Origin of the sequence: Thalassotalea algicola (assembly GCF_012932965.1) — a bacterium.
In the GTDB taxonomy this organism is placed as follows: domain Bacteria; phylum Pseudomonadota; class Gammaproteobacteria; order Enterobacterales; family Alteromonadaceae; genus Thalassotalea_F; species Thalassotalea_F algicola.
The window spans coordinates 57,672-115,342 of the sequence record NZ_JABBXH010000005.1; the positions used below are offsets into that span (position 1 = coordinate 57,672).

General features: G+C 39.5%; 56 protein-coding genes (2 of these 56 cut by a window edge). 42 read left to right on the forward strand and 14 right to left on the reverse strand.

The window, feature by feature from the left end:
- From flgE to HII17_RS15155, 17 genes are all read left to right on the forward strand, one after another.
- On the forward strand, positions 1–686 hold the end of the coding sequence (gene flgE, locus HII17_RS15075) for a flagellar hook protein FlgE (protein WP_169076200.1). Its footprint begins 691 nt before the window's first position; the window shows 686 of its 1,377 coding nt (coding positions 692–1,377); the start codon falls outside the window, past its left edge; it ends in the stop codon at positions 684–686.
- Between the two features lie 173 nt (positions 687–859).
- Positions 860–1,603, forward strand: a complete 744-nt coding sequence (flgF, locus tag HII17_RS15080; RefSeq protein WP_169076201.1) for a flagellar basal-body rod protein FlgF — start codon at positions 860–862, stop codon at positions 1,601–1,603.
- A 22-nt stretch (positions 1,604–1,625) separates the two neighbouring features.
- The gene (gene flgG / locus HII17_RS15085) at positions 1,626–2,414 is read left to right on the forward strand and encodes a flagellar basal-body rod protein FlgG (RefSeq protein ID WP_169076202.1); all 789 of its coding nucleotides are present in this window, start codon (positions 1,626–1,628) and stop codon (positions 2,412–2,414) included.
- 18 nt (positions 2,415–2,432) lie between these two features.
- Complete coding sequence (gene flgH / locus HII17_RS15090; RefSeq protein ID WP_211185379.1) at positions 2,433–3,113, forward strand: flagellar basal body L-ring protein FlgH; 681 nt, start codon at positions 2,433–2,435, stop codon at positions 3,111–3,113.
- Between the two features lie 26 nt (positions 3,114–3,139).
- On the forward strand, positions 3,140–4,243 hold the full coding sequence (locus HII17_RS15095; protein ID WP_169076204.1) for a flagellar basal body P-ring protein FlgI: 1,104 nt from the start codon (positions 3,140–3,142) through the stop codon (positions 4,241–4,243).
- A gap of 13 nt (positions 4,244–4,256) precedes the next feature.
- Positions 4,257–5,216, forward strand: coding sequence for a flagellar assembly peptidoglycan hydrolase FlgJ (flgJ, locus tag HII17_RS15100; protein WP_169076205.1), 960 nt, complete (start codon positions 4,257–4,259; stop codon positions 5,214–5,216).
- Positions 5,217–5,261: 45 nt separating this feature from the next.
- Entirely contained in the window at positions 5,262–7,223 is a 1,962-nt protein-coding gene (gene flgK, locus HII17_RS15105; RefSeq protein WP_169076206.1) for a flagellar hook-associated protein FlgK, read from the forward strand.
- A 9-nt stretch (positions 7,224–7,232) separates the two neighbouring features.
- Entirely contained in the window at positions 7,233–8,441 is a 1,209-nt protein-coding gene (gene flgL, locus HII17_RS15110; RefSeq protein WP_169076207.1) for a flagellar hook-associated protein FlgL, read from the forward strand.
- A 62-nt stretch (positions 8,442–8,503) separates the two neighbouring features.
- Positions 8,504–9,475 (forward strand): flagellin N-terminal helical domain-containing protein, encoded by a 972-nt coding sequence (locus tag HII17_RS15115; RefSeq protein ID WP_169076208.1) that lies wholly within the window; start codon positions 8,504–8,506, stop codon positions 9,473–9,475.
- Between the two features lie 232 nt (positions 9,476–9,707).
- On the forward strand, positions 9,708–10,676 hold the full coding sequence (locus HII17_RS15120) for a flagellin N-terminal helical domain-containing protein (protein WP_169076209.1): 969 nt from the start codon (positions 9,708–9,710) through the stop codon (positions 10,674–10,676).
- Between the two features lie 250 nt (positions 10,677–10,926).
- Positions 10,927–11,895, forward strand: coding sequence for a flagellin N-terminal helical domain-containing protein (locus HII17_RS15125; RefSeq protein ID WP_169076210.1), 969 nt, complete (start codon positions 10,927–10,929; stop codon positions 11,893–11,895).
- A 583-nt stretch (positions 11,896–12,478) separates the two neighbouring features.
- Positions 12,479–13,447 (forward strand): flagellin N-terminal helical domain-containing protein, encoded by a 969-nt coding sequence (locus HII17_RS15130; RefSeq protein WP_169076211.1) that lies wholly within the window; start codon positions 12,479–12,481, stop codon positions 13,445–13,447.
- A gap of 71 nt (positions 13,448–13,518) precedes the next feature.
- The gene (locus tag HII17_RS15135) at positions 13,519–13,968 is read left to right on the forward strand and encodes a flagellar protein FlaG (protein WP_169076212.1); all 450 of its coding nucleotides are present in this window, start codon (positions 13,519–13,521) and stop codon (positions 13,966–13,968) included.
- Positions 13,969–14,026: 58 nt separating this feature from the next.
- The gene (gene fliD / locus HII17_RS15140) at positions 14,027–15,445 is read left to right on the forward strand and encodes a flagellar filament capping protein FliD (protein ID WP_169076213.1); all 1,419 of its coding nucleotides are present in this window, start codon (positions 14,027–14,029) and stop codon (positions 15,443–15,445) included.
- A gap of 12 nt (positions 15,446–15,457) precedes the next feature.
- Complete coding sequence (gene fliS, locus HII17_RS15145; protein ID WP_169076214.1) at positions 15,458–15,889, forward strand: flagellar export chaperone FliS; 432 nt, start codon at positions 15,458–15,460, stop codon at positions 15,887–15,889.
- Between the two features lie 6 nt (positions 15,890–15,895).
- Positions 15,896–16,180, forward strand: a complete 285-nt coding sequence (locus tag HII17_RS15150) for a hypothetical protein (RefSeq protein ID WP_169076215.1) — start codon at positions 15,896–15,898, stop codon at positions 16,178–16,180.
- A gap of 137 nt (positions 16,181–16,317) precedes the next feature.
- The gene (locus HII17_RS15155; protein WP_169076216.1) at positions 16,318–18,432 is read left to right on the forward strand and encodes a motility associated factor glycosyltransferase family protein; all 2,115 of its coding nucleotides are present in this window, start codon (positions 16,318–16,320) and stop codon (positions 18,430–18,432) included.
- 58 nt (positions 18,433–18,490) lie between these two features.
- Here the strand turns inward: HII17_RS15155 and HII17_RS15160 are convergent, their stop codons facing one another.
- From HII17_RS15160 to pseB, 13 genes are all read right to left on the reverse strand, one after another.
- Positions 18,491–18,994: a GNAT family N-acetyltransferase gene (locus HII17_RS15160; RefSeq protein WP_169076217.1), complete on the reverse strand. Its 504-nt coding sequence runs from the start codon at positions 18,992–18,994 to the stop codon at positions 18,491–18,493.
- Positions 18,995–19,003: 9 nt separating this feature from the next.
- A complete protein-coding gene (locus HII17_RS15165; protein ID WP_169076218.1) occupies positions 19,004–19,732 on the reverse strand; it encodes a WbqC family protein in 729 nt (242 codons plus the stop codon).
- Between the two features lie 3 nt (positions 19,733–19,735).
- Entirely contained in the window at positions 19,736–20,365 is a 630-nt protein-coding gene (locus HII17_RS15170; protein ID WP_211185380.1) for a class I SAM-dependent methyltransferase, read from the reverse strand.
- Positions 20,365–21,306: a DegT/DnrJ/EryC1/StrS family aminotransferase gene (locus HII17_RS15175; protein WP_328824551.1), complete on the reverse strand. Its 942-nt coding sequence runs from the start codon at positions 21,304–21,306 to the stop codon at positions 20,365–20,367. Before HII17_RS15175 ends, HII17_RS15170 begins: the two co-directional genes overlap by 1 nt.
- Positions 21,306–21,977 carry a class I SAM-dependent methyltransferase gene (locus HII17_RS15180; RefSeq protein WP_169076219.1) on the reverse strand — a complete coding sequence of 224 codons (672 nt, stop codon included), beginning with the start codon at positions 21,975–21,977 and terminating at the stop codon, positions 21,306–21,308. The genes HII17_RS15175 and HII17_RS15180 overlap by 1 nt, the downstream gene beginning before the upstream one ends.
- Entirely contained in the window at positions 21,974–22,951 is a 978-nt protein-coding gene (locus HII17_RS15185) for a hypothetical protein (RefSeq protein ID WP_169076220.1), read from the reverse strand. The genes HII17_RS15180 and HII17_RS15185 overlap by 4 nt, the downstream gene beginning before the upstream one ends.
- 5 nt (positions 22,952–22,956) lie before the next feature.
- A complete protein-coding gene (locus HII17_RS15190; RefSeq protein WP_169076221.1) occupies positions 22,957–24,345 on the reverse strand; it encodes an NAD(P)/FAD-dependent oxidoreductase in 1,389 nt (462 codons plus the stop codon).
- A 24-nt stretch (positions 24,346–24,369) separates the two neighbouring features.
- Entirely contained in the window at positions 24,370–25,416 is a 1,047-nt protein-coding gene (gene pseI, locus HII17_RS15195) for a pseudaminic acid synthase (protein ID WP_169076222.1), read from the reverse strand.
- A gap of 8 nt (positions 25,417–25,424) precedes the next feature.
- A complete protein-coding gene (locus HII17_RS15200) occupies positions 25,425–26,201 on the reverse strand; it encodes a cytidylyltransferase domain-containing protein (RefSeq protein ID WP_169076223.1) in 777 nt (258 codons plus the stop codon).
- A 10-nt stretch (positions 26,202–26,211) separates the two neighbouring features.
- Positions 26,212–27,534, reverse strand: a complete 1,323-nt coding sequence (locus HII17_RS15205) for an aminotransferase class III-fold pyridoxal phosphate-dependent enzyme (RefSeq protein ID WP_169076224.1) — start codon at positions 27,532–27,534, stop codon at positions 26,212–26,214.
- Between the two features lie 107 nt (positions 27,535–27,641).
- Positions 27,642–28,493 (reverse strand): aldo/keto reductase, encoded by an 852-nt coding sequence (locus HII17_RS15210; protein ID WP_169076225.1) that lies wholly within the window; start codon positions 28,491–28,493, stop codon positions 27,642–27,644.
- Positions 28,490–29,668, reverse strand: coding sequence for a UDP-4-amino-4,6-dideoxy-N-acetyl-beta-L-altrosamine transaminase (gene pseC, locus HII17_RS15215; protein WP_169076226.1), 1,179 nt, complete (start codon positions 29,666–29,668; stop codon positions 28,490–28,492). Before pseC ends, HII17_RS15210 begins: the two co-directional genes overlap by 4 nt.
- Positions 29,665–30,666, reverse strand: coding sequence for a UDP-N-acetylglucosamine 4,6-dehydratase (inverting) (gene pseB / locus HII17_RS15220; RefSeq protein WP_169076227.1), 1,002 nt, complete (start codon positions 30,664–30,666; stop codon positions 29,665–29,667). The genes pseC and pseB overlap by 4 nt, the downstream gene beginning before the upstream one ends.
- Positions 30,667–30,937: 271 nt before the next feature.
- Here pseB and HII17_RS15225 point away from each other — a divergent pair, with 271 nt between their 5' ends.
- Positions 30,938–32,407: a sigma-54 dependent transcriptional regulator gene (locus tag HII17_RS15225; protein WP_169076228.1), complete on the forward strand. Its 1,470-nt coding sequence runs from the start codon at positions 30,938–30,940 to the stop codon at positions 32,405–32,407.
- A gap of 96 nt (positions 32,408–32,503) precedes the next feature.
- Here HII17_RS15225 and HII17_RS15230 read toward each other — a convergent pair whose 3' ends face one another.
- A complete protein-coding gene (locus HII17_RS15230) occupies positions 32,504–32,794 on the reverse strand; it encodes a hypothetical protein (protein WP_169076229.1) in 291 nt (96 codons plus the stop codon).
- A 276-nt stretch (positions 32,795–33,070) separates the two neighbouring features.
- On the opposite strand from HII17_RS15230, the gene HII17_RS15235 reads away from it, so the two are divergent.
- The 24 genes from HII17_RS15235 to HII17_RS15350 form a co-directional block, all read left to right on the forward strand.
- Complete coding sequence (locus tag HII17_RS15235; protein WP_169076230.1) at positions 33,071–34,252, forward strand: sensor histidine kinase; 1,182 nt, start codon at positions 33,071–33,073, stop codon at positions 34,250–34,252.
- A complete protein-coding gene (locus tag HII17_RS15240; protein ID WP_169076231.1) occupies positions 34,245–35,585 on the forward strand; it encodes a sigma-54-dependent transcriptional regulator in 1,341 nt (446 codons plus the stop codon). The genes HII17_RS15235 and HII17_RS15240 overlap by 8 nt, the downstream gene beginning before the upstream one ends.
- Before the next feature lie 173 nt (positions 35,586–35,758).
- Positions 35,759–36,082 carry a flagellar hook-basal body complex protein FliE gene (fliE, locus tag HII17_RS15245; protein WP_169076232.1) on the forward strand — a complete coding sequence of 108 codons (324 nt, stop codon included), beginning with the start codon at positions 35,759–35,761 and terminating at the stop codon, positions 36,080–36,082.
- Between the two features lie 72 nt (positions 36,083–36,154).
- Positions 36,155–37,849, forward strand: coding sequence for a flagellar basal-body MS-ring/collar protein FliF (fliF, locus tag HII17_RS15250; RefSeq protein WP_169076337.1), 1,695 nt, complete (start codon positions 36,155–36,157; stop codon positions 37,847–37,849).
- The gene (gene fliG / locus HII17_RS15255) at positions 37,842–38,891 is read left to right on the forward strand and encodes a flagellar motor switch protein FliG (protein ID WP_169076233.1); all 1,050 of its coding nucleotides are present in this window, start codon (positions 37,842–37,844) and stop codon (positions 38,889–38,891) included. Before fliF ends, fliG begins: the two co-directional genes overlap by 8 nt.
- 25 nt (positions 38,892–38,916) lie before the next feature.
- Entirely contained in the window at positions 38,917–39,705 is a 789-nt protein-coding gene (gene fliH / locus HII17_RS15260; protein ID WP_169076234.1) for a flagellar assembly protein FliH, read from the forward strand.
- 20 nt (positions 39,706–39,725) lie between these two features.
- Entirely contained in the window at positions 39,726–41,108 is a 1,383-nt protein-coding gene (gene fliI / locus HII17_RS15265) for a flagellar protein export ATPase FliI (RefSeq protein ID WP_169076235.1), read from the forward strand.
- Between the two features lie 12 nt (positions 41,109–41,120).
- On the forward strand, positions 41,121–41,561 hold the full coding sequence (fliJ, locus tag HII17_RS15270) for a flagellar export protein FliJ (RefSeq protein ID WP_169076236.1): 441 nt from the start codon (positions 41,121–41,123) through the stop codon (positions 41,559–41,561).
- Between the two features lie 135 nt (positions 41,562–41,696).
- Entirely contained in the window at positions 41,697–43,595 is a 1,899-nt protein-coding gene (locus HII17_RS15275; protein ID WP_169076237.1) for a flagellar hook-length control protein FliK, read from the forward strand.
- Between the two features lie 115 nt (positions 43,596–43,710).
- Positions 43,711–44,262 carry a flagellar basal body-associated protein FliL gene (fliL, locus tag HII17_RS15280; protein WP_169076238.1) on the forward strand — a complete coding sequence of 184 codons (552 nt, stop codon included), beginning with the start codon at positions 43,711–43,713 and terminating at the stop codon, positions 44,260–44,262.
- Between the two features lie 30 nt (positions 44,263–44,292).
- Positions 44,293–45,360, forward strand: a complete 1,068-nt coding sequence (fliM, locus tag HII17_RS15285) for a flagellar motor switch protein FliM (protein ID WP_169076239.1) — start codon at positions 44,293–44,295, stop codon at positions 45,358–45,360.
- Between the two features lie 12 nt (positions 45,361–45,372).
- Positions 45,373–45,777, forward strand: a complete 405-nt coding sequence (fliN, locus tag HII17_RS15290) for a flagellar motor switch protein FliN (protein WP_169076240.1) — start codon at positions 45,373–45,375, stop codon at positions 45,775–45,777.
- Between the two features lie 5 nt (positions 45,778–45,782).
- A complete protein-coding gene (gene fliO / locus HII17_RS15295) occupies positions 45,783–46,205 on the forward strand; it encodes a flagellar biosynthetic protein FliO (RefSeq protein WP_169076241.1) in 423 nt (140 codons plus the stop codon).
- On the forward strand, positions 46,202–46,960 hold the full coding sequence (gene fliP / locus HII17_RS15300) for a flagellar type III secretion system pore protein FliP (RefSeq protein ID WP_169076242.1): 759 nt from the start codon (positions 46,202–46,204) through the stop codon (positions 46,958–46,960). The genes fliO and fliP overlap by 4 nt, the downstream gene beginning before the upstream one ends.
- Before the next feature lie 2 nt (positions 46,961–46,962).
- Positions 46,963–47,232, forward strand: a complete 270-nt coding sequence (fliQ, locus tag HII17_RS15305) for a flagellar biosynthesis protein FliQ (RefSeq protein WP_169076243.1) — start codon at positions 46,963–46,965, stop codon at positions 47,230–47,232.
- On the forward strand, positions 47,232–48,014 hold the full coding sequence (gene fliR / locus HII17_RS15310; protein ID WP_169076244.1) for a flagellar biosynthetic protein FliR: 783 nt from the start codon (positions 47,232–47,234) through the stop codon (positions 48,012–48,014). Before fliQ ends, fliR begins: the two co-directional genes overlap by 1 nt.
- 2 nt (positions 48,015–48,016) lie before the next feature.
- Positions 48,017–49,147 carry a flagellar biosynthesis protein FlhB gene (gene flhB, locus HII17_RS15315; protein ID WP_169076245.1) on the forward strand — a complete coding sequence of 377 codons (1,131 nt, stop codon included), beginning with the start codon at positions 48,017–48,019 and terminating at the stop codon, positions 49,145–49,147.
- 72 nt (positions 49,148–49,219) lie between these two features.
- Positions 49,220–51,322 carry a flagellar biosynthesis protein FlhA gene (gene flhA, locus HII17_RS15320; RefSeq protein ID WP_169076246.1) on the forward strand — a complete coding sequence of 701 codons (2,103 nt, stop codon included), beginning with the start codon at positions 49,220–49,222 and terminating at the stop codon, positions 51,320–51,322.
- A gap of 57 nt (positions 51,323–51,379) precedes the next feature.
- Positions 51,380–52,873, forward strand: a complete 1,494-nt coding sequence (flhF, locus tag HII17_RS15325; protein ID WP_169076247.1) for a flagellar biosynthesis protein FlhF — start codon at positions 51,380–51,382, stop codon at positions 52,871–52,873.
- A gap of 17 nt (positions 52,874–52,890) precedes the next feature.
- Positions 52,891–53,736, forward strand: coding sequence for a MinD/ParA family protein (locus tag HII17_RS15330; RefSeq protein ID WP_169076248.1), 846 nt, complete (start codon positions 52,891–52,893; stop codon positions 53,734–53,736).
- Between the two features lie 19 nt (positions 53,737–53,755).
- Positions 53,756–54,475, forward strand: coding sequence for an RNA polymerase sigma factor FliA (locus HII17_RS15335; RefSeq protein WP_169076249.1), 720 nt, complete (start codon positions 53,756–53,758; stop codon positions 54,473–54,475).
- A 46-nt stretch (positions 54,476–54,521) separates the two neighbouring features.
- Positions 54,522–54,905: a chemotaxis response regulator CheY gene (gene cheY, locus HII17_RS15340; RefSeq protein ID WP_115999548.1), complete on the forward strand. Its 384-nt coding sequence runs from the start codon at positions 54,522–54,524 to the stop codon at positions 54,903–54,905.
- Between the two features lie 25 nt (positions 54,906–54,930).
- Positions 54,931–55,674 carry a protein phosphatase CheZ gene (locus HII17_RS15345; RefSeq protein WP_169076250.1) on the forward strand — a complete coding sequence of 248 codons (744 nt, stop codon included), beginning with the start codon at positions 54,931–54,933 and terminating at the stop codon, positions 55,672–55,674.
- 14 nt (positions 55,675–55,688) lie between these two features.
- On the forward strand, positions 55,689–57,671 hold the 5' portion of the coding sequence (locus HII17_RS15350; RefSeq protein WP_169076251.1) for a chemotaxis protein CheA. Its footprint extends 141 nt past the window's final position; the window shows 1,983 of its 2,124 coding nt (coding positions 1–1,983); the start codon lies at positions 55,689–55,691; the stop codon falls past the right edge of the window.

Consider the following 57,671-nt stretch of genomic DNA (forward strand, 5'->3'; position numbering starts at 1 on the left):
ATTTACAACCTACGGGTACTGCTGGTGTGGGTATCGGTTCCTACGCCCCTCCTGCAGCCGCTCCGGCGTTACCTTCTGCTCCGCCGCTTGCTGCGGGTAACTTGTCAGCCGTTCGATTAGCTTTCTCTAGCGGTGGTGATTTTGTTGGCCAATATCCTGGCACTATAGAGTCTGTAGCATTAGGTGCTGGTATATTGACTAATGGCGCAGATCCAGCTCAAACAGTTACTGTAGATTTTAATTTAGATACTTTAGGCCCTAATCCAAATGAACCAACACAGTTTGCTTCTGGCTTTGAAGTTACTGCGTTAGAGCAAGATGGCTTAGCTGTCGGTCGACTAACTGGCTTAGATATCGATGCTGATGGCCTTGTTCGTGCAACGTACAGTAACGGAACGTCAGAACCTCTTTCTCGAATTGCTTTGGTAAATTTCGCTAATAATCAAGGTTTAACTCAGGTTGGTGGTACCTCGTGGAAAGAAAGTTTAGTTTCAGGGGAAGCGCTTGCTGGTGAAGCTGGTTCCGGTACTTTTGGTACGATTAATTCATCTGCTTTAGAGCAATCAAATGTAAACCTGACATCTGAGCTAATCGACCTAATTTCAGCGCAACGAAACTTCCAAGCAAACTCTCGTTCATTGGAAGTTGATAACCAGTTAAACCAAACGATATTACAAATTCGTTAATTTAAACTGAAATCAAACACTATTATCTAGCTAGTGTTCCCAAGCCCTAATAGCCATTGACGCTGTTAGGGCTTTTTTAATCCTACCGAATTTCTTTCCTAAGAATATAAAAGAACATTTGGCATTTAAATTGCATTTATCTAATAAACTACGAACAATTATTGGAATTCATTATGGATAAGATGCTTTATATCGCGATGAGCGGTGCTAAACAAAATATGCATGCCTTATCAGTGAATGCAAATAACTTAGCGAATGCCAAAACAACTGGCTTTAAGGCTGATTTAGCACAGGCAAGAACGATGCAAGCCTTCGGTGAAGGTTTACCATCACGTGTATTTTCATTGACTGAAAGAGCAAGCCAAAACTTTGACGGCGGTGCTATGCATACGACTGGTCGAGATTTAGATATTGCTGTTCAAGGAGATGGTTGGTTTGCTGTGCAAACTGAAGATGGCTCCGAAGCTTATACAAGAGCGGGCCACTTGAAACTAACCGAAGCTGGAGCGCTAGAAACATCCAATGGTGATTTAGTGATGGGTGACGTTGGCCCTGTATTTTTACCACTTCCGGTAAATAACATCACTATCTCTAATGACGGCACAATTATGGTTCAGCCAGAAGGCGCACCGGCAAATGCCCAAGAAGAAGTGGCTCGCATTAAAATGGTTAACCCTGATGTTCGGTTAATTGAAAAAGGTAATGATGGGCTGTTTCGTCGCAAAGATGGTGCAGTAGAGCCGGCAGATATCGCCGTAGAGTTGCGAAGTGGCATGCTTGAATCAAGTAATGTAAACCCTGTGAACGAAATGACAGATATGATTGCACTGCAGCGTCAATTTGAAATGCAATTAAAACTTATGAAAACAGCAGAAGAAATTGATTCAGCAAGTTCTTCGTTATTGCGTGCTTTCTAACATAATTTAAACGAGGTGATGTATGAACCCAGCATTATGGATTAGTAAAACTGGCTTAGATGCGCAAACAAAGGATATTGCTGTTATTTCGAATAACCTAGCGAATGCTAGCACGGTTGGCTTTAAAAAGAGCCGAGCAGTTTTTGAAGATTTGCTTTACCAAACTATTAATCAACCGGGGGGCCGAAGTGCACAAGACACTGAATTGCCTTCAGGTTTAATGTTAGGTGCAGGCGCTAAGGTTGTTGCAACACAAAAAATTCATAGCCAAGGCGATATGATTACGACTGACAATTCACTTGATTTAATGATTCAAGGGGAAGGTTTTTTTGAAATTCTAATGCCTGACGGTACGTCTGCTTATACGCGCAATGGCCAATTTACCATGGACGAAGAGGGTAACGTGGTAACACCTGGCGCAGGTTATTTAATGCAACCACAAATAACCATTCCCGAAGATGCGTTATCGATAAATGTATCTCAAGATGGCGAAGTTTCAGTTACGTTGCAAGGTCAGCCAGAGCCGGCAGTAGTTGGGCAAATTAACACCGTTAATTTTATCAACCCAACAGGGTTAGAGCCAATTGGCCAAAACTTATTTACTGAAACAGCGGTAAGTGGGGCGCCAACAGAAGGTGTTCCCGGCCTAGAAGGTTATGGCATGTTAGTACAAGGTGCATTAGAGACTTCTAACGTAAATACCACGGAAGAGTTAGTAAACCTAATCGAAAGTCAGCGGGTATATGAAATGAATTCGAAAGTCATTTCTGCTGTTGATCAAATGCTTAGTTATATCAATCAGCAGTTATAGTGGTTTAAGGAGTTGAAGATGAAACACCTTATTGCAATTGTCACATTGGTACTGTTATCTGGTTGTGCCAGCGTAGAGCAGGCAAGAATTTTACCTGATGATCCTGATTTTGCCCCTATTTTGCCTGAGCCAGAAGAAGAAGAAGTGGTACCAACCGGTTCATTGTTTAAAGTTAACTATGTAAACAATATCTATTCTGACTCTAAGGCGCACCGTGTTGGCGATATCATCTCGGTTATTTTGAGTGAAAGCACTCAAGCACAAAAAAATGCGAAAACAGAGCTGAAAAAAGAAAATGACGCAACGCTAGATCCAATTACAGGGTTTGGTGGTGTACCAATTAACTTTAAAGGCGATGCCATTCAGTTCGGCCTTAATCAGAGTAGCAACTTCAAAGGCGACTCGAAAGCTAATCAAGGTAATAGTTTAAGCGGTAATATTTCGGTTCATGTCTTAAGAGTTTTACCAAATGGCAATTTAATGATCCGTGGCGAGAAATGGATGACGCTTAATAATGGCGACGAATACATTCGTTTGACCGGCATTATACGTTCTAAAGATATTTCTTCAGAAAATACAATTACCTCGCATAAAGTGGCAAATGCTCGCATTCAATATGCAGGTACAGGTACGTTTGCTGATGTTAATGAACAAGGCTGGCTGTCTAAGTTTTTTAGTGGTAAATGGTGGCCTTTGTAGGCTCTTAAAAGAATTAGGAGGTTAATATGAATAAATTCATTAAAATTTGCAGTGTCGTATTAACAAGCGTTGTATTGTTGTCTATACAGTCAGCTCATAGTCAACGAATTAAAGATCTGGCTGATGTGCAAGGTGTGCGTTCTAATCAATTAATCGGCTATGGTTTAGTTGTTGGTTTACCAGGTACAGGCGAGCAAAGCCCATTTACAGAGCAAAGCTTCAAAACCATGCTAAGTAACTTTGGTATTAGCATGCCTGCGAACTTAAAGCCCAAGATTAAGAACGTAGCTGCAGTAGCTGTTCATGCTGATTTACCAGCATTTGCTAAGCCAGGGCAAAAAATAGACATTACTATATCATCTATGGGCAGTGCGCAAAGCCTACGAGGCGGTACATTGCTGCAAACCATTTTAATGGGCATTGATGGAAATGCCTATGCTGTAGCTCAAGGTAGCTTAGTTGTAAGTGGATTAGGTGCGGAAGGGTTAGACGGTTCAAAGATTGTTATAAATACCCCTACTGTTGGTCGTATTGCAAACGGCGCTACCGTGGAGAGGGAGGTGAAATCTCCTTTTATGTCAGGCGATCACATTACACTAAATTTGCGCAATTCAGACTTTACTACGGCAAAAAGAATGTCTGATACCATCAACGATTTTATAGCTGGTACTGCTAGAGCAGTAGATGCTACATCAATTAAAGTCACTGCACCTAGAGATGCGGCTGATAGAGTGAGTTTTCTGTCAATGATTGAAAACCTTGAATTCGAACCTGACTCTCCAGCAGCTAAAGTTATCGTTAATTCTCGTACTGGCACGATTGTCATTGGCGCTGATGTAAGGCTACTAGCCGCGGCAATTACCCATGGTGGTATTACGGTTACGATTAACGAACAACAAGAAGTCTCGCAACCTGATGCATTCGCCGATGGTGAAACAGAAGTCACAGATAATTCGATTATTGATGTAAATAAAGATGACTCTAGAATGTTCGTTTTCAACCCAGGTGTTAGCTTAGATACCTTGGTAAGAGCAATAAATGAGGTAGGAGCTGGTCCTGGTGATGTGATGGCGATTTTAGAAGCGCTAGAACAAGCAGGGGCGCTACGCGGTGAGTTAATTATTATTTAATTAAGGTGATGACGTGGATAATAAACTAGCTGAAGCTCGTAACTTTTTTGATTTAAATAGCCTGAATAATATTCGTCAGCAGGCGAATGAGACTGATCAGGCATCCAAAAAAGCGGCGTTGAAAGAAGCGGCTCAGCAGTTTGAATCTATTTTTATGCAAATGCTGTTAAAGAGCATGCGTAAAGCAGAAGAAGTACTGGAATCGGACAGTCCATTTAATTCTCAGTCGACTAAATTTTATCGTGATATGCATGATCAGCAGTTGGCGGTAGAAATGTCTGCCAATGGTTCACTTGGTTTAGCCGAGTTAATCGAGAGACAACTTGGTGGTGGTGATGGAAATTTCACTCCAAGTTCAGTTTTAAGAACCGAGCAACAGGCGCCAAAAGCGTTTAAAATTGAACAGTTTGCAGAAAAGTTCTTGCAAGGGCCGTCAAATAATCGACAAGTTAATGATAACTCTGTGCTGCTTAACTCTCAGACTAAAGAATCTGAGATCACATTTAAAGCCCCTAAGGACTTTGTTACTGCTTTGCAAGAGCCTGCGAAAACAGTACAAAAGCAGCTTGGTATCCCTTTTGAAGTAGTTATTGCACAAGCTGCATTAGAGACTGGTTGGGGCCAAAAAGTCATTAAAACTAATAATGGTAAAAGCTCTAATAATTTATTCAATATCAAGGCTGATCGTCGCTGGGCCGGCGATAGCATTAATAAAGATACGCTTGAATATGAACAAGGAGCAATGGTTAAAAAACGTGAGCCATTCCGTGTGTACGACTCAATAAAAGACAGTGTAAATGACTATGTAAACTTCTTATCTTCAGGCGAAAGATATCAAGAAGCACTTACTAAACCTGAAAATGTGGAACACTTCCTGCAAGGATTACAGAAAGCTGGTTATGCGACGGATCCTAAGTACGCTGAAAAGATAATGGGTACTTTAAAAACCGTCACCAATTTATTAAGTAATTAATTCGCTATCGAATGGTACACCCTCGGTAGCCGAGGAGTGTAGAGCATGTCTGTTAATTTGTATAATACTGGAGTTAGTGGCATTTTGTCTGCTCAACAACAGTTGGCAACAACAGGCCATAATATTGCCAATGTTAATACTGAAGGTTACAGCCGACAGCGAGCAGAGCAGAGCCCACAAATAGGGTTGTATAATGGCGATAATTATCTTGGCTCTGGCTCCTATATTACCGACATCCGTCGAATTTATGACGAATTTGCTCAAAAAGAGCAGATGCTTAATCAAACCAATCTTGGCTATGCCGACGGCATGCACCTCAGCCTTGACCAACTAAATAATATTATCAGTAGTTCCGGTGAGTCGATAAACTCAAGTATTGAACAGTTCTATGTATCGGTTAATGCAATAGCTGATGATCCTAGCAATTTGGGCTTGCGCAATATGGCACTAAGCCAAGCGGGAATTGTGGCAAGTAACTTCAACTCCATTAGTAGTCAGTTTGATCAATTGGAAAAGTCTGTGAACGGAGAGATAGAGCAAATTGCCGTTCAGATTACCGAAATTGGTAGAGAGCTTGCTCGTATAAATGATCAAATATTGCAAAACAAGAGTTTTGATGGCTCTGGTCAGCCAAATGATTTACTCGATTCTAGAGAAAAGTTAATCGCAGACTTAAGTAAGTATACAAAAGTAAATGCGATAGAAGATCAACATGGTGTAATGACCGTTATGATTGGCGGTGGCACGACTTTAGTCGCTGGCGCAACGACCCTTTCTGTAGAAGTAAAGTCTGGCGATCCAGATCCCGCACAAACCCAACTTGAATTAGTTAATGGAACAACGCGCCTTGCTATTGATGAGAGAACGATGGGAGGAGAGCTAGGAGCTAAATTTGAATATCGAGATGTTGACTTAAAACAAGCACGAGCCGATATTGATCGCATCTCTACAGCGATAGCAATCACAATTAATGAAGTTCAGGCGCAAGGCCTTGACTTGAATGGCGTGCAAGGCGCAGACATATTCAATGATGTTAACTCCCCAACATTAGTCACAAGTCGAATTCAAAAACATGCAGGTAATACCGGTGGTCAGAATGGAGAAATTCATATTGACCCTACAGCACTTGGCCAGCTTTCTAGCGATGAGTTTGAAATTGAATTTGATGGTGCGAATTATCAATTAACCAATTTGAATACTGGCGTAACTTCAGCATTAGGTGCACCTGGTGGTGGCCCATTTGCTACAGGTTTTGGCTTTGATTTCGTTGAAAGTGGCGGTGCTCCTCTTGCAGGCGACAAGTTTCTAGTTCGTCCGGGCGAGAATAGTGCGGCATTAATGCAACAAGTCATGACTAACGGTGAAGGAATAGCAGCAAGTTCTGCAGTAGAGATTTCACCTTCAGACGATAATATTAGCGCTGGGAAAATTGAAGTGACAAATGTCACTAACCCTGCAGCAGCAAGAGCTTTAATGCCGATGCGCATCGAAGTGTTAGAAAACCCTGCAAACGTTTTTACCTATGATGTTTATGACAACACGAACGCACTTATCACTACCGCTGCATATACCCCCCCGGCACAAACTATTAACATCGGTGGTGTTTTTGATGTAGAAATCACAGGAACACCGTCGGGTATTGCAACAAATGGTCCTGAAGTATTCGATATAGTTGATGCATTTGGCCTCGGTAATGGTAGCAATGCTTTTGATATGGCTAATACCAAAGATGAAGGTTTATTAAACAATGGTCGAGAAACGTTTAACCAAAATCTAGCAATAAGCACTGCAACGGTAGGCACCAATGCCCATTCAGCAAAATTAGTAGCTGATACTGCAGATGCGCTTTTCACACAATCATTTAATCGGAATCAAGAGGTCAAAGGTGTAAACCTCGATGAAGAGGCCGCGAATTTACTTAAGTTCCAGCAAGCTTATCAAGCATCTTCAAAAATAATCTCAATTGCCAGTACTATTTTTGACACCTTATTAAATTCGGCGCGTTAGGAGTAAATTATGAGAGTTTCAACAGCGCAGATGTTTTTACAAAGCACTAAGCATATGACGACTAATGAGTCGAAGCTTAATGATCAATCAGCTTATTTAGCTACTGGAAAGAAAGTGCTTACGGCAAAGGATAATGGTGTTCAATATGGCACCTTGATCGGTTATAAAGACGAGCTTCAATCGATTGAGCTTTACCGTAGGAATATTACTCAAGCAACTAATAGAAATTCTTTATCCGAAGTACAATTTTCTTCAGCGCAAAATGTGCTAAATCAAATTAAAACAACATTTATTCAAGCAAATAATGGTGCAATGTCTGATGACGATAGAGATGCGTTATCTGAACAATTAATGCAAAACCTTGAACAAATGTTAGATATTGCCAATGCCAAAGATGAAACAGGTGGCTATGTTTTTTCTGGTTATCAAATTGATGTGAAACCTTTTGAATTACAACCAGATAATTCAGTGAATTATATGGGGGATAATGGCGTTAGAGAACTAAAAATTTCTCGTAGTGTAGCTGTGCCATTAAATCAACCAGGTGATGATGCGTTCGAGAAAGTAGAAAATAGGTTAGGGGATTTTTCAGCTACTTATAATACAAACACTAGCGGTGCTTCGGTCAATAAGGCTGTCATCTCTGATCGAGGAGTTTATGTCGATAATGCACCTTACACTCTAGATTTCACCGATGTTGATACGGACGGCAATCTTGAGCTTACTATTACTGATGGTGTGGCAACAACTGTCACTTTTGACCCATACGTTCCTGGCCAAACATATGGCTTTCCTGGAATGGAGGTTTCATTAGAAGGTATTCCTAATGTAGGCGATCAGGTAACACTTAATCCTGAGCCGAATATCAGTATTTTCCAAACGATCAAAGAGGCGATTGATTGGGTGAATGTAAAGAGCCCTGCTAATGGTACTGAAAAACACAAAACTGAATATGGCCATATATTAAGTCAAATAAATGCTTCACTTAACCATATTTCAACGCGGCAAGGTGATGCCGGCATTAACTTGCAATTGCTGCAAACTCAGTCCACTTATCATCAAGATAATGAACTATTGATGGAACAAGGCAGATCTTCTATCGAAGATTTAGACTATGCGGCGGCAGTTACTGAGTTTGAACAAGCCAAAGTCGCGCTTCAAGCAGCACAGCAAACATACGTTAAAGTACAAAATTTAAGCTTATTTAATTTTATTTAGAATTATTGGCACGCATGATGCTTTGATTTTAGTGTCAAAATATAAACAGAGAGAGGTTGGTTATGCCTTTATACGTAAACAGTAATATTAGTGCATTAAATGCACAACGACAGCTGAGTAGTTCAGGTAATGCATTAGATACGTCATTCAAGCGATTATCGTCAGGTTTACGTATTAACAGTGCAGCAGACGATGCAGCGGGTCTTCAAATTTCAGACCGTTTGCAATCTCAAATATTGGGTTTAAACCAAGGAAACCGAAATGCTAATGATGGTATTTCTCTAGCGCAAACAGCAGAAGGCGCGATGGATGAAATGACATCAATGTTTCAACGTATTCGTACGCTAGCGCAACAAGCAGCAAATGGTTCGAATACTGGTGACGATCGATTAGCACTTCAACAAGAAATTGTGGCGTTAGCGGAAGAAATTAACCGCGTGGCATCAGATACTACATTTGGTGGGCAAAACCTGTTAGATGGTACTTATTCAGCGGTTTTCCAAGTAGGTGCAGATGCTAACCAAGTTATTGGTTTTAGTATGGAAAACGTCGGTGCAACCGCGGCGATTAACAGTTTGACTGCAAATGGTGGTTTTACGTTATCAGGAATTGCCGGTATCGCGAGTGCCGTAACGGGCAATGCTCTATCTGACTTGTCAGTAGGTATATCTGGCGCATTAACATCTATTGCGACAGATGGAACATTTGCTAGTCGTTTTGTTGCTTCTAGTATCAGTGTTTCTACCCAGGATAATGCACAGTTTGTTTTAGCAGGTGTTGACGCGCTAATCGCTGTTGTAGATAAAAAACGTGCGGAGTTAGGTGCGGTACAAAATCGATTCCAATCAACGATTCGAAACCAAGCCAATATTTCTGAAAACTTATCGGCAGCGAAGTCTCGTATTAAAGATGCTGACTTTGCAGCGGAAACGGCGGCATTAACTCGAAATCAAATTTTACAACAAGCCTCACAGACAATCTTGGGTCAAGCGAACCAACGACCACAAGCAGCGTTAAGCTTACTACAGGGCTAACGAATATTCGTTCTATTTAAAAATAGATATAAAGGCATTAAAAGTTTATCTTTTAGTGCCTTTTTTATTGAAAAATATAAAGTTTTTAAAAATAAATAAAAAAATACTCAAATACTACTAAAGGAAAAAAATGAACGGCCGATAAGGTGTTTGTCGGGGGGTGAGAGACCCGACGCGAGCTAGAAGTTAAAAGCACTAGCTTAACGTTCAATAGAGTAAAGAGAGTATAGTTATGGCTTTATATGTAAATACCAATGTGAGTTCATTAAATGCACAAAGACAGTTAATGAACTCAGGGAATTCACTAGACACTTCATTTAAGCGTCTATCTTCTGGCTTACGCATTAATAGTGCGGCGGACGATGCTGCTGGCCTTCAAATTTCAGACCGTTTACAGTCTCAAATTATGGGGCTTAACCAAGGTAACCGAAATGCAAATGACGGTATTTCTTTGGCGCAAACGGCTGAAGGTGCAATGGATGAAGTTACCCAAATGTTTCAGCGTGTTAGAACGCTAGCACAACAAGCTGCAAATGGTTCAAATACTGATGAAGATCGTTTAGCTCTTCAAGAAGAAATTAGAGCATTAGCAGAAGAAGTAAACCGTGTAGCTTCAGATACAACGTTCGGCGGACAAAACTTACTTGATGGAACTTACAAGGCAAGTTTCCAGGTAGGTGCAGACGCAAACCAAGTTATTGGTTTCAGTATGCAAGATGTAGGTAGTACGGCAGCGATTAATCGTATGACAGCGAATGGCGGTTTTACGTTATCAGGTATTGCTGGTATCGCGAGTGCTGTAACAGGTAATGCCTTATCAGACTTATCAGTAGGTATCTCTGGTGCATTAACATCAATTGCAACAGACGGTACTTTTGCTAGTCGCTTCGTAATGTCGACTATTAGTGTATCAACTCAAGATAATGCTCAGTTTATTTTGGCCGGTGTTGATTCATTGATTGCTGTTGTAGATAAGAAACGAGCAGAGTTAGGTGCTATTCAAAATCGCTTCCAATCAACTATTCGTAACCAATCGAATATTTCAGAAAACTTATCAGCAGCAAAATCGCGCATTAAAGATGCTGACTTTGCAGCAGAAACTGCAGCATTAACTCGAAATCAAATCTTGCAACAAGCAAGTCAAACAATTTTGAGTCAAGCAAATCAGCGTCCTCAAGCAGCGTTAAGTTTATTAGGCTAATCTCTCGAATTAGTTAGTGACCAAATTGGTCACTAACTGTTTTATTCGAACATACTTTTGAAAAGAGTATTAGCGATAGTTTAACTAACGCAACAAATGTTAACTCTCTGCCGTAAGACGGCAACGCGTGGAGGCGACATCATTTCGGGGTAATGACTACATTGTGTCAAATGTATTCAAGAAATGATGAAAACCAGAAACACAAAGGTAGATTCTAAGCACTTTTTCTACCAAGCAGAGAGATGTTGATATGGCTTTATTTATTAATACCAATATCAGCGCTTTAAATGCACAACGTCAAATCAGTAACATAAGCAGCGCACTGGATACATCATTTGAGCGATTATCTACAGGGCTTAGAATTAATTCAGCTGCCGATGATGCTGCAGGACTACAAATAACAGACAGATTACAGTCCCAAATTTTAGGACTACAACAGGGAAACCGGAATGCAAATGATGGTATTTCCTTGGCCCAAACAGTTGAAGGTGCAATGGATGAAGTTACCCTAATGTTTCAAAGGGTAAGGACGTTAGCACAACAGGCAGCAAATGGGGCAAATACAGGTGAAGATCGACTAGCGGTGCAAGAAGAGGTTCGTGCATTAATGGAAGAAGTAAACCGTATTGCCAAAGATACCACTTTTGGTGGAGAAAATTTGCTTGATGGTACATATCGTTCTGTTATTCATATTGGGGCTGATGCAAATCAAGTGATCAGTTTTAATATGCAACAAGTAGGTGCAACCGCCGCTATTAATCGTTTAACGGCAAATGGTGGTTTTACGTTGTCAGGTATTGCAACTATTGCTAGTGCAGTAGTCGGGGCAAGATTGAGCACATTAGCTGAAGGTGTATCTGATCTAGAAAATGCGGCATTAGCAGCAGATCAGTTTAATGTACATTTTCGAGCGAGTGCAATTTCAGTTTCCTCAATTACAAACGCGCAACTTACCTTGGCGGGTATGGATTCACTAATTGCTGTTGTAGATAAAAAGCGTGCAGAGTTGGGTGCAATACAAAATAGATTTGAAGCGACGATTAGAAATCAGGCCAACACTGCTGAAAATTTGTCAGCAGCAAGGTCGAGGATAAAAGATACAGACTTTGCAAGTGAAACTGCTGTATTGACAAAAAGTCAGATATTGCAGCAGGCAAGTCAAACAATTTTGAGCCAAGCGAATCAAAGGCCTCAAACTGCGTTAAGCCTATTAGGATGATGTGTATTAGAGTTCACCAGTGCGGCAAGGATTGCCGTTATAGGTAAAAATCTGCCGGTTATTAGTCTTTTACTTAGAGCAATAATATTGCTAGTGAGAATTAAGTAATGAATAATGGGTAGAGACGCGCCCTTATCGTATGGGGTAATTCGGTAAGGGCGCTATATATTAATGGTGTTTTGTTGAAAGCGTGGAGGCTATAAACAATTTTACATCATTAATCGCGAACCTCTCTCACATTCGCGTAATTTTAATAAGCATATTGTGTGCCAACTTTTACGGATGAAAGAGTGCTGTTGTTTGTTTATTATACCGAGTCATACTCTCGACTCAAAATAAAAGGGAAGACTTAGTCTTCCCTTTTTCCTCATACAGCAAAAATTCCATTTTATACTTACGGTTGTTAAATTTATAAATTGTTTAAAATCAATGGGTAACAAATTAATTTAAAATAATTTTAAAAAAGTCTTAAGTTTTCTCAAGTATTGTCGATATCAATTGTTAGAGAACATTTCTCGCTCGGATTTCACTTAATTAGGGGTAATTAAAGTGTTATTCGATTAAAAATATAAGTGGAGGCTGTATGGCTTTATATGTAAATACTAATGTGAGTTCACTAAATGCTCAGCGTCAGTTAAATAACTCTGGTAGTGCGTTAGACAACTCATTCAAAAGATTGTCGTCAGGTCTACGTATCAATAGTGCGTCTGACGATGCAGCGGGTATGCAGATTGCAAACCGTCTTGGTAGTCAGATCAATGGTTTAAATCAAGGTAACCGAAATGCAAATGACGGTATTTCTTTGGCGCAAACTGCTGAAGGTGCGATGGATGAAGTTACCCAAATGTTCCAACGTGTCAGAACTTTGGCGCAACAGGCATCTAACGGTTCAAATACTGATGAAGATCGCTTAGCACTTCAAGAAGAAATTCGTGCGCTTGCAGAAGAAGTTAACCGTGTTGCTTCTGATACAACTTTCGGTGGTCAAAACCTATTAGATGGTACATACAAAGCAGCTTTCCAAGTTGGTGCTGATGCTAACCAAGTAATTGGTTTTAGTATGCAAGATGTAGGTGGTACTGCAGCAATCAATCGTATGACTGCAAATGGCGGTTTTACCCTTTCAGGTATTGCTGGCATCGCAAGTGCGGTAACAGGTAATTCGTTATCTACATTAGCAGCAGGTATCTCAAACAACTTCACGTCGACTCAGAATGACGGTACTTTTGTCAGTCGCTTCGTGGCATCTACAATTAGTGTATCGACACAAGATAATGCACAGTTCGTTCTTGCTGGTATGGATTCATTGATTGCTGTTGTTGATAAGAAGCGTGCGGAATTAGGTGCGGTTCAAAACCGATTCCAATCAACGATTCGTAACCAATCGAATATTTCTGAAAATCTATCAGCAGCAAAATCTCGTATCAGAGATGCTGACTTTGCGGCAGAGACAGCGGCATTAACTAGAAATCAGATCTTGCAACAAGCAAGCTCTAGTATTCTAAGCCAAGCAAACCAACGTCCTCAATTAGCTTTAAGTTTATTAGGTTAGTAAGTTTGCCTTAATAGGCTAATATTAAATTATTAGCCTATTTGCTTTACCACTAAGTTGAAGGAGGCGATATGGCAATTGACCAAATTCGTGATAATGGTTTATTAGCGAAAACTAATGTCGAACCATTATCTAGCACTGTTGGCGCTAATATTGCTAAAGAACAGAAAGAGACGGAATTAAATAAGTCTGTTGAATCTGTTGAGGTTGTTTCTTCATTGAAAAAGCAAATGGAAGAACAGACCGCAGAGCAAATTAACGAGCAGCAAGATAAAGAATCGGAAAAGTCAGTTTCTGAAGTGATCGAATTTCTTAACAAAGAAATGCCAATGGTGAAAACTAGTTTAGTATTTGAATTTGATGAACTAAATGAGCCACCGATTGTGAAAGTAATTGACCAAAGTAACGGTGAAACGATTCGAGAGATACCTCCTAAATATTTGAAAGAGGTGACAACATCATTGCAAGACGTGGCAACTAACTTGTCAAATTCTGGAGTGTTGTTTGATAAAAAAGCTTAATATGCGATAGTTTGTTCACTATCGCTATTGTTGTTTAGCATTTTAAAGGTAACTAGGTATGGCTACAATTACATCAGCAGGTGTTGGTTCAGGTTTAGATTTAGAAGCTATAATTCAAGCTACCTTGGACGCGGAAAACTTACCTAAGTTACAGAAATTTCAAGAAAAGGAACAAACACTTAGCTTTGAACTTTCTGCCATTGGCGCAATAAAATCCAGCCTTTCATCATTAGATGACACTATTGAAAAGTTAGCTGATATTGAAAATTTCAATAAAAGAACTTCAACAGTAACTCAACCCGCCTCAGGAGATTTAATCTCAGTCTCGGCTTCAGCTGACTCAACACCGGGTGATTTTGACATAGAAGTCATGCAACTTGCTCAAGGAAGTAGGGCAGTTTCTAGTCCTGGGCTTTTCACGGCTCCCGAAGATGTTATTAGTGCTACTGGCGGTAACTTAACATTTGAGGCGGGGGCAAAGTCGTTTTCAGTAAATGTTGCTGCTGGAGCAACCCTAGAAGAAATACGCCAAGCGATTAATGACTCAAATGATAATTTTGGCGTCAGTGTTAATATTATTAATACAGGTACGGAAGCAAAGTTAGTCATTACCTCTGATGAAACTGGCACTGGCAATGATTTAATTATCAGTAATGATAACGCTGAGCTTGATAATATCTCTACGCATAAATTCGGTGAAGTGACGACAGGGCCTGGAACAGGTGGTTTGGCGATTGCAGTAGCAGACCAAGCGCAAGATGCTATTATTGAAGTTGATGGTATTTCAATTTCCAGCGAATCCAATACATTTAAAGATGCTATCCAAGACAGTACGATAACTGTGCTAAAAGAAAGTGTTGATAATGAAACTGCTCGTTTATCGATTGATGTAGATAAAGGTTCCGTAGAAGAAACCATCGGGGAATTCATCACTGCATTTAATAATGTGATGCAAACTATTGATTATCATACGCAAATTGGTGCGCCGTTAAATGGTGACTCATCTATGCGTGGCCTTAAAAATCAATTGATTCAGACTTTATCCAATACCGTGACTGGTGCAGGCGGATACGAAACATTGTTTGATGTTGGTTTGGGGTTGAACAAAGAAGGTAATTTAGAAAAATCATCATTGGTAAGAAGTTTATCTGATGCGCTTTCTGAAAATTACGATGATGTTGGCGCGGTATTTGCTGGAACTGATGGTATAGCCACTAGCTTTGCCGGTGTATTAGACAATTACCTGGAAAGTGATGGGGCATTTCAGTTTAGGCAAGATGCGTTAAACGCAGACTTAAAGCAATTAGAGAACGATAGAGAGAATCATACATACCGTATGGAACAACTTGAAGTTACCTTACGTGAGAAATACTCTGCTCTGGATGTATTAATTGCAAATATGCAGTCACAGAGTAGTTATTTAGCTGCGCAACTGGCGAATCTGCCTGGTTTTACAAGACCAAGCTCTAGTAGTTAATAGGGGATTATAATGGCGAACATCAATTTAAGACATTATCAGAAAGAAGCAACGAAAACTCAGTTAGCTAGTGCAGATCCTTATGTCATCACACAAATGCTAATGGCCGGCGTATTAGACAGTTTGGCTTTAGCAAAGGGGGCATTAGCTCGAAATGACTTTGAGAATAAAAGCAAAGCAATATCAAAGGCTTCTAATATAATTGACGCGCTGCGTAGTAGTCTAGATTTTAAAGCTGGTGGCGAGGTTTGTGATAACTTGAATGCTCTGTATGAATATATGCAAGGCAGATTGGCGGATGCATCAGTTGATAAAGACACTATAGCGATTGACGAAGTAGCTTCGTTGTTTAAGGAAATTAAAGAAGGTTGGGACAGCATTCCTGTAGAAGCTAGACAAGAAGCTGAAACTCAACGTAAACAATCTATGGCTAATGCCATTTAGTTAACGATGGAAAAAATTCTTAAAAGTTATCAAGTATGCCAAGCTGCAATCAAGGAAGAAGATTTTGCCAAGGCAGTAAGTGAAATGGCTATACTTGATAAAACTTTACGAGAATTTTTTTCTACGAATAGTGAAACCATTTCTAAAGAACAATTCAATTCACTTCAAGAAATTCATCAATTTCTTGAAGCCCAAACAATAGCTCTACAGCAAGTGAAGTCTGAAGTTGAACAAGAGCTCAATGCCTTTTCCAAAGGTAAGCAAATGAAAAAAGCTTACAATCAAGTTTAAATCAAATTGTTCTGGCGCGATTATTGATAAGTTTATTATAAACGTCTAATTCTTGACGGTATTATTTGATAGATATTCACCTACATACAGTTTAGGTTAGTATGTAGGTGCTTAACATAAATTATGAGTAGTTAATTGTGGAACCATTAGATCAAGATATTCAGCGTGCTGAAGAGCAAATAGCTAAAATGCAGGCGCAGGCTGAACGTGAAAGTAAATTTGCAGACGAAGCTAATGCTAGATTTGAAGAAAATATTTTGACATTTAAGCATTACTTCCCTGATATATACGAAAAGTTTGTTCACTTTACACCATCAGAAAAATTTCAATTGTTGGTCAATGAGGATGGTTCTGGAAATTTAATTGATTATGCTACAGGCGTACCTATTTATAGTGAACAACCTATAGAACAAGCGAAACAACAAGTTCAGAATAATTTCGAAAACCCTATTTTAAGCCATAACAATTATTCCAACTTGGAATACATACAAAACGAAACTGGATTTATCCATTGTGATCTTATGGTAGATGTCGGACGTCAATATAATAAAACTCGACAATCATTATCTGTGAATCGAAAAGTCGCAGACAAAATTCCAAGTGTGATGATTTTTGGTGTTGGTCTAGGGTATCACCTGCAAGAAATTCAGAATAAAACGACCTCTTCGTATATTACGATTTTTGAGCCTAACGAGGACTATTTTTACGCTAGCTTGTTTTGTTTTGATTGGGCTAGGTACTTAAAGGAGGTAGACGAGTCTCAGGCGTTTCTATACTTATGTATTGGCGACTCTGAAGAAGAGATATATCAAACTTTATATCAGCGTGTTCAAGACGTTGGGCCTTATAGTGTAATCAACTCGTTTTTTTATCAACACTACCCTTCTGTTGATATGGATAGAATGATTCAAGAAGTTAAACATAACTTTCACCAATTCTTTATGGGCTGGGGATTTTTTGACGATGCTGTAATGAGTATTGCACACACGGTTGCTGTCGCAGAAAAGAATCCTGCAATAACCACTATGAAGCGTGATGCTTTACCTTTGAATTATGCTAATCAGCCTGTATTTATTGTTGCGAATGGCCCGTCGCTTGATGACGATATCGAACGCTTAAAAGTGTTAAAGGAGCAGGCGATTATTGTTGCGTGTAACTCTGCAACAACCGCATTGCTAAATCATGGGATTATTCCTGATTTTCACGTTGCGCTAGAAAGAACTAAATCGACAGCTGACTTTTTAAAAGCTTTTATAAAACCTTCTCAGCGGCAAAAAATTAATTTACTGGTGCTTAATGTAATGTATCCAGAGGTTATTGATTTATTCGGATGGACCGGGGTTGGCATGAAAGGTCACGAAGCTGGCACGATGATCTATCAATTAGCAGAATTCGTCTCCAAACGAGGTGTTACCCCAACATTAGGTTATTCAAATCCATTGGTTGGTAATACGGCGTTAAGTTTCTTTTGTAATTTTGGCTTTAAAGATATTTATTTATTTGGCTTGGATAAAGGTTACATAAGTAAAGAGAAGCACCATTCAACGTCGAGTTACTATTACGAAGAAGATGGTAAGGAAAAGTATGAGCCTATTAAAATGGGTGAAGAGTTCGAGGTTGAAGGGAATTTCGTAGAAAAGGTTATCACTGAACCATTTTTGTATACTGGCAAAGAGCAAGTTGAACGCTTATTGATGTCCGGACAAGGTCAAGGAACAACAGTATACAATTGCAGCAATGGGGTTAAATTAGAAGGTAGTATTCCGCTTCGTTCTCAACATATTTTGCTACCAGAAGTAGAGTTAGAAAAGAAAACTGTAATCGATTATGTAAAAGAAAATTGTTTCAGTCACCAAGAACAAGAGTTTGATTTAACAGAGTTTCTGGGTTTTGATGAATTTGAAGATATCTGTAAAACGATGGTTTCAATTCTTGATAAATCTACAACTTGTCGCGAAGAAGCAATAAAGCCACTCCTTCAACATTTAAACTATTTGAATTCATTTAAAAATGAGCCTAAATACACACATCTGTTCTTATTATTGCAAGGTGAAGCTTGGTATGTGTGTTCAGTACTCATTGCAACGCTATATAACTTTGGTGATAGTGAAGAGGTTATGCCGTATTATCAAGATGCATTGAATATCTGGATTGATTTCTTACGCAAAGCGCCAGATTACTATCGAGAGCGCTGGGATAGACTGAGTGATTACTCATTTGAGTATGACTACATGGCAACGGATGATGAATAACTAATTAAACAAAAAAGAGCCGAAAGGCTCTTTTTTATGGTTATTTTTAATGGTTAATTTATATCGTTATTATCATCTCTATTGCATCATCATCAAATTGATAATAGCCGTTAGTTTTTACTTTAAAACCAACTTTTTCATACGCTTTAATAGCGGGTATGTTGGACTTTTCAACACCTAGATTAATGACGTTAGCTTTTAAGTTTTCTCTAACAAGAGGAAAGCTTGCTTGCAAAACTTCTCCTGCCACACCTTTTCCATGCCAATTGGTATCACCAATTAATATTCCCATCGTAGCGACGGTAGGGTGATTGTTCATTGACTCGTATTTTATATTACCAATGTGCAGTTTTTGCTCTTGAGTGAAAATTCCTAAAAATAGGCAATTAGGGTTTTGATAATTAATTTCAATATAATCTGCTAGTTCAGTTAATTCTTGCTGGCAGTGTTCAATGTACTTAGCCGTATCTTGGTTGTTAAGCCATGATAGGTAAACTAGGCTAGCGTCTTTAGGTGTTAACTCTTTTAAAATAAATCGTTCGCTGTCGATGGATTGTGCCATTTCAATTCCTTAACTAATCAATTTACCGCGATCGCTACCTGATCGTATTAATTTAATTGACTGCTCAAAACCACAATTAAAAAGCAGATCAATTGCAGCTAAGTGACTGTCGAAATCACCATATAGCTGAGTATATGTTGGGTGAGTAAAGCTCTGATAGCTTAGCGTGATACCCGCTTTCGATACGGCGCCGCCAGGTGATTCTTTTTCTAAGTAATCTGCTGAGCCAACTGGCGACAAATAATGGCTGATGCCAAGCTGCTGACAAATACTCACTAAACGCTCATCCTTAACACCGCTTATTTCATTCAATTCTGACGATAAAACAAACTCGGTGTTAATACCTAAACGGTGACTAATTGCCTTGATTATCTTGGTATTTAAGCTTGACAGTTGGCTTTCAGGTTGATTAATCAAATCTTCTAAGAATGGAAAAACCTCTTTAAAGAAAGGGGCTTTCTGATAGCAAGCAACGAGTGTTTTTAAATGCTTTTTTCGCCATGGAGCATGGCTTGATATTGGTGTTTTATTTATCTTAGCCTCCATACGGCCTTTAGGCGTCGACACAGGCACCGTTAACATAATTTCACCGTTAGCAGATTTTACTCTATTACGGGTTTGCCAACTGCTTTTTTCCAGTTTTACATCATCAAGAAAAACAAAGATATCCACACTATCGATTAAATCAAAATAGCCACACCAAGGTAAATACGTTGGCTGCATAATGGCACCTAACATGAATTATTCCTTGTTTGGCTGTTTGTGTAAGAATATTGTGTATTCATAAGGAACCGAGCCTTCTTTTACTAGGTAGTCATGCTTAAGTGTAACGTTCAAAGTGAGCTCTTTTTTACAAAAATCAAACACTTCTAATGGGTTTGAGTAGTAAAGGTCTTCTGCAAAGAAATCAACATAGGTTGACATGGCATTAAAGCCTACTCCTTTTTCACATGCTGCAAACATTTTGCGTAAGCAGCTATATAAAAACTGCTCGCTATCATCGGTTTTATTGTTAAACACGCCACTTAACAAAATGTAGTCATATCCTGAAGGCACGCGTTGCTTATTAATATCAAACACTTGAAATTTGGCTTTTGGGTGGTCAACAAATTTTTCATTAGCTAAAGTGACAAAGTCCTCTACAAAGTCTAAGCCTAAATACTCACCTTCATAGCCTTGTGAAAGCAAAAAGCTATACATATCACCTAAGCCACAACCAATATCAATAATTGAATTTAATTTAGTATCTATGCCGGTTAACACTTCAAAGCGTTTAAATTGAGATTCCGTACTGACGTGCTGCACGGCTTCTACACTAGGACCATGCTGTTTTAATAATGTTTTGTAGTGCTGTTTTAAATCGTTGATCATCAGGCATGCTCATTAATAAAGTTGATGGTGGCCAACATTTTTTCTTGGTCTGTTTCTGGTCGTATAAAGATATTTATTACTTGCTCACTGACTTTTTGAGCGTTTGGTAAAAAGCCTTCTGTCTTGAGTAATTGTAGTGATTTATAGTGGCAAGTAATTAAAATATCGTTATTTTTAGCTTTCGCGATAAATTCATCGCGATCGCTTTGAATAAGTAAAGGGTAACGCCAGTATAGGACATCACTATTATACTCAGCTTTAACTAATGATGGGTTTGTTAATTTCTCTTGGCATGTTTTGGCGTGTTCTTGTCGTTTCGCAATATAATCATCGAGTTTGTCCAGTTCGTTTTTTAATTGACCTAGTAAGGAAGGGGAATCGTTGTAGCGAAAAAATTCGTTTTGATTTAAAAATTCTTGAGCTCTTTTTTTCAATTTTTCATTGTTGGTTAATAGGGCTCCGCCATATTGGCAGGCGATAACTTTATCGTAACCAAAACTAACGATAGAAATATCTCCGAAGCTGCCTAGTGCTTTATTTTTAAAGCTTCCACCCATTGCCAAACATGCATCCTCAATTAACAAGAGACCTTGTGATTTACAATAATCTACTAGCTTGTCAATTTCACAATAATGACCGTAACCATGCACAGCAACAACAGCGGCTGATTGTTTAGTTACTACTGCTTTAACTTCTGCCGTGTTCATGGAAAAGTTTGTTAAAGACACATCGGCCAAAACTGGTGAATAGCCTGCCATTTGAATAGCAAACAATACTGCAGGGCAACAGATAGCTGGCATTATAACTTCTGCACCATTTGGTATATCTAAAGCTTTTAATGCGGCTATCAATGCAGCACTACCTGAACTCGTCATTAGAGCCGAATCGCGCTGACATAAAGTGGCAATTTCTTGGCTGAGTGAGTGCATTTCTGCCGACATTAACAAGTGATCCTTAAGTCTTTACGGTAATGACGAAGGGGAAAACTCTCGGGTTGTTCGAGTATTTCTATTTTACTCACTTTATCATTAAAGTAATTTTGTAAAAAAACTAAGTCGCAAAATGTCCACTCTGAATAGCGATGAATATGCGGTATTTTTTGTTCATAATCTAAATTACTACCAGACTTTATTGCTTGTTCAAATTCGGCGTCGAGTAAATCTCCGATCAAAATAACGCCGCCTTTTTCTGTGACGCGGATCATTTCTTCAATAGCTTTAATTACATAGGTTTGATCAGGGAAGTAATGGAAAATGCTGTAACACAGTAGCCTTGAAAACGTTTTGTCGCTAAACGGCAGATGATCAGCTTGACCAGTTTGAAAGTGAGCATCTGGTAGTACTTTTTTCGCTTGTGTAATCATGGCATCGGCATAATCAATACCATATAGCTCTTTAGCATAGCTTGCTAATTCTGATAAAATTAGTGCGTTACCGCAGCCTAAATCTAACAGCCTGTTTATTGGCACTGTTAATTGCAGCTTGTCTTTTATATCTGTTACTAACTCTTGCCAAGTTTGTTCATCGATTGGTCGACCTACTTGCGCTTTTAAATCTTGAGCGGCTTCCACTTGCTGTTGCCACTCTTTCTGTTTAGTAGTAAATGACGTCATTTCGCCGCCTTTAATATTGCTTGTGCCAGCCGCTTAGGAGACTGGCTTGTAAATGTTTGCCTTGATTGCTCAATTAGTTGATTATGCTCTGCCAAGTTCAAAATATTTGCTAATTTCTTTGCAATCAGCTTAGGTGTTTTTTCTAACTGTTCTGTGAGTCCTAAATCATAGCTTAAACCATAGTTGGCAAATATTTCACTATCTTGTTTTTGTCCAAGATTTTGCGAAATACAGGCATTAGGAATTGCACAAAAGCTAGCTTCATATTTTGCTAAACCACCACCATTAATAAAAAAGTCTGCCTGTTGGTAGTAGGCTTCTATATCGGGTGTAAGTGGTAAAGTGGTGAGTTCGTTATGCTGGCAAAGGTAGTTATCTGAATGTTGATTATCGTTAGTTAGCCAATAAATATTCTTTCCATGTACCGCAGTGTCGATAAGTTTTATTAGTTTCTCACCAGCTGAAGAATTATCACTACCGCCAATAAATACGAGTATATTGTTTAATTGATAGCCTTTTTTGGCTAGGTTGCTTTCTCTAATATTTATTAGTGCTTGTTTAAAAGGGTAATAGCTTACTCCTAAGGCACTAGCCTGTGCTTTATACGGATGATTATCAAACCCTAATCGAAAGTTTACCACTAAATCCAATGCTGATAAGTCAAACTCATCGAAGTCATCGATTTTTATAACCCCTTTAGCTTGTTGACGAAATTCATTTATTTCGGCTTGGTTCAAGTGGTAGTTATCAAGCACTAAATTGGCATTAGCTAACATTTTGTTCACAAACTTTGGTAGATGATCATAGTGATAACTGCTTAGCAATTGCTTAGCAAAATCATGATAATCACCAACGAAGGTTATTTGTGATTCAGGCGCTTCTGTCTTGATTGCTAAGGCTATTTGTAGACATCGGCTTAGATGCCCTAAGCCAGTCTGTGTATTAGCGTGACAATGAAATACAAAAGCAGCCATAGATATTAGCTCGAAAATTTCTCATTGATGCCATGATATGCGGCGGTTAGTACGTCAGCATGGAACCATTGTTTACCGCTAAAACGACCCGAAACCATGACGTTTTCAAAGCTATTCGTAAGCTTTTCATAGTTTTCTACTGTAGCTTGTGCAAATTCAAATGTAGGTACAGGAAAGGTGTTGTGGATAGTCTGTCTCATTTGGCTAATCACTTTAGTATTTTCTGGTACTAATGCCATTTCTTTCACTTCTTGCAATACCATTTCTGCGGTAATGCTTTCAGCTTCATCTGGTGATGAAAGTACTTCCACACTTATGTTGTTAGCATTATCTGTTATATTTTTAAATAAGTTGGGGTAAAGCGTAATACGGAAAGACTTATGAGTACCATGCCAATTCCATAAAAAATGTGAAGTTTGATCGTTAAGTGGCTGATCAAAGTTAAAATAGAATATGTTTGCCGTTCTAAAATCAGCTTTGCACATTGAACTTTCCATACCCGCTGCTTTTAATGCAAACGCTGGTGGGGCACTCCAATAAAGAAAGTCACATGGTATTGTTTGTTGGCTTTTGCCTAAGGTTACTTGGCTGATACGATTATTGCTATGCTCTATGTGATTGATAAAGTCATCAGTAATAAACTCGACACCCTTAGCCTTAGCTTGCGAAACTAGATGCTCTACCCAATACTCAATGCCTTTGTCTTTCGCTAAAGGATAGTAATATTTTGGCTCTACTACACCTAACTCAATAAGCTTTTCTTGATAGTCTTTTGCTGTGTGATAACTTAACTTTTGATCGAAAACTGGTATTTCTTTCAGCGCTTTACTGCTTTTTTCACCTAACGCTAATACTCGGGTCAGCCCAAAATAATTTACTGATGAATTGCGCTGCAGTTGGGTGCCATCAACATCACTGCCGTATAATTTTTGCACGATAGGGGCGATTACTTGCTCAGTGATTGTATCGCCTAAGCTTTCTCTCAAATAATCGACGATGTTTTCAGCATCACTTTCTTGTTCGTTGGCCATTAACTCAGCTACCGCTTGATTATATAAGCCTTTAGGCAAGTTACGAATATCGACACTTTGATTAGCTAAGTTCCACTTACCATTGAAAAAACTGCCAGTTTTTAATGTGGCTAATTTGTGCCAGTGTTTATCTAATTCTGACGACTGACCAAACAAAATATTATCAATTTCATCAATACCTGTGGTGTTAGGGATATGTGTGCCTTGATCGTAAACCACACCCGCATCATCTTTCACTGACTTTAATAAGCCGCCACAACTTTTTGCAGACTCGACAATCGTTACTTTTTGGCATTTATCTGCGAGTAATATCGCTGAAAATAAGCCACATAATCCACCACCGACTACGACACAATTATTCATAACATTTACCTTTTTTAATGGATGCTAGTTTTCAACCATATCTAGGCTGAATCTATCACCAAATGATAAGTCTTTAATCGCTCGCTTTCCTATTACCCCATGTAGGTATTTAGGGTGAAGCCCGTAGCTGGGTCTGACAGATTTTACATTGTCTAAAGTAATTTCTTCACCGGCTTTTATATCTTGAGCTACATATAATGAGCGCTTGGCAAGCATGTTCTTCTGGGAAGCCGGCGAAATGCTGTAATCAACTTTACCTATTGCGGCTTCAACGGTTCTTACATCTTTTACTAGTTGAGTAAATTCATCCGGTGTTAAAGAGAAAAAATCATCCACGGATTCACCGTCTCGAGATAAGACAAAGTGCTTTTCAATTATTTTTGCACCCATTGCCACCGCAGCGATAGCGACACTGTTTCCTAGTGTATGGTCTGAAATACCGGCTAAACAATTAAACTCACTTGCTAGCGCAGGTATCGTTTTCAAATTGATATCTTCTGGTGGAGCAGGGTAAGCGGTTGTACATTTTAAAAAGGCATACTCAGTACAACCATTTTCTTGCAAGGTTTGAGTGGCAAGTTCTATATCTTCTTTTGTCGCTAATCCTGTTGAAACAATAACAGGTTTACCTGTTTGCGCGACTTTTGCAATTAATGGGATGTCAGAAATTTCTGGTGATGCTATTTTATATGCTGGGCAATTTAACTCGACGAGCAGTTCAACAGCAGACAAATCAAAAGGGGCCGAGAATACATCAATGCCAATTTTTTTACCTTCATCAAACAAAGCTTGGTGCCACTCCCAAGGTGTATAAGCTTTTTCATATAAAGCGTATAAATTCTGATGTTCTTCCCAAGGATTATCAGATGGAAGTCTAAAGTCTTCTTTATCGGAATTTAAGGTAATGGTGTCTGCACGATAAGTTTGCAGTTTAACCGCATTTGCACCACATGCCTTAGCTGCATGAATGATTTCAATTGCTTTATTAAAATCGCCACAGTGATTTGCCGACATCTCAGCGATGATGTAACAAGGTGAATTTTGATTAATATTTGTTTGGTTTATTTTCATCTGTCATCTCAATTGGCATTGTTGGTTGAGTCAGCGGCCAATGATATTTGTAAGCCTTCATTGCGAGTAATATGGCTGTTTAATGCCATGACACTTGGGTTTTCATCTAAGAACTTTTTGATATCAAGATACAGGCAATGCTCAAAGTTATATTGAAAATGTGATGCAATCGCTTCAACAACCTCGAAATCTTCTGCATTATCGACGGTAAATCGATATTTACTGTCATCTATTTGATTATCCAGTTCGACAATTTTAAAATTTTTTGGGTGGCTATATACATATAAAGTAACATGTTCAAGCTCTGACGCTTTTTGTGCGTTAGCTTCTGTTTTAAGTAGCGCTTCAGCGGAAATAACTTCACAATCAACCCCTTCGGCAAAACGTTCAGATAAGTATGCATAGTCAGCGTTATTGTCAAAATAAGAGTTTATTAGTCGATCGCAAATATCTGCGCAAAGTAGCGGAGAATCTCCGGTAATTCGCACAATGTCGGTGGCAGCGGTTTGCTTGGCTGCTTTGACAAAACGATTTAACACATTGTCTTCACTTCCTCTAATAACATCAAATCCTAAAGACGTTATATAGGAAACTAGTTCGTCATTATTTTCATCGTCAGAGGTCGCTAGTACGATTTGATCAATCATTTGACTTTGCTTAAGGCGAGTAAACAAATGTCCAATTAGCGGCTTATCAAGCAAAGGCTTCATCACTTTCCCTGGCAGGCGCGACGAACCCATACGAGCTTGAACAATTGCAACAATGTGTCTTGGTTTATTGCTCATTTCAACACTCTTAATTTAATCGTTGAAACCCACTATGACAAACAGGTCCATCTAATAGTTGGTCAAGTTGTTGTTTGTCTAGTGCTTGTTTTATTTCGTCGAATACTACTTCTGCATGCTCAAGATATAAGTCTGCTTTAGGCTTGTCATGTGCGGCAGAAACGTAAATAACATTGCTCGCTAAAAAGCCACGCTTTAACATTTCTTGAGTAAAGATGGTTTTAACTTTTAACGCTTCTTCAGTAAAGGCAAGGATTAGTACAGGGTCAACACCTATAACTTTAAGTGGGAAATTTGTCTTTTTAGCGATTCGTTCTAACCCATTTTTAATGTACTGACCAGTTTGCTTTATTAGTTCTATAGTATTGTCTCGCTCCATGATCTCTAGCGTTTTCAAAGCCGCGACAAAACCAACGCGCTCTGTCCAATATGAACTGGAAATAAAGGATTCTTGAGCTGCTTCCATGATATGTTTCTTACCAATTACGGCACCGATAGGGTGGCCATTGCCTAGAGCTTTTCCTAAAACACAAATATCTGGTTCAATATCCCACAGAAGATGTGAGCCGCCAATGTTTAACCTAAAGCCAGAAGATATTTCATCAAACACTAATACAATACTATGCTCATCACAAAGCTGTCTGATGCGCTTAATAAATTTCATGTCTGGCTCACTGTGGCGCCATATTTCCATTACGACAACACCCAATTCATCTTTATGCTTGGCGACGATATCTTCAAATGCTTCAATGTCTCCGTCGTTAAAAGGTAAAACGGTACCATTTAGCCTGTGTGGCACACCGGATGGTGTAAGCCCTGGTAATAGTTGTTCATCGAGGTTTTTATCGTCATTTAAATTTGTAGCTAAATACCAATCATGCCATCCGTGGTAGCCACAAAAAGCCACTTTATCCTTGCGTGAATATGATCTGGCAACACGAACGGCTATTGAGCAGCTTTCGCCGCCTGTACGTGCAAATCGTGCACTTTGTGCCCAAGGGTGAAGTTCGATAAGCTTTTCTGCTAATTTAACTTCTTCAAAACAGTTTAAGCTAGTCATACTGCCTTCTTGAATGGCTTGGCAAACAGCGTCACTAATTTCAGCATGGGCATAACCTAAAGGACAGGTGCCAATACCCATAATACTCATATCTATATAGTGGTTTTCATCCAAATCCCAAATTTCACAACCTTTAGCTTTTTTATAATAAGCTGGCCAATTTTCGGGTAAAAACATCTCGGCACGTTTTGATAAAAGCTGATTGCCACCTGGAATGAGTGTTTTCGCTTTTTGCCAGAGTTTACTACCTGAGTTCTTGGAGATATCTCGCATGTTTACCTCAATCTGCTACTGGCTTGAAATTTAATTTTCCGCCCTGTAGGCATGTTTTTCATCTATCGCACTATTGATACTTTTTTAAAGCAAAATATATGCAAGTTTTACCATTTACTTGGATTTAAGATGGTTTCATCATCAATGGCTAATTCAGATAAATCAATATTTAAAGATTTAGCTGTGTGATATGCGGCTAAGTTTTCTTCTAATTGCGCTTTTGACACGCACCCAATAATAATTTTGTCAACTGAAGGGTTATTGGCAAAAGGCGCCATAATCAATGCAAGTTTTGAAGTTTTATATTGCAGGCTAAGTCGTTCAAGCAGTGCCAATTTGGGGGATAGCCTTTGTAATATATCCGGTACGTTGCGTTGAGATAAGAACACCGCACCTTGTAAAAATATTGAGCGTATATGTAGCTCTACATTTTTTTCTTGAATAAACGAGATAAATTGCTCGTCAAAAATACGTTGATCAAAAATACTCGCAGGTAATTGGATCATATCTAGTGGGTACTGGTTTAGTAACTCGATAGCTTCAGCTGGTGAATATACTGAGCAACCTATTTTATTAGTCATTCCTGCAGTTTTTAACGCTGCTAATGCCTGATAATGTGCGAGTCCATTTTCTTTTAGCAATATGCTGCCATGATGTACTGAAATGGCTTCAAAGGATTTAATGTTTAAATCTTTTATAGATTGTTCGGCTTCTTCTATATATCTGTCAGGTGGACATTCAGGGCTTATTTTACCTAGATAATTAAATAGTCTAGGGCTTTGGTAGTTACCTAATATTTTTTCACTATCACCGTAGCTTGACGCAGTGTCGATAGCAGTGATGCCCGCTTGCCAAGCACTATCTAATAATTGATAAACTTCACTGGTGCTTACTTTTCCTGTGGTATTGGAAATACCATAGTCTAAGCCGAATTGAACACTACCTAATGCAAGCTTCATAAACTCTCTCGAATAACCTTTAAGATTTTATCTTGCTCTTGAAGCGATAAACTTGGGTGCAATGGCAAAGTAATTGCGCTTTCATAGTAGGATTGAGCATTAGGGAAGTCGCTTGGCTTAAAACCTAATTCCCTGTAGTAAGGTTGATTGCAAATAGGGATATAATGAACGTTAACTCCAATACCATTGGCACGCAGTTGATTAAAAACAGTTAATCGTTTTTCTGGTTTGTTTAACTGAATAACAAATAAGTGGTAGGCCGAATAACATTCGTTAGAAGGGGTAATTGAGTGAAGTTCTTTGGATAAAACCCTATCTTTGGCAATTTTTTCTAAGTATGAATCTGCAAGCTTATTACGACGAGCAACGAAGTCAATCAGTTTAGATAATTGATTAACTCCAAGTGCCGCATGTAATTCACTCATTCTATAATTAAAACCCAGTGTCTGTTGTTCATAGTACCAAGCTTGATTACTGTGCTCTGGTGCTAGGTTTTCTCGCGTAACGCCGTGGCTTACAAAGAGCCTCATTTTGTTGTACAAGCTTTCATCGCTGGTAAGGGCCATGCCACCTTCGGCACTGGTTATTATTTTGACTGGATGGAAGCTAAAGATACTGATGTCGCAATATTGGCAATTGCCGATAGGCCTATCTTTATATTGGCCACCAATACCATGAGAGGCATCTTCTATAATTTTGAATTGGTATTTTTTTGCAAGTTTATCAATTGCCTCCATGTCACAGCTATGGCCAGCTAAATGAACAGGAATAACCACTTTTGGTAAATTGTTGCTTTGTTTGGCAATAGCTAGTTTTCTGGATAGCGCTTTTACAGACATTAGGCCTGTATTAGACTCTACGTCAACAAAATCGACATCCGCTCCGCAATATAACGCGCAATTACTCGAAGCGACAAATGATATAGGAGAAGTCCAAACTACGTCGCCTTTTGTCACACCTAAGGCTAAGCAAGCAATATGTAATGCAGAAGTAGCACTATTGGCAGCACAAGCATACTTAACTTGACTATGCTGGGCGACAAGTTGTTCAAATAAAGGAACTTTCGGCCCTTGAGTGAGAAAGTCTGAAGTTAAGACATCGACAACTGCGTCAATATCTTCTTGGCAAATGTGTTGTTTGCCATAGGGGATATATGGGCCTTTCTCTTGGCTCAAAGAACGAATTCCTTATTCATTTCGTGGATTTCTTCTACTGTTAAAAAATGCTCATTATTTAGAGAGTTATATTCAAACCCGTGGGCGACCGGAGTGCCTTTTTCATTAAGGGCATTAGTATCAAAAGTATTTGTTCGAGAGCTAAACTTAATCGCTGGCGCTATAACGAAATGGTCGCTGTATTGGTACGTATCATACGAAAGTTCACCAGGGCACATTACTTCGTGCATTTTTTCACCTGGTCTTATACCGACAATTTTTACCGGCAGGTTAGGCGCGATTGCTTTTGCTAGGTCTACTATATTAATTGAAGGGATTTTAGGTACGAATATTTCGCCACCTAACATACGCTCAAAGTTTTTGAGGACAAAATCTACACCTTGCTGCAGCGTTATCCAAAATCGAGTCATGTCTGCATGAGTAACGGGAATATGATCTGCACCTTCTTTTACAAGTTTTTCGAAAAAGGGGACAACCGAGCCTCTTGAACCAACAACGTTGCCGTATCGAACAACTGAAAACAGCGACTTATGACCGCCACTCATGTTATTCGCTGCGACAAATAATTTATCGGAAGCTAACTTGGTTGCTCCGTATAAGTTAACCGGGTTTGCGGCCTTGTCCGTTGATAGTGCAATCACTTTTTCTACATTATTGGCTAAGGCTGCTCGAATAACGTTTTCAGCACCTGTAATGTTAGTCTTAATACATTCAGTTGGGTTGTATTCAGCGGCTGGTACTTGCTTTAATGCTGCGGCATGAATAACAAAATCAACACCATTCATCGCTTGTATCATACGTTCTTTATCTCGAACATCTCCAAGAAAGTAACGCATACAGTCATCATTATATACTTGCTGCATTTCAAACTGTTTTAATTCGTCACGCGAATAGATGATAATTTTTTTCGGTTTGTATCGTTCTAGTAAAGTCTTTACGTAAAGTTTACCAAATGAGCCTGTACCACCTGTTATCAGAATACTCTTACCATTAAACATTTAAGCCACCTACTTTTACTAAATCGCGTAACCAACAAGTTTTTGACACCAAGTTGATACCCAGCTTGTATATTTGGATTAGGCAAATTATGTGCCTACTCAGATCTTCATACAAGAACAATCTAGCGAAATGTGGAAAAATACTTAAGTTTCAAATAATAAGTAGAATCATTCGTCAATTTATTGACTGACATGTCAATTTTTTGTTGCTTATTTTTGTCTGCTAGTTAGAATCAAATCATAATTATTATAAGTAGTGGTTTAACTTATTATGCATGGTCAAAAGCATATTTTAGTTGTTGATAATGATGCAGTAAGGCGTCACCAATTAGAAACGGTATTAGCCTTTGTTGGTGAACATTTTGAATCATGCAATGAAGAGGAGCTTGCTTCTTCATTCAAAGGAATAGACAACCTACTAACCGTTATTTTTACTGGCAATATATCTGAGCAAGCCGAAGAGCTGATCCGTGCTAACCCGTCTTACCCTTTTATATTGCACGATGTAGTGGATCAACACGCCGTCGAAAATTGTGCAAATGTTATTGGTGATTTATCTGTGCCGCTAAATTATGCGCAGCTAACAGAAATTGTTCATCACTGTCATCAGTACCACAATAAACTACCAAATAAAAATCAAAAATCGGCAGGACATACTAAGTTATTTAGATCCTTAGTTGGTGTTAGTAAGCCTATGCAGCAAGTTCGGTTTTTAATCGAACAGGTAGCGACAACTGCCGCAAATGTACTTATTCTCGGTGAGTCAGGTACCGGTAAAGAAGTCGTTGCTCGCAATATTCATAATTTATCAGATCGTGCCAAAGCACCATTTGTACCGGTAAACTGCGGTGCTATTCCAGGTGAGTTACTTGAAAGTGAATTATTTGGTCATGAAAAAGGTGCCTTTACTGGTGCTATTTCAACACGTAAAGGTCGATTTGAATTGGCGGAAGGCGGTACGCTGTTTTTAGATGAAATTGGTGATATGCCACAACCAATGCAGGTGAAATTACTGCGTGTTTTGCAAGAGCGTACATTTGAACGTGTTGGTGGCTCAAAAAGTATTAAAGCCAATGTTCGTATTGTCGCAGCAACCCATCAACATCTCGAAGATATGATCAAGTCTGGTGATTTCCGTGAAGATTTGTTTTATCGCCTTAATGTGTTTCCTATCGAAACCCCAGCATTAAGAGAGCGAAAAGAAGATGTTCCTTTGCTATTACAGGAATTAGTGTCACGTTTTGAAGCAGAGCAAAATCAAAGTGTTCGCTTTACAGAAAAAGCTATTGAATCACTGATGGAGCATCCTTGGGCTGGCAATGTTCGAGAGCTTTCAAATCTGATAGAACGTATGATCATCATGTATGGTGAGCAAGTAGTTAATGTCAGCGAGTTACCAGCCAAATACCAACATATTGATGTTGAAGAGTATGAGCCAGAATACCCTGAAGAATTGCAAGAAAGAGAAGCAATTAATGAACTATTTGCTGGCTTTGATTATGAGGAAGAAGATGAAGAGCACAGTGGAGATAGCTCGTTAGAAAATGAAGGTTCTAGTGCTGGAATATTACCAAGTGACGGCCTTAACCTGAAAGAGCACTTGGCAGAATTGGAAATCTCTTTAATTAGTCAGGCGTTAGAAAAAACTGAAGGTGTGGTGGCGCGATCAGCAGAATTGTTAGGTATGCGCAGAACTACACTGGTTGAAAAAATGAAAAAATATAACTTATCTAAAGATTAGTAGAATAGATAAAGCCTAAGTTTCTAATCAAATTAAATATCATCGCCTATATTGATAAACACAGCTAATTCAATATAGGCGATGTTAATAGCCATGCTAAGCAGCCTGCATTGGCGCACGCACAATAGCTCCTGCAAGACCTTTTTGAGATGCTTCATCATACGCATACATCAACATATCATTGGTAATTTCATTAGCGTCTTGCAGTGTTTCTGTACCGACGATCTCGATATGGTCTAGTCCTCGTTCAGTAAAATACTGCTCAATTTGGTCTAGCTGCGACATTAAGTCTTTATTTTTACTAAACATATAAAATTCATGACGATTGCCACGTTTAAACCACTTATTTGAGCGTTGGCACTCAGCAGTACCATTAAATAGCAACATATATAACCCCTGTCTTCGATAGTTTAATAGCGTAAATAGCGCTTTTTATGCCATTGTAATAATGCAGGGTTTAAGCCAAAGCTTTATCTTGTTGATTTATAAAAAGAATAAATGTTGTGAAGTTGTTTTTCTTCATGAAAGCTTTTATTAAAGTGATAAAGACAATAAATTGACAATACGAAATTTTATCTCATAACTGGCTGTAAAATATAAAGAATATCTAGGTGGCATATAAAGTGCAGTGGTCTGTGTGATTAAGCAATAGAGTGTAGCATTATGACATTAGCTTTTAATTCAGCCACTGAACAAACTAATTTTGCAGCAGACGCCTTTAGTCAGGCCAGTTTTGCATTCGAAAACCATGACGATAACTTACAAAAGGAATCTTTTGTCGGAGAGTTAGCGTTGTTGCGTCAGCAAAGTAGTCAATTAAATCACTTAATTGATGTGATGCCAACTGGCGTCGTTATTCTCGATGGCAATGGCATAGTGGTTAAAATTAATAATTTTGCTAGTCAGCTTTTAGACGAACCTATACTCGGCCAACCTTGGTTTGATGTGATCAAACGTTCGTTCAAACCTCGTGCCGATGATTGGCATGAAGTGTCATTAAAAGATGGGCGCAGAGTAAAACTAGAAATCACCACGTTAGGTAATCAACCTGGTCAGCTAATTATGATCACTGACCTAACGGAAACTCGATTGCTACAAGATAAATTAGGACAATTACAACGTCTATCATCGCTTGGCCGTATGGTGTCGAAGTTGGCTCACCAAATTCGTACGCCTTTATCTGCAGCTATGTTATACGGCGCAAACCTATCAAATGAAAATTTGGCAGAAACCGCTAAATCTAATTTTCAAGAAAAATTAATGTCGAGACTAACCGATCTAGAACAACAAGTTAACGATATGTTGTTGTTTGCTAAAAGTGGTAATCAGCAAGTAGTCAATACGTTAAATGTTAATGAATTAGTCGAAAAGTCTGTGGCCGCTATGGAAGCGTTAGTTTCTAAATCAAATAGCAAAGTGATAACGGATTTAACAAAAAGTCATTGCCAAGTGCTAGGAAATGAAAGCGCGTTATGTGGTGCGATTCAAAATCTAATTCATAACAGCTTAGAAGTAATTAAACAAAAAGCCCTTATCACAATTACCGTTGAAGCCCATGGTCAATATGTCTACATCAGTGTTAGGGATAATGGACAGGGCATTGAGAAGGGGTTAGCGGACAAAATTTTTGAACCATTTTTCACCTCTCGAGCGCATGGTACAGGTTTAGGATTAGCTGTCGTAAAATCGGTTGCCACTGCTCACCAAGGGGATGTGAAGCTAATTAGTGGCCCAGAAGAGGGCGCTAATTTCTGTATTAAATTACCTCTACTCGCTGGCGGTAATGTTAGCACCAGTCAAACCGTTGATATTACTCAACAGTTAAAGGAGGTAGCTCATGGTTAATAGTAAAATATTAGTTGTAGAAGATGATGCAGGTCTGCGTGAAGCTTTAATAGATACATTACAATTGGCAGGTTATCAAACCGTTGAAGCTGACTCTGGTGAACAAGCGATCTTGCAATTAAAAAATCACGCGATAGATTTGGTGGTTAGTGATGTACAAATGGGCGGCATGTCAGGACTGTCGCTGCTTAAAAGTATAAAAACACAACAAGCGACTATGCCGGTGTTATTGATGACTGCATATGGCACGATAGACGACGCAGTACAAGCAATGAAAGACGGTGCTTGTAATTACATGGCAAAACCTTTCGCACCAGAAGTACTCCTTAATATGGTGAGCCAATATATTCCTATTACGGTAACTAATAAAAGTGAGCCGATCGTTGCTGATACTCGAAGTATTGAATTATTGGCACTTGCTCGAAAAGTTGCCTCAACTGATGCGTCAGTTATGGTGCTCGGGCCAAGCGGTTCGGGTAAAGAGGTATTAGCACAATATGTACATAATCAGTCTAATCGAAAAGATGAACCGTTTATTGCAATTAATTGTGCTGCGATCCCAGAGAACATGTTAGAAGCGACTTTATTCGGTTATGAGAAAGGCGCGTTTACCGGTGCTATTTCTGCTTGCCCAGGTAAGTTTGAACAAGCTCAAGGAGGCACTATCTTGCTTGATGAAATCACTGAGATGGATTTAGGATTGCAAGCAAAAATTCTCCGCGTTTTGCAAGAGCGAGAAGTTGAACGTTTAGGCGGTCGGAAAACAATAGACCTCAAAGTCCGAGTTATTGCAACGAGTAATCGAGATTTAAAAGAAGCCGTGCGTGAAGGTGCTTTCCGTGAAGATTTATATTATCGCTTAAATGTATTCCCACTAAATTGGTTACCTCTAGCAGATCGCCGCGATGACATCATTCCGTTAGCTAAACATTTAGCTGGCATTCATAGCCAACAAAATGGCCAAGCAATGCCAGAGTTTACGGCTAGTGCCCGTAGCAAAATGTTAGCTTATCAATGGCCTGGTAATGTGAGGGAACTTGATAATGTTATTCAAAGAGCGTTGATTTTACACAATGATGGTCAAATCGATAGTGGTGATATATTAATAGAAAATTTCGATACGCAGATTCAAGTATCAAGTGAAAGCGAATCGATAAAAGAAGAACGACTCGGCAATGAGCTTAAGCAACAAGAACATCAAATTATCCTTGATACATTACAAGCTTGTCAGGGAAGCCGTAAAGCCGTCGCTGAGCGACTAGGTATTAGTCCAAGAACACTACGTTATAAAATCGCTAAAATGCGCGATAGTGGTATTGAAATACCCGCATAAAATTCCACCAGTCATATCAGGTTTCTTCCATCGCCTGATATGACAACTTCATTTATTTACTATAATTATCAGTCACCTATGGTGGTTGGTAATTCTTTTTATTCATTGGCACCAAGCTTGCTTTATCTAGGTTACTAGGCTGAACAACAGTTTTTTGACAGAGGTAATTCGTCATGGACATTAAAACCAATTCATTACTTGCACAAATGCAATCCATGTCAGTGGAAGCAACCGGCAATCGCGCATTGCCTATGGAGCAAGTCAATTCCTCGTCATCTGATTTTGGCAATATTTTTAAACAAGCCATCAATACAGTAAATGAAATTCAACAAGATGCTGGCGCCAAGCGCACAGCATTTGAAATGGGTGACGACAAGGTTACGCTTGCCGAAACCATGATAGCAGCGCAGAAAGCGAGTGTTGCATTTGATGCAACCGTGCAGGTTCGCAACAAATTCGTTGAAGCCTACAAAGAAATCATGAGCATGCCAGTATGATGCTTTTTAGTATCGAGCGATTGAATAACGAATTAGTGGAGAAGTAGCGTGGCTGATAATAGTTCAACGGCAATGGCAACAACAGATGGTGCCGATTTAATTGTCAACGATAGTGACAACGATATTGTAGAAGAGCAAAAATCTGGCTTTGCTGCTAACTTGGGTAATGTTGACGTATTAAGACAACTTACATTGATTATGGCATTGGCGATTTGTTTAGCAATAGCGGTTTTTGTCATCATGTGGGCGAATCAACCAGAGTTTCGGATGCTAGCTAAATTACCAACTCAGCAGCTGATCGAAACGATGGATTTTCTTGACGCTAACCAAGTGGAGTATAGCCAGGAAAACAATACAATTTCAGTTCGTGCTGATGAATATCAAAACGTTAAATTGCTTTTGGCACGCGAAGGTTTAACTGATGCGCCTGAAGAAGGCACAAGCATCATCATGCAAGATATGGGCTTTGGTGTTAGCCAACGTTTAGAAAGTGAGCGTCTTAAACATAGTCGTGAAAAGCAATTAGCAAATACTATCGAGCAATTACAGTCTATTCAGCGGGCAAAAGTGTTATTGGCAATTCCACGTGAAAATGTTTTTGCTCGCAAGCAAAAAACACCATCAGCGACAGTTGTGTTAAGCATGGCACGTGGTCGAGTGTTATCGGAAGAAGAAGTCGATTCAGTTGTTGATATCATCGCCTCAGCAGTACAAGGCATGTCGCCAAATCGAGTTACTGTTACAGATCAAAATGGTCGCCTATTAAATTCAGGTAGCCAAGACTCAATCTCTTCTCGTTCACGTAAAGAGTTTGAAATTGAACAAAAACGTGAAAAAGAATATATGGATAAGATTGATACTATTCTTATCCCTGTCGTTGGTTTAGGTAACTACACAGCGCAAGTCGACGTAACGATGGATTTTACTAACACTGAAGAAACTGCGCGTCGTTACAACCCCGATTTACCTGCGTTGCGCAGCGAAATGAAGGTTGAAGATAGCACGATAGGTGGTGCGTTAGGTGGTATTCCTGGTGCCTTAACTAATCAGCCGCCATTAGAGTCAGATATTCCTGAAAATGCTACTGGCAACAATAATCAAAAAGTCATGCCATCACGCAAGCATTCAGAATCTACCAAGAACTATGAATTAGATGAATCGATTAGCTATACCAAACAACAAACGGGAGTTATTCGACGTATTAGTGTATCAGTAGCACTTGACTACCTAAATTCAACTAATGCTGAAGGTGAAACGTCACAAGCCCCACGTTCAGTAGCAGAACTAGCTAATATTCGCCGTCTATTACAAGGAAGCATTGGCTTTGATATGCAACGTGGTGATACCTTAGAAGTGGTCACATTACCGTTCTCTAGAGTAGACCTAGGCGAAGAAGAAGTTTTACCGGTCTATCAACAACCTTGGTTTATGCAAACGTTAAAACTCGTGATGGGTGCTTTGGTGATTATCGTTCTAATATTAGCGGTAGTTCGCCCAATGCTGAAACGTTTAATCTACCCAGAACAAACACCGGCAGACTATGGTGATAAGTCACTAGATACGCATGTTGACCTAGGTGATGAGACCATGGATATGCTAACATCAGACTTCGATGCCGGTGCCGTAGGTTTTGCACCTGATGGTAGCCTACAGTTACCAGATTTACATCGAGATGAAGATGTCCTTAAAGCTGTTCGCGCTCTTGTAGCAAATGAGCCTGAATTGTCCTCTCAAGTAGTGAAAAGTTGGTTAAGCGAAGATGAGTGATGAAAACCAAGAATTAGCGGCAATGCCGGCTGGCTTTGATGTTGAAAAGCTAGACGGTGTTGAAAAAGCATCAATCTTATTATTAAGTTTATCTGAAGAAGATGCTGCGCAAATATTAAAACACTTAGAGCCTAAACAGGTTCAACAAGTGGGTATGATCATGGCGGCGATGGAAGATTTCACGCAAGAAAAAATCACTGCCGTTCATAAGTTGTTTATTAATGAAATTCAAAACTTCTCAACAATTGGTTTCCAAAGTGAAGAGTTTGTACGTAAAGCGTTAACAGCAGCACTTGGTGAAGATAAAGCCGGTAACCTGATTGATCAAATTGTTATGGGCGGTGGTGCTAAAGGTCTAGATTCATTGAAGTGGATGGACTCGAAGCAAGTAGCCAATATTATTCGAAACGAGCATCCGCAAATTCAGACTATCGTTATGTCGTATTTGGAGCCAGAGCAATCTGCTGAAATTCTGAGTCAATTTTCTGAAAAAGTGCGTTTAGACTTAATGATGCGTATTGCGAATTTGGAAGAAGTTCAGCCCGCAGCATTACAAGAGTTAAATGAAATTATGGAAAAACAATTTGCCGGTCAAGCTGGTGCACAAGCTGCGAAAATGGGTGGCTTGAAAGCTGCTGCTGATATCATGAACTACCTAGACACTAATGTTGAAGGCATGTTGATGGACTCAATTCGTGAACATGATGAAGAAATGAGTCAGCAGATTCAAGACTTAATGTTTGTCTTTGAAAACTTAGCAGATGTCGATGATCGTGGAATCCAGGCTATCTTGAAAGAAGTGCAACAAGATGCACTAATGAAAGCCATTAAAGGCGCAGATGAAGCCCTTAAAGAAAAAATCTTATCGAACATGTCGAAACGTGCAGCAGAAATGTTGGCTGATGATCTTGAAGCGATGGGGCCTGTGCGTATTAGTGAGGTAGAAGCGGCACAGAAAGAAATTCTTTCTGTGGCTCGTCGATTATCTGACGCTGGTGAAATTATGCTTGGCGGCGGTGGCGGCGGTGAAGAATTCTTATAACGGGTTAATAAACTAAGTTTGTAGTATGAGCCAAAATTTTAAAGTTACTCAAAATGTGATCAAAGGTGATGAAGACGCTGAAGCGTGGTCATTGCCAACTGTTGAGCAACAGCAAACCGAAGCCGAAATGCAACAAACGAATGCGTTAGGCAAACCGAAAGGCTGGCGTTACGAGCCGCCTGAAGAGCCAGAGCCGGAACCTATTCCATTAACAGCTGAAGAGATTGAAGAAATTCGTCAAGCTGCGTTTGAGGAGGGATTTAATCAAGGAAAGGAAGAAGGTTTTGCTAAAGGCTATGAAGAAGGCAAAGCACAAGGTTATGAGGATGGTGAAAAGTCCGGGCAAGAGCAAGGTATCACCCAAGGTCTTGAGCAAGGACAAGAACAAATTCAACAATTAGCCCAGCAATGGCAACAACAAATTGAGCAACTACATAACCCGCTAGAAATTGTTGAAAAAAATATAGAACAACAGTTATTAACCTTAGTTGCACAGTTAACTGAAGCTGTTGTTTTGCAAGAAGCTAAAACCAATCCTGATATATTATTATCGGCGATTAGTGCTGGAATTAAAGCTCTCCCTAGCCAAGAAGCACAAACACAAATATTCTTACACCCTGAAGATATTATTATGGTAGAAGCACAATTTGGTGCTGACTACATTAAAGAGCAAGGGTGGCGCTTACAGCCTGCTCCGCAGTTCGAACAGGGCAGTTGCCAGATAGAAAACAGCACTTCAAATATAGATTTAACCGTTAAATCTCGTCTCAAGCATGTTATGGAATCATTTTTGCAAGAAGCATTACATCAGTAGTTTATTGTCAAAATACCAACATGATTGATAGTTCCCGCCTTGTTGACCGTTTACAAGGCTGCCAAAATTTTATCGTACCATTTAAAGAAGCTGTTGCAGGCAGACTTATCCGTGTTGTTGGATTAACGCTTGAAGCCGTCGGTGTAAAAGCTCATGTCGGTAGCCAATGTCTTGTAGAAACCGCACATGGTGATTTAATTGCTGAAGTCGTTGGTTTCGCAGACGATAAAACCTTTCTTATGCCGGAGCAAAGTCTAAAAGGGGTATTGCCAGGTGCTCGTGTCTTACCCATTTCAGCTAAAAGGCAAATTCCTTTTTCGATGGATTTATTAGGGCGAGTAATTGATGGTGTCGGTAAACCACTAGACGGGAAAGGCCCCATAGCAAAAGATGAAAAATATCGACACGATAGCACACCGCTTAATCCATTAGCGCGAAGAGCTATTTCTGAGCCATTAGATGTAGGTGTACGCGCAATAAATGGTTTTATTACGGTTGGCCAAGGCCAGCGGATGGGGCTTTTTGCTGGTTCTGGCGTTGGTAAGTCAGTACTTTTAGGCATGATGACCCGAGGTACAACAGCTGATGTAATTGTTGTCGGGCTTGTCGGTGAGCGCGGCAGAGAAGTTAAAGAATTTATCGAAGAAATTTTGGGTGAAGAAGGTCGAGCTCGTTCTGTTGTTGTAGCGGCACCTGCCGATTGTTCGCCTCTTATGCGCCTTAAAGGCTGTGAAAGTGCAGTACAAATTTCTGAGTACTTTCGTGATCAAGGGTTAAATGTATTGTTATTGCTGGATTCTTTAACGCGATATGCACAAGCACAACGAGAAATTGCTCTCGCTGTAGGAGAGCCTCCTGCTACCAAAGGTTATCCACCTTCAGTTTTTTCTAAGCTACCACAACTGGTAGAGCGGGCGGGAAATGGTGGTGATGGGCAAGGCTCTGTTACTGCTTTTTATACCGTACTTACGGAAGGCGATGATTTACAAGATCCTATAGCTGATGCAGCGCGCGCCATTTTAGATGGCCATATAGTTCTTTCAAGAGAATTGGCAGATAGTGGTCATTACCCTGCTATTGATGTCGAATCATCAATTTCACGTGTAATGCCTATGGTGACAAGTGAAGAACATCAAGAGTTAGCTCGTAGCTTAAAACAAGTTTATTCACTCTATCAGCAAAATAAAGATTTAATTGCCATTGGTGCATATACCAAAGGTAGTGATCCGCGTATTGATCAGTCGATTGCTATGTTGCCTGTCATTCAGTTTTATTTACAACAAAAAATGAGTGAAGTATTGCCATACGATCAAAGCTTAACACAACTTAATGAAATTATTGCAGCAGCCCAAGCACAGCAAAATCAGCGTGCAGGGCAAGCAATGCCAGCTCAAGCAAGGTAAAAGGATTAACCTATGGCAAGAAACCAGCTAGACACTTTATACCGCTTTGAAAAAGATAAAGAAGCCAAGGCAGCACAACAATTACAAGCGGCAGAGTTAGACTATCAGCAGAATTTGGAACGCTTAAAAGGTGTTGGAGAATATCGGCTGGAATATATGCGCAGATTGAGTGAACGTTCAAAAGAAGGTGTTGATAGCTCGGTATTTAATCATTTCCATTCATTTGTGAATAAATTAGATCAAGCGGGTGAGCAAGTGAAAATTGCTATCGAACAATCTAAAGCCATGATGGAAAAGCGCAAACAGCAGTGGCTGATGCAACGCCAAAAAGTACAAGCCGTAGAGCACCTTAGAGAAATTCAATTGAAGAAAGAAGCGCAAGTAGAAATGCGAAAAGAGCAAAAAATGTTTGATGAAATAGCGACTCAGCAATTCATTCGACGGGCTCGTTAAAGTTTAGGTTGGCGTAGTAATTGCAGAGTTAGAGGTTAACAACGTAAAAATGCTTATTTAACGGTAAATCCCTACAGATATTGCCGCTTTAAATAACGGCACAACAAATTTTACCGCAAAGTGGTTGGAAATATTATGTCGCAAGTAAAGATGTTATCAATTGATTTAATGCAAGCTGCAGATGCTAGTGGTGAACCATCAAATGGTGAAGCGTCAAGTACAGGTAATGAATTTGCGAAACATTTTGATAGTAAGATGAATCATAACGAAGCTGCTGGTGCAAAAAACAAAGTAAGCTCTGATGCGCAAAAACAAAGTGATGACGCGAAGCAGATAAAAGGTGACGTTGAGCAATCCTCTAATGAGCCTAAAGAAAGAGACGCAGAAGCTATCGCGCAATCAAATGAAAAGCTTAAAGAAGCTAAAGCTGACGACCGAAATACAGAGAATGAAGAGCTTGTTGATAGTAGTCAACAACCAGCAAAACAAAGTGAAGAACAACAGCAAGATAACTCCAAACAGCTTATCGAATTACTAGCTAAATCAGATAAGCTCCTAAATTCTAGTGAACAGCAGCCTGCTAAAAGTGAAGCGTCAGCACAAGCGCTGAAGTCTACAGAAACTCAAAACTTTGCTAAGTCCCCATTAAGCGAAATTATTACGAAATCAATGAGCAAATCAACTAAAGAGCACGTTGAGTCTGAAGCTTTGACAGATGATATACACCTGTCGAAAACTAACAGTACTAAGCAAAGCCATAATGTTCTGCAAAGCGCACAGCAGGTAATAAGCAAAGCAGGTCTCAATGAAGAACTAACGATTGAAGAAAATGATGTTGACGCTTTAACTGATGCAGAAATGTTGATTGCCAAACTATCTGAAAAATTAAAACAAAAAGAAGATTTAAAGCAAGTCGGTGTTAAGCAACAAACTCAACAGTCTATTGAAAAAGTTAGCGGGCAAAATGCCATTGATGAGATTAGCTCTCTAGAAGAGTCTGATATAGCGTTAGATGGTGAACTTGTTGACACTAACCTGCAAAAAGCACTTCAAAATCAAGATAAGCCAGACGTGAAATCAGCAACTAATAAATTAGTTGAAAGTCAATTAAGCAATAAAGAAAGTAAGCTAGCATCGGCTTCTAACGCCATTAACCCGAATATCAATTCAATGGGGGAGCTTGATGCTCAGAGCGAAGTGATAAAGTCTGCTGAAGCTTCGGGTGTATTACAAACATTAAATGTAAATCAATCAAAATTGCAGGCTTCTACAGTTAAACAAGAGGCTAGTCGAATAAATATTGCTACTCAAGAAGCTGTTAATGCATCTGACCATCAAATGAATGAACAACATTCTGACGCTGAGCAAGATGGCAATAAAAAGTCTGATGACAACAATGCTAGTCAATTTACGCAAATGGTTAACAATGGAAACCCCGTAAAAGCTAATAAAAATGCTGATAGTGTTGCTCAAACCATAGCAGCGATGAGCAATAATAAGACAGAAAATGACACAACATCGATTGACCAAAAAGCGATGCAACAGCAACTTGATGCCATTTCAAGTCGAGTAATTGAAAGCAATCAAGAATTTAAGAAAGTACAACAAGTACAGCAAGAAACAATCAATATATATCGAAAAGACTTTGCTAATGCAGTAAAAGACAAAGTCATGGTAATGGTGAGTCAAAAATTACAACAAGTGGAAATTCAACTTGATCCGCCAGAGCTAGGTAATGTTCACGTTCGATTAAATTTGCAAGGTGAACAAGCTGCGGTGAGTTTTACGGTACAAAACCAACAAGCCAAGGAAGCCTTAGAACAACAAATGGGTAAATTAAGAGATATGCTGCAAGAAAGTGGTGTAGATGTTGGTGATGCAAATGTTGCTCAGCAACAGCAAAGTAACGATGACAAAGCTAGCGGAAATTTAGGCAATCAACAGATGGCAGACGCTGATGATACTATGCTCGTTGAAGAAAGCTTAGCACATTTGGTTAATCATTCAGCAACTGGCGTTGATTTCTACGCTTAAATGATTAAAAGCATTGGCGTTAACTAATATCGACGATATAGTTTAGTTACTGAGAAAGTATTAACCGCATAAGTTAGTACGAGAAATGCAAGATGCTGATTGAATAGGAAAGTTTATGGCTGATGAAAAAGATTTAGAAGTCGATAGTAACGGCGGCAAAAAGAAAAAAATGATGATAATTATCATCGCTGTTGTAGTGTTACTAGCTGGCGGCGGTGCTGCATTCTTTTTCATGGGGGGGAGCGATGCCCCTACAGATGAAGAAATGGCTGCTGCATTAGATAGTGGCAACGGCGACGCGGCAGAAGGCGGAGAAGGTGAAACTGAAGCGTCAGGAGCGCAAGCGGGCACTGCACTTTATGTGCCTATGCCAAGGCCTTTTAGGTTTAATGTTCCAGGCTCAGCAAGAGATAGGTTTGTTGAAATTCGCGTTCAATTATTGGTACGCGGCAATGATAATGAAGAAGAAGCGAAAAAGCATGTACCGTTAATTGAAAGCACTTTGCTAAGTGTATTTTCAATTTCCAATGCTGATGATTTAGCAACTAGTGCAGGTAAAGCATCGTTGAAGCAAAAGTCATTAGCAGAAGTGCAAAAGGCAATGACAGACGTAACTGGCAGTAAAATTATTGAAAAAGTGCTATTTACTGGCTTTGTAATGCAATAATTCATTTAACGCAAAGAAGAGATATTTCAAGTGAGTGACTTATTATCACAAGACGAAATTGATGCGCTACTCCATGGTGTTGATGAGGTCGAAGAAGAAGAAATAGTTGAGGAATTTGAGCCCCAGGAGGGCACCTCTGACTATGACTTCTCGTCACAAGATCGTATTGTCCGTGGCCGAATGCCTACGCTTGAAATGGTTAATGAGCGTTTTGCTCGCCATATGCGAATTAGCTTGTTTAATATGATGCGTCGTACAGCAGAAGTATCGATTAATGGTATTCAAATGATTAAGTTTGGTGAGTACGTACATACCTTGTTCGTGCCAACTAGTTTGAATATGGTGCGCTTCAGACCCTTAAAAGGTACCGCTTTAATCACCATGGAAGCGCGTCTTGTTTTCATTTTGGTCGATAACTTTTTTGGTGGCGACGGGCGTTATCACGCCAAAATTGAAGGGCGTGAGTTCACGCCAACAGAACGTCGAATTATTCAAATGTTACTGAAGTTAATTTTTGAAGATTACAAGGAAGCTTGGTCACCTGTTATGGATGTTTCTTTTGAGTACTTAGATTCAGAAGTTAACCCGTCGATGGCAAATATTGTTAGCCCAACGGAAGTGGTTGTTATCAGCTCATTCCATATCGAACTTGACGGCGGCGGTGGCGACTTTCATGTGGCATTACCATATTCAATGCTTGAGCCAATTCGAGAATTACTTGACGCGGGTGTACAAAGTGATAAAGAAGACACCGATATGCGTTGGTCTAAGGCATTGCGAGACGAAATTCTTGATGTGCCAGTAGAATTAACGACGAAATTTATCGAGGTTGATATTCCACTTCAACGAGTAATGGACTTAGAAGCTGGCGATATCATTCCTGTTGAAATTCCAGAGCACATTACAGTGCTTATAGAAGATTTACCGACATTTAGGGCGAAATTAGGTCGAAGTAGAGACAATGTCGCGCTACAAATTCAAGAAAAGATTAAACGACCTGAATCGGTTAAGTCTGAATTAACCATTTTAACTAAAGGTGGTAAGCGTCTAGATAGTGACGCAGAATTACACCTATTAGAAGACGATTTAGAGTATTAGTAAGAGGCTGCTATGAGTACCGAAGACGAAGATTTAAGTATGTGGGATGAGGCCTTGAATGAACAAGCCGAGGCGCGCGAATCTGGTGATGAAGAAGCTGAAAAAGTTGAACTTGAAGAGCTTAAAGAAGGTGAACCACAGTTATCTGGTGAAGAGCAGCGCAAGCTTGACGCTATTTTAGATATTCCTGTTACTATTTCTATGGAAGTGGGGCGCTCTCATATTAGTATTCGTAATTTATTACAGTTAAACCAAGGTTCGGTTGTAGAGCTAGATCGCGTTGCAGGTGAAGCATTAGATGTACTGGTAAATGGTACTTTGATTGCTCATGGTGAAGTGGTTGTAGTTAACGATAAATTTGGTATTCGTTTAACAGATGTTATTAGTCAGGTTGAGCGAATCAAAAAACTTAAGTAGGCAGTATGCAATTTAAAACATTGTCGCTTTCAATATTTTGGGGATTAATGTCGCCATTGGCTTGGACCCAAGAAAGCATGGTGGATGCTCCAGTAGTTGGCAAACATGTTGCGAGCAATAACCTAGACGTTGTAAGTATGCTACTTTCTCTTTGTGCAGTATTAGCATTAATCGTTGTGGCCGCTAGCTTACTGAAAAAGTTTCAACTAGGTCCTGTTGCAAATAAAGATCTTAAAGTTGTTACTTCGCTGAACTTAAGTGCAAAAGAGCGGTTAGTGGTTGTTGAAGTTGATAAAAAACAGTTGCTGCTTGGCGTTACAGCACATAATATTTCAGTATTAAAAGAATTAGAAACGCCATTGAAGTCAGCTCAACCATTTCCAGCAGACTTAACCGGTAGTTTAACTAAAATATTGAAGAAACAATGAAATCTACCGTTTTATTCCTAATCTTATCTTTTACCTTATTTTTTAGTGGTGTTGCCTTTGGTGCTGACGATTTAAGTCTTTCTGCCCTCAAATTAACCACGAATCCTGACGGTTCTCAAGAATATACAGTTACCTTACAAATTCTCATTTTTATGACTGCCTTAGGGTTTATTCCTGCAGCAGTTATTATGATGACGTCGTTTACCCGTATAGTGGTAGTAATGGCTATTTTGCGTCAGGCTTTTGGTTTACAGCAAACACCATCAAACCAAGTCATTATCGGTATTACTTTATTTTTAACCATTTTTATTATGACGCCCGTCTATAATCAGATAGATAAAGTCGCCATACAGCCTTATTTAGCTGATCAGCTAACATCGGTTGATGCGTTAAATGAAGCTAAAGTACCACTACGTGCTTTTATGTTGGAACAGACGCGAGTTAAAGATTTATCAACCTTAGCTGAAATGGCTGGCATTAATAAAGTTGATCAGCCAACAGACTTACCGATGACTGTTATTATTCCAGCATTTGTCATTAGTGAACTTAAAACGGCGTTTCAGATCGGATTTATGTTGTTCATACCGTTTCTTATTATCGATTTGGTCGTTGCTAGTGTATTGATGGCTATGGGTATGATGATGCTATCGCCGATGATAGTTTCATTGCCATTTAAACTAATGTTATTCGTACTTGTCGATGGTTGGAACTTGGTAATTGGTACCATTGCTGCAAGTTACGGTCTGGGGACTTAGCTATGACACCAGAAGTCTTTGTTGATATTCTTAGAGATGCATTGTTTCTGGTAATATTACTGGTTTGTGCGATTATTGTTCCTAGTTTACTTGTTGGTTTAATGGTCGCTATTTTTCAAGCTGCGACGTCGATTAATGAGCAAACACTGAGCTTTTTACCTCGGTTAATTGTGACACTACTAGCGCTAATTATTGGTGGACACTGGTTGGTTCAAAAGTTAATGGATTACACGATAAGGTTAGTGTCGAGCATTCCTAGTGTGGTGAGTTGATGGAATTTACTGAGTCAGTTATCAATCAATTTCTTGCTGACTTTATTTTGCCATTTACCCGCATTTCTGCATTGGTTATGGCTATGATAGGCCTTGGTTCGCAAACCATCCCTACCCGAGTAAAACTTTTTTTATGTTTGGCAATAACTTTAGCAATAATGCCTGCAATACCACCAACTCGAGTGGATAACCTATTTGCTTTTACAACAGCCTTATTGGTTGCAGAACAAATATTAATCGGTATTTTAATTGGATTTGTCACGGTTTTAGTGATTAATACTTTTACATTGGCAGGGCAAATTATTGCGATGCAAACCGGTTTAGGTTTTGCGTCTTTAGTTGATCCTTCCAGTGGTATGAGTGTTCCGGCAGTTGGCCAATTTTTCCTTATTTTATCGACTTTACTATTTTGGGGGCTTGACGGCCATTTAACCTTTATTCAATTTGCTGTGGTTAGCTTTGATACCATTCCGATCCCTAGCACTGGAGTTGAGACGATAAAATTTAAAGAAGTTGCTGAATGGGGAGGGTGGATGTTTGCGACAGCTTTGTCTCTTGCTTTAGCACCTTTAACAGCGATGCTTTTGGTAAATTTTTCATTTGGCATTATGACTCGCGCCGCCCCTCAGTTAAATATATTTGCTATTGGTTTCCCTATTACTATGACCGCAGGTTTAATTATTATGTGGTTAACGATTGGTAACTTCTTAGTCCACTTTGAACTGCAATGGCAACGGGCAATAGATTTTACCTGTTACTTGGTAGATTGTAGGGCGAGTTAACGATGGCTGAATCAGATTCAGGTGAACGCACCGAAGACCCCACGGCAAAAAAACTATCAGATGCTAGAAATAAAGGGCAAATAGCACGCTCGAAAGAGCTTGGTACTATGTTTGTTTTAATCGGTAGTGCTTGTGCCATGTTATTGATGGGGGATGAGCTAGTATCGGCCCTTGCAGGAGCGATGAAGCGGCTATTTAGTGTCACTAGAGAGGAAGTAATGGACACGACGCAGCTTTTTAATATTGTTGGAGAAAGTGTTCTTACAGTGGTCTATCCTATGGCCTGGTTTTTTGCCATTGTCGCGTTAGCGGCGTTCGTCGGTAATATTATATTGGGTGGTTATAACTTTTCTTGGTCAGCAATTGCACCAAAGGCGAGTAAGCTGTCACCAATCTCGGGTTTCAAACGTATGCTGGGTCCACAGGCCGCAGTAGAGTTTATTAAGTCATTATTAAAATTTTTTGTTGTTTTCTTTGTTGCTTTATCTTTGCTTGCAGGCCTATTTGAAGAAATTTTAGGATTAAGTTTAGAAACAATACCTACTAATTTTGGCCATGCGGTTAATATGCTGCTTTGGATGTTTTTAACACTTGCTTGTTCATTAATTATCATCGCTTTGGTCGATGCACCCTATCAAAAATGGAATCATAAACGACAGTTGAAAATGACTAAGCAAGAAGTTAAGGATGAGTTAAAAAATACAGAAGGTAGCCCAGAAATAAAAGGGCGAATAAGACGCACACAATATGAAATGTCACAACGTCGAATGATGCAAGACGTACCCGAAGCCGATGTGGTTATAACTAACCCAACTCATTTTTCTGTCGCATTAAAGTACGATACTGATATGGGCGGAGCGCCTAAAATGGTTGCTAAAGGAGCGGATGAAATGGCGATGCATATTCGTACTATTGCTAAAGAGCATGGTGTTGAGATAATTCAGTCTCCTGCGTTAGCACGTTCACTATTCTATACAGGAGAAGTTAATCAAGAAATTCCAGAAGAATTGTTCGCTGCTGTTGCGCAAGTACTTGCCTTTATTTTCCAGTTAAAGGCCCATAAACAGGGGAAAGGGCGTAAACCTGTCCCACTAGCTACAAATTTACCAATTCCTGATGATTATCGGTATTAAGTGTTTATTTAAATAATTGGTCTGCTTATTGCTCTATTGGAGATAACGTCAAAAAAACATCTCTAATTAGGCATGCAGTTACTAGCTAATTTTCAACAGTTTGACAAAAATAAACTTAAAACCGTTTCTGGTTTAGGTACACCATTTTTAGTAATGGCAGCATTAGGCATGATCATTTTGCCAATGCCAGCCTTTTTACTAGACGTCTTATTTTCTTTTAATATTGCACTTTCCTTAGTTGTACTTTTAATCACCGTCTACACTTTAAAGCCTTTGGATTTCGGTGCATTTCCTTCGGTGTTGTTGATTGCAACAATTTTGCGATTATCGCTAAATGTGGCAAGTACTCGAGTTGTGTTATTAGAAGGTCATCAAGGCCCAGATGCAGCTGGTGCTGTTATTGAGGCCTTTGGTTCGGTGGTTATCGGCGGCAACTATGCTGTTGGTTTAGTAGTGTTTTTAATTCTAATTATTATCAACTTTGTGGTTGTTACTAAAGGTGCTGGCCGTATTTCAGAAGTCACCGCACGTTTCACCTTAGATGCCATGCCTGGTAAGCAAATGGCAATTGACGCCGATTTAAATGCCGGTTTTATCTCACAAGAACAAGCAAGAGAGCGTCGTCAGGAAATCACTGCAGAAGCAGACTTTTATGGATCGATGGATGGTGCTAGTAAGTTTGTTAAAGGTGACGCTATAGCCGGCATCTTAATTTTATTCATCAATATCATTGGTGGGCTAGTTATCGGCATGGTTCAGCATGACCTGAACTTTGACTCTGCAGTTGAAATATACACATTATTAACTATTGGTGATGGCTTAGTAGCACAAATCCCAGCGCTTTTACTTTCTGTTGGTACTGCCATTGTCGTTACTCGTCAAAATACTGCAGAAGACATGGGGAGCCAGGTAAGCTCACAGTTAGGTCAAGAGCGCTCTTTATACATTGCGGCAAGCGTCATGTTTGTTATGGGCATCGTGCCAGGTATGCCTCATTTTTCTTTCTTGTTTTTCGCAGCGGTTATTGGTGGCGTTGCTTTCTTTGGCGCGAAATTAAAAGCCAAGAAGATCGTTGAAGATGAACAAAAAGCACAAGAAGAACAAGTTCAAACTCAACAAAAAGAAGAAGAGAGTAAAGATTTAAGTTGGGATGACGTTAATCACGTTGACGTTATTGGTTTAGAAATTGGTTATCGCCTAATACCATTAGTTGATAAAGGCCAGGGCGGTGAGCTCTTAAATAGAATTAAAGGGGTGCGTAAAAAACTCTCCCAAGAATTTGGCTTTTTGGTGCCACCCGTCCACATTCGCGATAATTTAGATCTAGAGCCAAACACTTATCAAATTTCATTAATGGGCGTAACCGTAGGAGAAGCGGAAATCCGTCATGATCATGAGCTGGCGATTAATCCGGGACAAGTATTTGGAAGCATTGAAGGTATCCCAACTAAAGACCCTGCGTTTGGACTAGATGCGGTCTGGATTAAGCAAAATATGCGAGAACAGGCACAATCATTAGGTTATACCGTGGTTGATGCAGCAACAGTGTTAGCGACACATTTGAGCCAAATTTTAAATAATAATGCTGCACAATTAATTGGCCATGAAGAGGTACAGAACTTACTTGACCGTTTAGGGAAAAATTATCCTAAATTAGTTGAAGGGTTAATACCTGATACTCTTCCACTCGGAAGTGTCGTTAAAGTACTTCAAAACCTAATGAATGAAGGCGTTGCAGTGCGCGATATGCGCTCTATAGTTCAAACATTAGTAGAATATGGGCCTAAGAGCCAAGATACAGATGTACTAACCGCTGCGGTACGAATAGCGTTACGTAAATTCATTGTTCAAGACCTTATCGGAGCGGCCCCTGAAGTACCTGTCATAACATTGGCGCCTGAGCTGGAACAGATGTTGCATCAGTCAATGCAAATGGCTGGTGATGATGGCGCAGGTATAGAGCCTGGCCTTGCAGAACGCTTGCAAAAATCACTTACCGATGGTGCACAGCAACAAGAATTGGCTGGTGATTCACCAATACTGTTAACATCGGGAATTCTGAGAACAGTATTGGCGAAATTCGTAAAATATACGATTCCTGGATTGAGAGTAATTTCTTATCAGGAAATACCAGACGATAAGCAAATAAAAATTGTGAGTGCTATCGGAAATTAGTCAGCCAAGTAGATATTAGTCAGGCCTAGCCTGCCAAGCTGAATTAAGGGGTTATCAGTGAAAATTAAACGTTACGTTGCTAAAGATATGAGAACAGCACTTACTCAAATCAAAGAGGAGCTTGGTGCTGACGCAGTCATAATGTCGAATAAGAAAATCCCTGAAGGTGTCGAACTTATGGCCGCGGTTGATTACGGTCACAAGCCAGAGACAACGGAGCCAGAAGCTACGCAACCTAAAGCAGAGCTTGCTGATGATGTGGTTAAGTTATCAGTAGGGAATCAGTCGCAAGTAGCTCAAATACCAAACCAGCGTGAAATGCAAGCCGATACTGAGCAAGCCGCACCTGCTGATAGCCTGGCAGCATTACTTTCTAGAAATGTGCAACAAGAGCAATCAACGAATATCCAGCAGCAATCAACAAGCCAAGAGCCAGATTTAGAAGTTCAGCTAAAGAAGTTTACAGATCGCCTTCAGCAACAAGGCTCAGAACATAGTAATGAACAACAAGAAACCGACATCGACAATATTTATCAAGGTGATGGCTTCGGCGCCACAAAAGTACAGAATCAAGCGGTTAATAGTCAAACCCAAGCTACATCTGCTGATGTAGTAAGCGTCGATGCATTTAATCAAATGAAAGAAGAAATGGCTTCTATTCGTCAATTATTAGAGCATCAAGTATCTGGCTTAATGTGGCAAGATATGGCGCAAAAAGATCCTAATCGAGCAATGTTAAATGAAAAGCTAATTAGCTTGGGGATTTCAGAAGGGTTAGCTGATCAAATTGCGGGTTACGTACCTTCGCATTTATCACAAGAACAAAGCTGGGAAAGTGCCTTGCAGCTGTTAACTAATCAAATAAACACGACTAATAACGATATTATTCATCGTGGTGGTGTTGTTTCTCTAGTAGGGCCAACAGGTGTAGGTAAAACAACAACGTTAGCAAAACTAGCTGCTAGATTTGCTCAAGTGCATGGTGCTGATGAGTTAGTGTTAATTTCAACAGATACCTACCGAATTGGCGGCTTTGAACAGTTAGAAACCTACGGGAAAATAATTGGTTGCCAAGTTAAGTTAGCAAAAGATCAAGAAACCTTAGAAATGTTGCTTCAACAATTTAGTAACAAAAAACTTGTACTAATTGATACTGCAGGTATGGGACAACGAGATATGCGCTTAGCAGAGCACTTATCTGGTCTGGTGGCCAATTCGCGAACTAGAATTAGAAATTACCTTGTACTAGCGGCCAATACCCAGCAGGCAGTGATGCAAGAAAATGTCGAACGATTTAAGAAAATCCCTCTATGTGGCTGTATTTTTACTAAACTAGATGAAAGCCTAAGTATGGGTGAAATTATTGCGACGGCTATCCAAAATGGGTTACCAATTGGTTATCTAACAGACGGTCAGCGTGTACCTGAAGATATTAAAGTTGCAAATGCTGAAAAATTGGTTAGTCTTGCAGAGAAAATAGCAAACAAATCAGCGATGAAATTCAATTTTGTTGCTCATAAACAACAGATGGCTTCAGCCGCTGTTGGTTAACCACTGAGAAGTTGTAGATGATAGACCAAGCAAGTGGCTTAAGAAAAATGCAAGATTTAAAGCAAATCAAAGTTATCGCAGTTTCTGGAGGCAAAGGTGGCGTTGGTAAAACTAATGTCTCACTTAATACTTCCATCGCGCTTGCCAAACAAGGTAAGCAGGTATTAGTACTTGATGCCGACTTGGGTTTGGCAAATGTAGATGTCATGCTAGGTTTGCGTGTAAAAAAGAATATCTCTCATGTACTTAGCGGTGAATGCGAACTTGATGATATTATTATCGAAGGCCCATGTGGCATAAAAATCATTCCAGCCACCTCTGGCACCCAGTCAATGGTAGACTTAACTCCTTCAGAACATGCTGGTTTAATTCGCGCCTTTAGTGAAATGCAAACTGAATTTGATGTATTAATCGTAGATACCGCCGCAGGTATTTCAGATATGGTACTGAGTTTTGCAAGAGCGTCTCAAGATGTCATGTTAGTGGTTTGTGACGAACCAACCTCTATCACTGATTGCTATGCATTAATGAAATTGCTTAGTCGGGACCATGGCGTTTTTAAATTTAAAGTTGTTGCCAATATGGTTAGAAGTTTAAAAGAAGGTCAGCAACTTTTTGCAAAATTAACTAAAGTAACCGATCGATTTTTAGACGTAGCAATTGAGCTAGTGGCAATTGTGCCTTTCGATGAAAACATTAGAAAATCAGTACGGAAACAAAAAGCAATTGTCGACGCATTTCCAGATTCACCTGCCTCAAAAGCATTCACTGAGTTGGCAACTAAAGTCAATCGTTGGCCGATACCTAACCGTCCATCAGGTCATTTAGAGTTTTTTATTGAGCAATTATTAGAACATCAATAACGCGAAGACTGGAGTTTAAGTGGTAAAAGCAAACGCTTACGCAAGCACCAATGATAAAACTGCACTTATCCAAGAGCATTCTGTTCTTGTTAAGCGCATTGCTTATCATTTACTTGCAAGATTACCTGCTAGTGTTATTGTCGACGATTTAATTCAATCGGGTATGATTGGTTTATTAGAGGCGGCTAATAATTTTGACGGCTCAAAAGGGGCGAGTTTTGAAACCTTTGCAGGGATAAGAATTCGTGGCGCAATGCTTGATGAAATCCGCAAAGGGGACTGGACTCCTCGCTCTGTACATAAAAATAGTCGCATGGTCAGTGAGGCGATCAAATCACTAGAAGCAGAATTTGGTCGAGATGTTACTGATGCTGAAGTGGCTGAAAAACTTGATATTTCAGTAAATGAATACCATCATATCCTTAATGAAGTAAGTTCAGGTAAGATTATTGGCATTGAAGACTTAGGTGTTAGTGATGATGTGATTACTTATGATGAAGAATATCAAGAAGATGATCCATATCATACAATAGAACAAGTAGTCTTTAAAAAAAGGTTAACAGATTGCATTTCGACTTTACCTGAAAGAGAAGCTTTAGTACTGTCTCTTTATTATGATGAAGAGCTAAACTTAAAAGAAATTGGACAAGTTTTAGACGTAAGTGAGTCCAGAGTCAGTCAAATTCATAGTCAGGCAATGCATCGCTTAAAAGCACGTATGCAATCTTGGCAAAGTTAAGTAAAATATATATTAAACTTATTGAAACATTTCACCGGAGGGTGCCTTGGATAAAAATATGAAAGTACTTGTTGTTGATGACTTTTCAACAATGAGACGAATTGTAAAAAACTTATTGCGTGACTTAGGCTTTACTAATATTCAAGAGGCAGATGATGGCAGTACTGCATTACCTATGCTTCAAGGCGGTGACTTCGATTTCGTTGTTACTGACTGGAACATGCCAGGTATGCAAGGTATTGACTTGCTTAAAGCGATTCGAGCTGATGAAAAACTAGCACATATTCCTGTGTTACTAATCACAGCTGAAGCTAAGAAAGAGCAAATCGTGATGGCTGCTCAAGCTGGTGTAAATGGCTACATTGTTAAACCATTTACTGCTGCAACGCTTAAAGAGAAGCTAGATAAAATTTTTGAACGTTTAGGATAAACGATACTAAGCGTGAGGAAATTACATGAATAAAGTATCTGGCGGAAATATAACGTTAGAGCAAGCTAAGTCTTTGGTCGAGTTTTTAGAAAATGACGAGCAAGATAAAGCAGATGCCTTGTTAGCTGAAATTCAAAACCCAATAAACTCAGAGCTATTTGCTGAGATTGGTAAATTGACTCGACAATTGCACGATTCAATGATGAATTTTCAGGTCGACTCTAGATTGAACGACTTAGCAAATGCTGATATCCCAGATGCGAAGGAACGTCTTAATTATGTTATTAGTCGAACGGAAGACGCGGCTAATAAAACAATGGATGCTGTGGAATCAATATTTCCAGTAGTCGATACCATTCAGCAGCAAGTCAAAGCGGTAGATCCTTTATGGAAAAAGCTGATGCATAACGATTTGAATCTTGGTGAATTTAAGTCACTTTGTATTGATATCGATAAGTTATTAAAAACAACTTCCACAGAAACAGAACGTATGCATGCGTTGATGACAGATGTGTTAATGGCGCAAGACTTCCAAGATTTAACTGGACAGGTTATTCGTAAAGTTATTGATTTAGTCCGTGAAGTGGAAGAAAGCTTAATTAATATGCTGACTGCATTTGGCGTGACGGAAGTAGAACAAAAAGAAAATGCAACCCTTAAAACTGGTGAAAACTTAGTCGAAGGGCCGATCGTGAATACTGAAGAAAGAGATGATGTTGTGTCTGACCAAGACGACGTAGATGATCTCTTATCTAGTTTAGGATTTTAGCGGGAGTTTGGTGCATGTCCTTTGAAGCGGATGAAGAAATTCTACAGGATTTTTTGATAGAAGCGGGTGAAATACTCGAAGCGCTCTCTGAGCAACTAGTAGAATTAGAAAATGATCCTGATAATGCTGATTTATTAAATGCAATCTTTAGAGGTTTTCATACCGTAAAAGGTGGCGCCGGATTTTTGTCGTTAACCGAATTGGTTGACTGTTGTCACGGTGCTGAAAACGTTTTTGATATTTTAAGAAATGGCCAACGTTCAGTTACACCTGAACTGATGGACGTTATTTTGCAAGCGCTTGACGAAGTTAACGTTATGTTTGCTGCAGTGCAAAATAGAGAAGATATGGATGCTGCACCTCCTGAGCTTTTAGCTGAGTTACACCGTTTAAGTGTGCCTGAAGGTGAAGAAGAAGCTGCTCCTGAGCCAGAACCAGAACCCGAGCCTACACCAACTCCAACTCCAGTTTCAGAAAGTAGCGACTCTTCTGAAGATATGACAGAAGATGAGTTTGAAGCTTTACTAGATGAATTACATGGCCCAAGTGGTGGTCCATCTGCGGCACCGAGTACCGAAACTAGTAGTGTTAGTGGCGATGAAATCACCGATGATGAATTCGAATCTTTACTAGATGAATTGCACGGGCAAGGTGCATTTTCAAGTGCATCAGCAGCACCTACACCAGAAAGTACTGCTACATCTGATGAAATCAATGACAACGAATTTGAAGCATTGCTGGATGAATTACACGGTAAAGGCAAAGCTCCTAGTACGAGTGCAGGTTCTGCGCCAACACCGACTCCAACAGAAAAACCAGCGGCTCAAGCACCTAAAAAGGCTGAGCCAGCCAAACCAGCAGCTAAACCAAAGCCAGTAGCGAAACCTGCTGGTAAAGCTAAGCCAGCAGCGAAAGATAAAAAAGCTGCAGCTCCAGCAGCTTCTCAAGCTGAAACAACGGTACGTGTAGATACTAAACGCCTAGACCAAATTATGAACATGGTAGGTGAATTGGTATTAGTTCGTAATCGATTGACCAGCTTAGGCTTAACGAAAGAAGATGAAGAGTTAACTAAGGCGGTTTCTAATTTAGATGCTGTTACTACCGACCTTCAAGGCGCGGTAATGAAAACGCGGATGCAACCAATCAAGAAAGTTTTTGGTCGATTCCCGCGTGTTGTTCGTGACTTAGCACGAAGTTTAAACAAAGAAATTAAGTTGATCCTCGAAGGTGAAGATACTGATTTAGATAAAAACCTTGTTGAAGCGCTAGCTGATCCGTTAGTGCATTTAGTGCGTAACTCGGTTGATCATGGTATTGAAGAACCAGACGCTCGAGAAGCAAATGGCAAACCGCGCGAAGGTACAGTAATTCTTTCAGCTTCACAAGAAGGTGATCATATCTTGCTAACCATTCGAGATGATGGTGCAGGCATGAATGCCGATAAGCTAAAAGAAATCGCTATTGAACGAGGTGTGTTAGACGCTGAAGCGGCGGCTAGAATGCCAGAGAAAGAAGCGTTTAGCTTAATATTTGCCCCAGGCTTTTCAACTAAAACTGAAATTTCAGAAGTGTCTGGCCGTGGTGTAGGTATGGATGTGGTGAAAACTAAAATCACCCAACTTAATGGCACAGTAAATATTGATTCAGAAAGAGGCGTAGGAACGGTTCTTGAAATTAAGGTGCCTTTAACATTAGCAATTCTACCGACGTTAATGGTTGTTGTTGGTGAACAAATATTTGCCTTACCATTAGCTGGTGTTAATGAAATATTCCACTTAGATTTGACTAATACCAACACAGTTGATGGCCAATTAACAATTATTGTTAGAGAAAAGGCGATACCGCTATTCTACTTAGATCAATGGTTAGTGAGAGGCGGTACTGATAAACCTAGAGATAAGGGACACGTTGTAATTGTTCAACTTGGCTCTCAACAAGTAGGTTTTGTAGTAGATAGTTTAATTGGTCAAGAAGAAGTCGTTATTAAACCGCTT

Coding starts and splice junctions, on each gene's coding strand:
- flgF (WP_169076201.1), top strand. CDS start 860: ATGGATAAGATGCTTTATATCGCGATGAGCGGTGCTAAACAAAATATG.
- flgG (WP_169076202.1), top strand. CDS start 1,626: ATGAACCCAGCATTATGGATTAGTAAAACTGGCTTAGATGCGCAAACA.
- flgH (WP_211185379.1), top strand. CDS start 2,433: ATGAAACACCTTATTGCAATTGTCACATTGGTACTGTTATCTGGTTGT.
- HII17_RS15095 (WP_169076204.1), top strand. CDS start 3,140: ATGAATAAATTCATTAAAATTTGCAGTGTCGTATTAACAAGCGTTGTA.
- flgK (WP_169076206.1), top strand. CDS start 5,262: ATGTCTGTTAATTTGTATAATACTGGAGTTAGTGGCATTTTGTCTGCT.
- flgL (WP_169076207.1), top strand. CDS start 7,233: ATGAGAGTTTCAACAGCGCAGATGTTTTTACAAAGCACTAAGCATATG.
- HII17_RS15115 (WP_169076208.1), top strand. CDS start 8,504: ATGCCTTTATACGTAAACAGTAATATTAGTGCATTAAATGCACAACGA.
- HII17_RS15120 (WP_169076209.1), top strand. CDS start 9,708: ATGGCTTTATATGTAAATACCAATGTGAGTTCATTAAATGCACAAAGA.
- HII17_RS15125 (WP_169076210.1), top strand. CDS start 10,927: ATGGCTTTATTTATTAATACCAATATCAGCGCTTTAAATGCACAACGT.
- HII17_RS15130 (WP_169076211.1), top strand. CDS start 12,479: ATGGCTTTATATGTAAATACTAATGTGAGTTCACTAAATGCTCAGCGT.
- HII17_RS15135 (WP_169076212.1), top strand. CDS start 13,519: ATGGCAATTGACCAAATTCGTGATAATGGTTTATTAGCGAAAACTAAT.
- fliD (WP_169076213.1), top strand. CDS start 14,027: ATGGCTACAATTACATCAGCAGGTGTTGGTTCAGGTTTAGATTTAGAA.
- fliS (WP_169076214.1), top strand. CDS start 15,458: ATGGCGAACATCAATTTAAGACATTATCAGAAAGAAGCAACGAAAACT.
- HII17_RS15150 (WP_169076215.1), top strand. CDS start 15,896: ATGGAAAAAATTCTTAAAAGTTATCAAGTATGCCAAGCTGCAATCAAG.
- HII17_RS15160 (WP_169076217.1), bottom strand. CDS start 18,994: ATGGCACAATCCATCGACAGCGAACGATTTATTTTAAAAGAGTTAACA.
- HII17_RS15165 (WP_169076218.1), bottom strand. CDS start 19,732: ATGTTAGGTGCCATTATGCAGCCAACGTATTTACCTTGGTGTGGCTAT.
- HII17_RS15170 (WP_211185380.1), bottom strand. CDS start 20,365: ATGATCAACGATTTAAAACAGCACTACAAAACATTATTAAAACAGCAT.
- HII17_RS15175 (WP_328824551.1), bottom strand. CDS start 21,306: ATGTCGGCAGAAATGCACTCACTCAGCCAAGAAATTGCCACTTTATGT.
- HII17_RS15180 (WP_169076219.1), bottom strand. CDS start 21,977: ATGACGTCATTTACTACTAAACAGAAAGAGTGGCAACAGCAAGTGGAA.
- HII17_RS15185 (WP_169076220.1), bottom strand. CDS start 22,951: ATGGCTGCTTTTGTATTTCATTGTCACGCTAATACACAGACTGGCTTA.
- HII17_RS15190 (WP_169076221.1), bottom strand. CDS start 24,345: ATGAATAATTGTGTCGTAGTCGGTGGTGGATTATGTGGCTTATTTTCA.
- pseI (WP_169076222.1), bottom strand. CDS start 25,416: ATGAAAATAAACCAAACAAATATTAATCAAAATTCACCTTGTTACATC.
- HII17_RS15200 (WP_169076223.1), bottom strand. CDS start 26,201: ATGAGCAATAAACCAAGACACATTGTTGCAATTGTTCAAGCTCGTATG.
- HII17_RS15205 (WP_169076224.1), bottom strand. CDS start 27,534: ATGCGAGATATCTCCAAGAACTCAGGTAGTAAACTCTGGCAAAAAGCG.
- HII17_RS15210 (WP_169076225.1), bottom strand. CDS start 28,493: ATGAAGCTTGCATTAGGTAGTGTTCAATTCGGCTTAGACTATGGTATT.
- pseB (WP_169076227.1), bottom strand. CDS start 30,666: ATGTTTAATGGTAAGAGTATTCTGATAACAGGTGGTACAGGCTCATTT.
- HII17_RS15225 (WP_169076228.1), top strand. CDS start 30,938: ATGCATGGTCAAAAGCATATTTTAGTTGTTGATAATGATGCAGTAAGG.
- HII17_RS15230 (WP_169076229.1), bottom strand. CDS start 32,794: ATGTTGCTATTTAATGGTACTGCTGAGTGCCAACGCTCAAATAAGTGG.
- HII17_RS15235 (WP_169076230.1), top strand. CDS start 33,071: ATGACATTAGCTTTTAATTCAGCCACTGAACAAACTAATTTTGCAGCA.
- HII17_RS15240 (WP_169076231.1), top strand. CDS start 34,245: ATGGTTAATAGTAAAATATTAGTTGTAGAAGATGATGCAGGTCTGCGT.
- fliE (WP_169076232.1), top strand. CDS start 35,759: ATGGACATTAAAACCAATTCATTACTTGCACAAATGCAATCCATGTCA.
- fliF (WP_169076337.1), top strand. CDS start 36,155: ATGGCAACAACAGATGGTGCCGATTTAATTGTCAACGATAGTGACAAC.
- fliG (WP_169076233.1), top strand. CDS start 37,842: ATGAGTGATGAAAACCAAGAATTAGCGGCAATGCCGGCTGGCTTTGAT.
- fliH (WP_169076234.1), top strand. CDS start 38,917: ATGAGCCAAAATTTTAAAGTTACTCAAAATGTGATCAAAGGTGATGAA.
- fliI (WP_169076235.1), top strand. CDS start 39,726: ATGATTGATAGTTCCCGCCTTGTTGACCGTTTACAAGGCTGCCAAAAT.
- fliJ (WP_169076236.1), top strand. CDS start 41,121: ATGGCAAGAAACCAGCTAGACACTTTATACCGCTTTGAAAAAGATAAA.
- HII17_RS15275 (WP_169076237.1), top strand. CDS start 41,697: ATGTCGCAAGTAAAGATGTTATCAATTGATTTAATGCAAGCTGCAGAT.
- fliL (WP_169076238.1), top strand. CDS start 43,711: ATGGCTGATGAAAAAGATTTAGAAGTCGATAGTAACGGCGGCAAAAAG.
- fliN (WP_169076240.1), top strand. CDS start 45,373: ATGAGTACCGAAGACGAAGATTTAAGTATGTGGGATGAGGCCTTGAAT.
- fliO (WP_169076241.1), top strand. CDS start 45,783: ATGCAATTTAAAACATTGTCGCTTTCAATATTTTGGGGATTAATGTCG.
- fliP (WP_169076242.1), top strand. CDS start 46,202: ATGAAATCTACCGTTTTATTCCTAATCTTATCTTTTACCTTATTTTTT.
- fliQ (WP_169076243.1), top strand. CDS start 46,963: ATGACACCAGAAGTCTTTGTTGATATTCTTAGAGATGCATTGTTTCTG.
- fliR (WP_169076244.1), top strand. CDS start 47,232: ATGGAATTTACTGAGTCAGTTATCAATCAATTTCTTGCTGACTTTATT.
- flhB (WP_169076245.1), top strand. CDS start 48,017: ATGGCTGAATCAGATTCAGGTGAACGCACCGAAGACCCCACGGCAAAA.
- flhA (WP_169076246.1), top strand. CDS start 49,220: ATGCAGTTACTAGCTAATTTTCAACAGTTTGACAAAAATAAACTTAAA.
- HII17_RS15330 (WP_169076248.1), top strand. CDS start 52,891: ATGATAGACCAAGCAAGTGGCTTAAGAAAAATGCAAGATTTAAAGCAA.
- HII17_RS15345 (WP_169076250.1), top strand. CDS start 54,931: ATGAATAAAGTATCTGGCGGAAATATAACGTTAGAGCAAGCTAAGTCT.